This window comes from Streptomyces sp. NPDC026673 (assembly GCF_040638135.1).
Classification (GTDB): Bacteria; Actinomycetota; Actinomycetes; order Streptomycetales; family Streptomycetaceae; genus Actinacidiphila.
Genome location: NZ_JBEZXR010000057.1, coordinates 1 through 53627 on the forward strand (window position 1 = coordinate 1; position 53627 = coordinate 53627).

Here is a 53627-nt window from a genome sequence, read left to right on the forward strand (position 1 = left end):
CGGCGCCCCCGCAGGGCCGGGGGGGGCCCCCGCGCCGCCCCGCGCGCCCCCCCCCCCACCCCTCGCGCATGCCCCGCCGGCCGTCCCGTGCCGATGCAACAGGGGCGCACACGCCCCCGTTTCGGCAGGCCGTACACGAGGGGGCATCCGCACACGGGCCGCCCGCCGCGTCGGCCGCGCCGCCGCTCCGCGGGCCGCCCGGGGACGAACTCCCCCGCATGACGGGCGTGTTGTGCACGACGGTCGCTCGCGCCAGGTGCGGGCGGCACAGCACGCGCGCCGACCGCACGCGTTGTCGCACCCGTCGACGGACGTGAAGGTCCCGCGTGGCGGATACGGGCCGCGCACGCGGCTCCGGCGGCCACGGGCGAGGCCATCGGCCCGGAGACGGACAGGGCCGGTGGACCGTGCACGCGGCGCTCGCCGTGGAGCCCCGCCCCGCCGCTCCCGGACGTGCCCGGGAGCGGCGGTCCTCTGCCGGCGGCGGGTGCCGCCCGCCCCCGCTGTCCGGGGCGGCCCGAACGCCGTTCGGTCCCCCGACGTCGCCCCGCCCGATCCCGGCAATTCCCGATCGGCCCCGGCGACTTCCCGTTCCCTCCGCCCCGGGCGCCCGTCGGCCGCGATCGGCGGGTGGGCCATACGGGTGAGGCCTCCACCGGGAGCCGTCCAGCTCGGACGCCACACACCCTCTGGTGGCGGTATGTCATGAGAAGCGCTTTTTGTCCGGCGGTGGTTTGCTGCGCATGGCGGCGGTCCGGTTCTGGGAGCCCCTCCACGGAGCCGCCGCCTCTTTCCCCTTCCGTCACAGCTCAAGGAGGAGCTTGATGTCGGTCTACACCCCCCAGCAGTACGGTCAGCAGCTGCAGCAGCCGGCCTGGCAGCAGTCCGGCCAGCAGCAGTGGCAGCCGTGGGCAGGCCAGCAGGCGTACGGACAGCAGGGCGTCGGCCAGCCGTTCACGGGCCTGCAGGGCTACGGGCAGCAGCACATCGGCCAGCCCGGCATCGGGCAGGGCCAGCAGCAGCTGCCCCTGCTGGTGACCGAACTGTCGCTGCGCTGTGCGGCCACGGCCGTGAACGCCATGGTCGAGCAGGTCCGCATCGACCCGCAGATCATGATGGGCATCCAGGCGCAGGGCCAGATCCCGCCGCACGCCTGGAGCAGCGTGCTCACCGAGTGCGCCCGCCGTATCGCGCCGGTGGTCCACAGCGCGCTGAGCCAGATCGCCCAGGGCCAGTCGCACATCGGCCCGTACGGCCAGCAGTACGGCCAGTACGGCCAGTTCCCGGGCCAGTTCCAGGGCCAGTTCCAGGGCGGCCAGGCGCAGTACGGCCAGTCGCAGTACGGGCAGCACTTCGGTCAGATGCCGCTCGGCATCTGACTCGTCTCCCGTCCGGCCGGGCGGCCCTCGGGCTGCCCGGCCGGACGGGGCGTCCTGCCGCGGCGGCGGCGCTGTGTGGTGAAACACAAGGTGATGGGTGAAGGCGGAAGCGTGATGAGTGAGCAGCACGGCAACGGCGGCATGGCGAAGGGCCAGGGCGGCGCGAAGGGCGGCCGCAAGCCCGGCGGCGCCGGACCGGAGGCGGGCGGGGCCCGGGAGGCGGCCGCCGGACCGGACGGGACGAAACAGGGACCGGAGCAGTACATGGGCATGGCCGGGGCGCGTCCCGGGCACCCGGGCCCCGCCGGACGGGGCCGCTACCTGGTGGCCCCGCGTCCCGCGGCCTGGCTTACCGCCGGCGTGCCGCCGGTCGAGGCCGCCGCACTGTTCACGTTGCTGGAGGAGGACCCGGAGGTCGAGGTGGTCGCCCAGGTGCACCCCTCCCGTTCCCGTGGTCTCGAGGCGATCGCCGAACCCCACCCCGTGTGCCCCCCGGTGGCCGTCGTCATGATGCCCCACGAACGCGCCCGGGCGCTGGCCGCCAACCCCCAGGTGGTCGTCGAGGCCGACCAGCCGCTCGCCTACGCCGCGGCGCCCTCGACGCGGCCCGCCGTCCCGGCCGCGGACCCGGAACTGCAGGTCACGCTGCAGGAGCCGCCGCACATCACGGTGCGGGTGACCAGCCGCGGGCAGGCGGTGCCGGACGCCCAGGTGTGGGCCGCGGGCACCGGTTCGACGGTGTACGGCGTCACCGGCGCCGACGGCCGGGCGAGCCTCGCACTGCCGGCCGACACCCCGGCCACCGTCCGCTCGCTGTACGTACGCCCGTCGGGCGACCACTGGCCGGTGCGCACCGGCAGGCCGTTCCCCGATGACGACACCCTCTCAGGCACCGAGGTCGAGGTGGTCGTCCGCTCCCTCGCGGAGACTTTCGAGGGCTTCCCGGACCGGCCGCTGACCGGCTGGGGCTGGCAGGCGATGCGGCTGCACGAGATCCCCCCGACCTACCGCGGCCACGGGGTCTCCGTCGCCCTCCTGGACTCCGGGGTCGACACCGCGCACCCGGACCTGAAGGACACCGTCCGGGCCGGGGCCGACTTCACACCCGGCGCCGACGACGGCGGGTGGCGGACGGACGCGACGGGGCACGGCACCCGCTGCGCGGGGATCGTGGCCGCCGCGGACAACCGCACCGGGGTCACCGGGATCGCCGCGGACGCCACGGTACACGCCCTCAAGCTCTTCCCCGGTGGCCGCGTCGCCGACCTGCTGCGGGCGGTGGACCACTGCATCTCCCACGACATCGACGTCGCGCAGATCAACGTCACCTACGACCAGCCCTCGCAGTTGGCGGCGTGGAAGCTGATGGACGCGCACGCGGCGGGCATCGCCGTCATCGCCCCCGCCGGCGACACCTCCGGCGCGCTCACCCCGCTCGCCGCCCTGCCCACCGTGCTGGCCGCGGGCGCCCTCGCGCACACCGGCACCTATCCGCCGGACAGCCCGGCGGCCGCCACCCAGCCCCCGTGGCCAGGCCCGTACCCGGCGCCCTTCACGCCCACCGGGCCCGGCGTCGACCTGACCGCACCCGGCGCGGCGGTCATCACCACGACGCTCGGCGCCACCTACACGGTCGCGGAGGGCACCGCCGTCGCGGCGGCCCACCTCACCGGCCTGGCCGCGCTGGTGCTGGCCCACCACGACCAGCTTCGGGCCACGCCCCACCCCCGCACCGCCGCCCGCACGGACCACCTGATGGCCCTGCTCCGCGGCGCCAGCCGGCCGTTGCCCGTCACCGAACCGCTGCGCGTCGGCGCCGGCCTGCCGGATGCCCCGACCGCACTCGGTCTGGCCGCTCCGACCTCGCCGATGACGGATGCCGGCGCCGACCGGATGCCCCTGGGATCCCCCTCCCCGAACTGACCGGGGCGCCTCCCCGCAGACCGGGCGGTGGCCCGGGTTCCATCGCCCGGACCACCGCCCCCTCACCGCCCCGAGCCGCGGCCCCCTCACACCACCGCCCGCCCGCGGGGCCCGGCGACGACCCGTACGGCATGCGCGCTCCGGGGGACGGGCACAGCCTCCGCCTCCGGCGGGCCGTCAGCCAGGGTCGCGGGCGCCGGCCGCCGCGTCGGCAGCCGCGCGGGCCCGGGCCTGCGGTGGTGGGGCTCCCAGCGCGTCGCGTACGACCGCGACCACGGCCATGTCGTCCTCGAGCGGCGCCGCGACGTGGGCGAGCAGGTCGTCGGTGATCTCCCGCACGAGCTGCTCCGGGACCCGGTCGCCCCAGGCCGCGGCCCGGTCGAGGAGCGGATAGAAGTCGCCGTCGGCGTTCCGGGCCTCGGTCACGCCGTCGGTGTAGAGCAGCAGCCGGTCGCCGGGGGCGAAGCGGAAGGTGGTCGGGACGTAGCCGCTCCCGGTCAGTCCGCCGAGACCCAGCGGGGGCGCGGGCTCGGGCACGTCGAGGGCGGTGACCGTTCCGTCGTGGAGGAGGAGCGGCGGCAGGTGGCCGCAGCTGACCACACGCACGAACGGCTCGCCGTCGGGGATCTCGACGACGGCCGCGGTCACGAAGCGCTCCCCGACGTCGGTCCCGCACTCGCCGTCCCACGACTGCGTCAGCTCCCAGCGGACGCTCCCCTCCAGGGACGCCATCAGTTCGGCCAGCGGCGCCTGGCGGTGCGCGGCGGCCCGGAAGGCCCCGAGGACGGTCTCGGTGTCGCCGATGGATCCCAGGCCCTTGCCGCGTACGTCGCCGATGAGGAGCCGGGTGGCCCCCGAGGTGCGGGCGACCGCGTACAGATCCCCGCCGATGCGGTCCCCGTCGCCCGCGCTGCGGTAGGCCGAGGCGATGGAGACCGGCCCGGCGTGCGGTGGCAGCGGGCGCAGCAGCACGCCCTGCGTCGCCCGCGACACCTCGCGCAGCTCCGCCAGCTCGCGTCTGCGGCGCTCGCGGAGCGCGCTGATCAGGACGAGCAGGAGGGAGAGCAGCACGAGGGAACCGAGCTGGACGAGCACGTTCTCGGTGAGGAGGGTGTGCCGCTCGGCACCCGCCGCGACGAGGGCCAGCACCGCCGCGACGGCGGTCATGGCACCGCGCAGGGCTCCGGCGAACGCGGAGGCGAGCGCCACGGGGACGACGAGCAGGTGGGCGAGGTGGATGTCGGCCGGCAGGAAGTGGTCCGCCACCGGCACCGCCGTGATGATCGCGATCATCACGGTGAGGAAGGCTCTACCGCCCGACCCGACGGGATCCTGCATCGCCGAGAGACGTGACCCGAGCTCCATGCGGGTGCCTCCTTCCCGCACCCGGGCCGGGTGCGACCACGACAACCCTCGCTCTGCGCGATCTCAACATAAGGACTTTTTGTTTTCTTCCGGACAAAATTCTCGTACGGAACCCGCCATCCGGCGTGGGCGGGGCCCTGACCAGGGCTGAGCCGGTCGGGACGCGGGCGCGCTTCGGCAGGCACCGGACGCCGGGCCCGGCGCGGCCGACAACGGTGGGAGGGCGTGGCGCTGCCAGAGAGGGAAGCGGCCGCGCCGGCGTCCGGCCGGACGGGCGTCGCCGTTGTACGGGCGGCCTCCTGCCGCTGCTCAGGCGGCGATCAGATCCGCCCAGCGACCGCCCCCGCGAGTGCGGCTGCCGACGCCCGAACCGATGCCGAGACTGTCGACGATGCCGGCGCCGCGGCCGTGCTCGCCGGGACCGCAGCTCGATGCCCAGGCGCCCTGCCGCGGTGCGGGACCGCCGTCCGTGACCTCGACGCGGATGATCGCGACGCCGTCCGACTCGCCGCGGCGCAGGCGCAGCGCGACCGGCGGCAAAGCGTGCTCCACGGCGTTGGTGACCAGTTCGGAGACGACGAGGACGGCGTCGTGCACGGCCTCCTCGGGCACCGCCCAGCCGGTCAGCACGGTACGGGCGGTGCGCCGCGCGACGGCGACGGCCACGGCACGGTGCTCCAGCTCGCACACGTACACGTCGGTACGGGCGGCCGGTGGCCAGGCGGACGAGTGCGTCATCTCCATCACTTCCCAGGGACCGAAGGGCTCCGGATCATCGGCCTCCGGCGGACCGCTCCACGGCGTCACCGGCATGGGGGGAAGGGCCCCTGACCATCCCCCGATCGAGGGTGCCCCGGGCACCCGCATCCCAAGGTGTACCCCGGCGAGACCTCCCGAACCCCACCCGTCACAGGAGTGTCGATGACGCACATCAGGGACTCCACCGCACATCCGCCCCGCTCCGGGCGGCCCGCTCCGGAGCGCCCGAACCGTCTGCGATCCTGGTCGGGTGCCGCTCTCGCCGATCGCGCCGGAACCCATCACCGCGGACCCGCCCCACGCCGCCGAGGGCGCGCTGCTCACCCAGTCGTGGCTGGACCTCGCGTTCCTCCACTGGACCGCGGACCCCGCCGCCATCGCACCCCTGCTCCCGGCCGGCACCGTCCCGGACACCCTGGACGGCGTCACCTACGTCGGGCTCGTCGCCTTCCGCATGCACCGTGTCGGCTGGTTCCGCCTGCCCGGCATTCCGTACCTGGGCACCTTCCCCGAGACGAACGTCCGGCTCTACTCCGTGGACGCCCACGGACGGCGGGGCGTCGTCTTCCGCTCACTGGACGCGTCCCGGCTCATCCCGGTGGCGGTCGCGCGCGCCGCCTTCCGCCTGCCGTACCAGTGGTCGCGGATGGCGGTCCGCCGGGACGGCGCGACCCTCACGTACACCAGCACCCGCCGCTGGCCGGGCCCGCGCGGGGCGCACTCCCGGATCGCCGTGCGCGTCGGCGAGCCCGTCGCCGAGCCCACCGAACTCGAGCACTTCCTCACCGCGCGCTGGGGCCTGCACAACACGTTCCTCGAACGGTCGATGTACCTGCCGAACTCTCACCCCCGCTGGCCCCTCCACCGCGCGGACCTGCTCCGCTGCGACGAGTCCCTGATCACCGCCGCGGGCCTCCCCGCCCCCTCGGGCCCACCGGTCAGCGTCCTGTACTCCCCCGGCGTCCCCGTCCGCTTCGGCCGCCCCTCCCGCCCGGGCGGCATTCCGACGCCCTGAGCCGCGGCCGCCCCGGGTGCTGTCGGCGGCCGGTGGCATGATGCGCCGCATGACCTCACCCACCGCGGCCGACTACGGCTGGATACGCAGCCCGTCCTCCTTCTTCCGGTACGCGCAGGACTACGGCTACACCATGACGCTGGTGCGGGGTGTCGCCCCGGCGGAACTGCTCGCGCTGGCGGGGGCCGAGCAGCGCGGCGCGTGCGAGGGGGTCGGCGAACTGATTGAGCGGAACAACGAGTTCACCGACGCCTTCGACCCCTGGCCGGACTCCTTCATCGCGGGAGCGTTCACCGTGCCGGGGGACGGGGGGAACTGGACCCTCGCCCTGGAATTCGGCGGCGACCTGGGGACGCGGCCGCGCCTCTTGGAGACCCTGTCCGCCGGGACGCGCGCCGTCGCGCACTCGAGCAACGGCGGCAAGCCCCTCGACTTCTTCCACTGGTACGAGGACGGGGAGTCGCGCACCGTCTTCGAGTGGCCGTCGAACAGGAGCGGGAGCACCCCGGACGAACTCGTGCCCCTCATCCGGGAGGTCGGCCTCGATCCCGACGGGGACGGCGACCCCGACGTCGACCACAAGGCGGCCGTCTTCGCCCTCACCGAGCGTCTCACCGGCGTGCGGGTCACCGAGGAACTGCTCCGGAGCGCCCCCTGCCTGCTGGGCGAGGTCCCGGAGGAACCCGTCGAGGAGTGGCACGGCATCACCATCGACCTCAGGGACGCGCAAGGCGAGGGGCCGTACATCCGGATCGAGCCGGATCAGGTCTGACCCCCGGTCACGGCCGGTCGGCGCGCCGCACGGTACCGGGCGGCGTCAGTCGGGCGGGAGGAGCGTGCCCAGGGGGCCGAGGTCGAGGTTGAGGTCGGACATGGACAGTCCGTACTGCGCGCACAGGCCGGCCATGCGGTCGTGGAGGATCATCAGCGTGGCCCCGAGGCGTTCCTCCTCCTCCTCCGTCAGGTCGCCCGTGTCGACGCGGTGGAGGGCCTGGCGTTCCATGAGCTGGCGGAGGAGTTCGACGAGGGTCAGGACGAGTCTCATCAGGTCGCGTTCGACCGTGTCGGGGTCGGTGCTGATCCGGCGCGCGGGGCGGGACGGACTGTCGTGCGGAACGGCGGGCAGCAGGCGGAAGGCGCGGGCGGCGGCGTCGGCGACCTCGCCGAGGCGGTCCGGGGGGCGGTCGTCGCCGGGGGGCGCCGGCGGCGTGGGGGCGGTCATGGACCGGGCTCCGGGCCCCACGGGGAGGGGTTGCGTTCGCTGACGGAGACGATCAGCGCGCGCAGGGAGATCCGGACGAGGTCGATGTCGGCGATGGACAGCACCACGTCGCCGGTGAGGACGACGCCTCCGCTGAGGAGCCGGTCCAGCAGGTCGACGAGGGCCACCTGACGCTGGGCGAGCGGTTCCGGTGCCCGGTCGGAGGCGGTCATGGAGCCGTGCCCGCCGCGGGCTCCACGACGCCCGGGACGGCGGCGAAGGAGTACGGGGCCCAGGGCCCGGTGACGTCGATCCGCACCCCCGGCAGGCCCTCTCCCGCGGCGAGGACGCGGGCACGGAAGTCCTCGGCCCGGTCGCGCACGACGAGGAAGGCGTCGTTGAGGACGTTCTCCCCCGTTCCGGAGGCGAGTTGCCCCTGCTGCACGCGGTGCCGGGCGTGGCCCGCGGCCAGTTCGCGGCCGATCTCCTCGACGCGGGAAGCGGCGTCCGCAGCGGCGCGGTGGGCCTCGTCCCGGGAGTGCCGCTGAGCGCGGCGGGCGCGCAGGTAGGCGCGGCCCGGGCTCATGTCCGCGGCGGTGCCGGTGCCGGGGGCCTCGGCGGCGGCCTCCGCGGGGGTGTCGACATAGATCTTGACGCCCCATTCGAGGTGACCGGCCAACCGGTCGAGACCCGCACGGAACATCTCGGCGCCGTCCCGCAGCACCGCGCGGACGCGCGCGTCGTCGAGGTACACCGTGGCCAGCCGCAGCGGCAGCACCGTGGTGTGCGCGCACAGCGCCTCGATGACGGTGTGATGGGCGCGCGCCACCGCTTCCAGCCAGTCCAGCTCCTCCAGATGGCGGCGCAGGGCGTCCTCAAGGAAGTCGGCAGACGGCACGGGACTGACGGCCGCCGCCAGGTCCCCGGACGTCACGAGCCCCACCGGCGCTCCGGCGACGCCCCGCAGGGCCTCCACCGCACCGGCCGGCACATCTGATGCGCCCAGCACGGCGTAGGCGTAGGCGACCCGGTCATTCATCGTCCGCCCCGGTGCCCTCACGGCGGTGCGTGGCCGAGGACCGCGTGCGGTGGCGGGAGGCCACGCTGCCCCGCCGGGTGTCCGTCAGCTCCCGCTCCCCCTTCAGCGCTTCGATCTCCTCGCGCAGCCGCCGGTTCTCCTCCGCGAGGGAGCTTTCGCCGTGGGCACGCGAGGACAGCGAGGGGTCGTGCTCCCACCAGTCGATGCCCATCTCCTTGGCCTTGTCGACGGAGGCGACCAGCAGCCGCAGCTTGATGGTGAGCAGCTCGATGTCGAGCAGGTTGATCTGGATGTCGCCCGCGATGACGATGCCCTTGTCGAGGACCCGTTCGAGGATGTCCGCGAGGTTGGCCGACGACCCCTGCCCGTAGGAGTACGGCTGGGGAGCGGCCCTCGAGGGGTACGAGCCGAGCCGGCCGGCCGGGGAGTCCGTCACTGCGTCACCTCGTCTCAGGGGGCCGCTTCACCGCGCCGGAAAGCCGCGATCTCGTCGAGGCGGTCGAGCAGTTCCTCCTCGCGCGCCTCGAAGGTCTCCTCGTCGATCCGTCCGGCGAGGAGTTCCCGCTCCAGCGCGGCGAGTTCGCGTTCCACGGGCTCGGGGTCGTAGTACTCCTGCTCGGCCGCGTCCAGCACACGCTCCACCACCCAGCCCACACCGCGCACGGGCGCCAGGGGGAGGGTGACGATCTGGGTGAACAGTCCCATGGCCACGGCACTCCCTCTCACACGAAGCTGTACGGGGGCAGCGGGCCGACGAGCCGGAAGTCGCATTCCTCGCCGACCTGGTTGGCCAGGCTCAGCTGGGTGGCCAGGAACATCTCCTCCTTGCCGTCGTCCACCAGGAAGGAGACGCTGAGGAAGTCCTGTCCCGCCGGCGCGGAGACCACGTCGTCCCGGGCGAAGGGCCGCAGCGCCTCGACGATGCCCGCGCCGAGGGCCTGCTGGCGGGCCTGCACCTCGTGGGCAATCAGCTCGCCCAGCACGATCGGCGCGTCAGGGGAGGGGGATCCGCCGCGGATCTCGTCGTTGAGCCGGCGGACCTCGTCGTTCTCCTCGAGGATCCGCAGCAGCAGCGAGTCCTCGTCCCAGGAGACCTTCAGGTGGTACTCGGCGCAGCCCGCCAGGTTCTTCAACTGCTCCCGGTACTCCACCGCCCGTTCGTCCAGCACGCCCCGCACGGTCTCCTCGTCGGGCGACGTGAAGCCGAACCGCAGCGGCAGCACGGCGCCGTCGGCCATCAGCCTTTCCTGCACCTCCTGGTGGGCGAGCACGTCCCTGCGCCGGGGGCGCAGGTCCTCGGGGGCCTCGCTCACGACCGCGGAAAGCTCGCCGGACGTCACGGTGCGCAACGCCTCGTCCGATCCGCCGACGGGCTTGAGGCCGTCGAGGCGCATCGGGTGATCCTTCGAGGTGATGGAGTAGACGTAGACGGCCATGTCATTCCCTCTCCCGCCGGGAGGTTCGCCTGGTGCTGCCGCGCCGCCGCTGCCGGGGCTCCTCCTCGTACTCCGCTTCCTCCTCTTCCGGCTCCTCCTCGTACTCCTCGTCCTCGTCCTCCTGGTCGCCGCCCTTCAAGGCGCCCGTCACGGCCTCGACCGCGCCGGACAGGGCGCCCTTGGACTTGCCCCTGGCCCCGCTCTCGGTGATCTCGCCCACGAGGTCGGTGAGCTGGGCCGGCTGCTTGCGGCCGGATTCGAGGTCGAGCCGGTTGCACGCCTCGGCGAACCTCAGATACGTGTCGACGCTGGCCACGACGATGCGGGCGTCGATCTTCAGGATCTCGATACCCACCAGGGACACGCGGACGAAGACGTCGATGACGAGCCCGCGGTCCAGGATCAGCTCCAGGACGTCGTACAGGCTCCCCGTGCCGCCCCTCGAGATACCGCCGCCGCCCTGCGGCACCACGGTCATGGCGCCTCCCTTCAGCGCCCCGTCGTCTCAGACGCGCCGATCGATCTGCCCCCGCGCGTAACGGCGGGTGCGTTCGTACGCCACCAGGTCTCCCTCCTCGTCGAGCTTCACGTGGTAGGTGGCCATCACGCTGGTGGTCTCGGGCACGCGCTCCAACTCCAGCACCTCGACGTCGGCTTCCCATCCGTCGTCCACGGGCTTCACCGCCGACACGGACTCCGGCCTGCGGCCGAGGAGTTCGAAGAGCTGCTCGGCCGCGGAACGCATGGCCCAGGCGGCGGAGCGCTTGGGCGGCCGCTTGGCCCGCTCGCCGGCGCGGCCGCGCCTGGTGCCTTCACTCCGGCCGTTCCTGTCGCTTGCCGCCATCCCCTTCTCCGGTTCCGGAGGAGCGCCACCCCTGCTAAGAAACGTACTATTTCAGCATATACACCCCTACACATCTGTGCGGCGACGGGTCGCTTTCCGAAGGGGACGGCTGATGAAGGACACGACCAAGATCGCTCTTGCCGCCGCGGTCGCGGGTGGCTACGTGCTCGGTCGCGCCAGGAAGGGGCGGCTCGCCTTCGCGATGGCGACCTTTCTCGCAGGTCGCCGTGCCGGACTCGATCCGCAACAACTGGTCACCGAGGGTATTCGCAGGCTCCAGGAGGTCCCCCAGATCGCCGACCTCAACGAGCAACTGCGCGGCGAGCTGATGGACGCCGGCCGCAAGGCCGTCACCGCGGCCGCGGACCGCAAGCTGGCCGATCTGGCGGGCGCGTTGCACGACCGCACGGCACGGATCGGCGCCAAGGGGGCGCTGGGCGAGGAAGACGAGACGGAAGAGGAATACGAACCCGAGGAGGGGGAAGAAGAGGCGCCCGCGAGGAAGCGCCGGCCGAAGCGGCGTCGCCCCGCCCGGGTGGAGGAGGAATCCGAGGACGAGGAGCCCGAGGAGCCCGAGGAGGCCGAGGAAGAGGAAGAAGAGGAGGACGAAGGGGACGAAGGCGAGGAGGCACCGCCCAGGCGCCGTCGCGCCGCGAAGCGCCGGGAGCCGAGCCCCGAACGCAGGCCGCGGCGCAGGCCGGAGGGCAGGCCCGAGCCCAAGCCCGCGGCCAGGAAGGCACCCGCCAAGAAGGCACAGCCCGCGAAGAAGACCGCCGCCAAGAAGAGCACCGCCAAGAAGACCGCCGCCCCGGCGAAGCGCACGGCCAAGAAGACGTCCGCGCCCGCCGCGAAGACCACGGCGCGCAAGGCGCCGGCGAAGAAGACCGCGGCCAAGAAGACGGCGGCCAAGAAGACGTCCACACGGCGGAGGTAGCCCGATGGCCAGGACGGCACAGGAGACCGGCAACGGCCAGGCTTCCGGCCTGGACCAACTGCGCGACGAACTCGTCAGCTTCGTCGGGGCCCAAGTGGGCAACCTGGCCGACAAGGCGGGCGACAAGGTCTCCGACCTCACCGACCAGTTGCTGGACGTGGCCGAGAACGGCGGAGTGCTCCCCAAGGCCGGCCTGAAGATCCTCCAAGGCGACTCACCGCTCAAGGCCCTCGGAGGCGGCGTGCTCGACAAGGCGAAGCAGGTGCTCGGCGGCGGCAAGGGCAAGGGCCGCAAGTCCGGAACGCAGAAGGTGACGAACATCGTCGAGGTCCTGGACGTCGGCGTCCCGCTGCGGTTCGCCTACGACCACTGGACCCAGTTCGAGAAGTTCAGCGCCTTCACCAAGGGTGTCCGCAGCGTCTCCAAAGGCGACGACACGTCAAGCGACTGGAAGGTCAAGGTCGGCCCGTCGACCCGGGGCTGGAAAGCCACGATCGTGGAGCAGGTCCCCGACGAGCGCATCGTCTGGCACTCCGACGGCGCCAAGGGCACCACGCGCGGCAGTGTCAGCTTCCACGAGCTCGCGCCCTCCCTGACCCGCATCGTCCTCGTCGTCGAGTACTACCCCTCCGGCCTGTTCGAGAAGACCGGCAACATCTGGCGGGCCCAAGGGCGCCGGCTGCGGCTCGACTTCAAGCACTTCCAGCGGTACGTCTCCCTCACCAACGAGGAGCCCGAGGGCTGGCGCGGCGAGATCCGCGACGGCGAGGTCGTCCGCACGCACGAGGAGGCCCTGGAGGCGGAGGAGGCCGAAGCCGAAGAGGGCGAGGAGTACCCCGAGGACGAGGAAGAGGAAGAGCCGGACGACGAGGGCTACGCCGAGGACGAAGAGGACGGCGAAGACGAGGAGTACGACGAGGACGAGGAGGACGAGGGGTACCCCGACGACGAGGAAGAAGAGGAACCGGGGGACGAGTACGAGGACGACGACCAGGAAGAGGACGAGGACGAGGAGTACGACGAGGAGGAGGAGTACGAGGACGCCCGGCGCTGACGCCCCGTCACTCCCTCGTACCCGTGGACGTCGGCCGGCCGTGCCGGGCACGGCCCGCCGAGCAGCCCCTCACCCCGCCAGGCGGCGGATCTCGAGTGTGTTGTCCACCCACATCGTGGGTCGCCCGTCCGGCCCGTTCTGGACGCGCTCGTGCTCGTCGGTGAGCAGCACCTCCCACTCGCCCTCGGGAAGCGCCAGGCTCTCCAGCACCTCCTGCGGGGTCGGGAAGTGCGCCTCGGGGTGCGGATGGGTCTCCCAGGCCGGGAATCCGGCGTGTCCGACGACGAGCAGCACCCCACCGGGCGCCACGGCCGCCGCGGCGGCGCGCAGGATCCGCTCGCGGGGCATGTCGTTCGGCGAGTGCAGGAACTGCGCGGAGACGAGGTCGTGGACACCCTCGGGGAACGACTCGGAAAGGTCGTGCCGCTGCCAGTCGACGAGACCGTCGGCGACGCCATCCGCCCTCGCGTGCTCGGCCGCCCGCTCCAGGGCGACGCGGGAGATGTCGACGGCGGTGACCCGCCACCCCTGCCGGGCCGGCCAGACCGCGTCGGCGCCCTCTCCACAGCCCAGGTCGAGCGCCGTACCGGGCGTCAGCCGTCCGACCTCGCGGACCAGGACCCCGTTGGGGTTGCCGCTCCGGACGCGGTCACTCCTGGCGTATCGCGCGTCCCGGAATTCCGCTTCCGACCCGGCGTCGGTCGTGCTGGTGGCGCCGTCGGTCATCGATGCCGTCTCCCCCGTGCGGTGGAACGTGGGTCTGCCCCGACCATGCGGCTCCCCCGTTCCCGGGGCAAGCCTTCTTGCCGGTTCGGCAACTCCGCCGGTGCCCCGCCCCTGCCCCGCCGGCCGGTCCGCGCCTATGTTTGATGTCATGGACACCACGTCGCCCGACGACCACCCGCTGCGCCGCCTCACGCTCGATCAGCTGCGGCGCCGTACGAGCATGAAGTGGCGCTCCCATCCGGAGGACGTGCTGCCCCTGTGGGTGGCCGAGATGGACGTGCCGCTCGCCGAGCCGGTGGCACGCGCACTCACGGAGGCCATCGCGCTCGGTGACACGGGGTATCCGGCGGGCACCGCTTACGCGGAGGCGCTGGCCGGCTTCGCCCGGGAGCGATGGGGCTGGGACGGACCGGCCGTGGACCGCGCGGCCATCGTCCCCGACGTGATGCTCGGTGTCGTCGAGATGCTGAAGCTGGTCACCGGCCCCGGTGAGTCCGTGATCGTCAACTGTCCGGTGTATCCGCCGTTCTACCACTTCGTGGCGCACATGGACCGCCGGGTGGTGGAGGCGCCGCTCGGCCCTGACCTGCGGCTGGACCTCGCGGCGCTCAAGGAGGCCTTCGCACGGTGCACGGCGGGCGGCGGGCGGGCCGCGTACCTGCTGTGCAGCCCGCACAACCCGACCGGCACCGTGCACACCGCGGAGGAGCTCTCCGCCGTCGCGGCGCTGGCCGACTCGTACGGGGTGCGGGTCGTGGTGGACGAGATCCACGCGCCTTTGGTGACCGCCGAGGCGGTGTTCGTGCCGTATCTGAGCGTGCCCGGTGGCGAGAACGGCCTGTCCCTGATGTCCGCGTCGAAGGCGTGGAACCTGGCCGGTCTGAAGGCCGCGCTCGCCCTGGCCGGTCCCGCCGCGGCGGAGGATCTGGCACGGATGCCGGAGGAGGTGAGCCACGGGCCGAGCCACCTGGGCGTCATCGCTCACACCGCGGCCCTGCGCGACGGCGGGCCGTGGCTGGACGCCGTGCTCGGCGACCTCGCCGACAACCGGCGGCTGCTGGCGGGCCTGCTCGCCGAGCGGCTCCCGGCCGTCGGCTACCGTCCGGCACCGGGCACGTACCTGGCCTGGCTGGACTGCCGCAGGCTGGGGCTGGGGGACGACCCGGCGGCCGCCTTCCTCGCCCGGGGGCGCGTCGCGCTCAGCGCGGGGCCCGATTTCGGCACGGGAGGCGACGGACACGTACGGCTGAACCTCGCGACGTCCCCGGAGGTGCTCACCGAGGCGGTGCACCGGATGGCGGCGACGGTCGGCTGAGAGGCGGCCCTGGCGGCGTAACGGCCCGGCGTCGTGGCGGCCCGGCGTCGTGACGGCCCGGCGGCAGAGCGGCCCAACGGCAGAGCGGCCCGCGTCGTGGTGGCCCGGCGGCGTCCCGTCATCGCCCTTCGTCGGCGTGGAGCCGATCGGTGTCCCGCGGTTCGGCCTTGGGCACCGTCTCGTCCGGGCCCTCGTCCGGGCCGCCGTCCGGCCGTGCCCGGGCCCGTTCGAGCTCGGCGTTGAACTCCAGGCCGAGGAGGACGGCGATGTTCGAGATCCACAGCCAGACGAGGAAGACGATGACCGCCGCCAGGCTGCCGTAGAGCCGGTTGTAGTTGCCGAAGCCGGACACGTAGAGGCTGAAGAGCGCGGAGGCGGCGGCCCAGATGACCACGGCCAGGATGCTGCCGGGGCTCACCCAGCGGAAGCCGCCGTGCTTCACATTGGGGGCGGCCCAGTACAGCAGCGCGAGGACCAGGCCGAACATGACGAGCATCACCGGCCATTTGGCGATACCCCACACGCCGAGCGCGGCGTCGCCGACGCCCAGCACCTGTCCCGCCCTGCGGGCCAGGGCTCCGGTGAAGACCACGCCGATCGCGATGAGCGCCGTGACCACGAGCAGCACCACGGGGATGACGAACCTGCCCGCCAGGGTCTTCCACAGGGGCCTGCCCTCGTCGACGTCGTAGAGGGCGTTGGCGGCTCTCATGAAGGTCGCCACGTAGCCGGAGGACGACCACACGGCGACCGCGACGCCGATCGCGAGGGCGAGTCCCCCTCGGCCGACGCCGTGCTGCAACTGCCCGAGCACGCCGGTCAGCGTGTCGCGGACCGGTCCGGGCGCGAGCCCGCTCACATTGACGATCAGGGGTTTGACGCTCGGGCCGCCCAGCAGACCGACGACCGAGACGATGACCAGGAGGGCGGGGAAGACCGACAGCACGGCGTAGTACGTCAGCGCCGCGGCCCAGTCGGTCAGGTGGTCCGCCCAGAACTCCTTCACCGTGCGCCGGAGCACCACGCGCCAGGACTCCTGGGGGAGCTCGGTCGGCTTGCCGGCGCCGGTCTGCGGGTGGCGAGCCATGCGCGATCACTCCCCTCAGGGCACACGTCCCCTGCGGGAAACGGCGACAAACCACTGCAAAGAGGATGAGCTACGTGCCGGATCTCAGTGCTGGAGCGCGACCTTCGCCGCCACGATCACCAGGCCCAGCACCAGGTTCACGATCCCGACCGACACGACCGCCCAGCGGGAGGCGCCCACCCGGATCACGGCCGCGCCGGCCCACGCGACCTGCTGGGCGATGGCGATGACCAGGGCCAGCCACGCCGCACCCTCCGGCCCGAGCCCCAGCAGCGGACTCACCGCGACCGCCGCCGCCGGCAGCAGCGCGGCCTGCACGATCGGCCACTCGCGGACGCACACCTGACGGATCTCGTGCCAGGTGACCCGCCCCCCGCGCAGGCGGTCGCCCACGAACCCGGCGTAGACATGGGCGGCCCAGAACACCAGGCCCGTGCAGATCAGCAGCAGCACCAGTTCCAGCCGCGGATACGGGCCCGCCGAGCCGGCCCCTGCCACCACCGAGGCGGCCAGGAGCGATCCGTAGACGGCGCCCGTGTAGTTGGCGCTGCCCGTACCGGAAGCCTCCCGGTCGGTGACCTCCTGCGGGCCGGAGCCGGCTGTCATCCCTTCAGGATCACCGAGGCGGCCCGTCCCCGCACGGCCGTGCCGGGCCGGGCGGCCCGGCAACGCGACGTCCGAATCCCGCCAGCCGGCGCCCCGCGCGATGCCGCACAGTGGAGGGGTGACGAGCGAGACGAACGGCGAGGACAGCAGGTACGAGGCGGTGTGCAGCCGCGACGCGCGCTTCGACGGGGAGTTCTTCTTCGCGGTGACCACGACCGGGATCTACTGCCGCCCCAGCTGCCCGGCGGTCACACCCAGACGGCGCAACGTGCGGTTCTTCCGTACCGCGGCGGCCGCCCAGGGATCCGGTTTCCGGGCCTGCCGGCGGTGCCGGCCCGACGCGGTGCCCGGGTCCGCGGCGTGGAACACCCGGGCCGACGTGGTCGGCCGCGCGATGCGGCTGATCGGCGACGGCATCGTGGACCGCGAGGGGGTCGCGGGGCTCGCCGCGCGGCTCGGCTACAGCGCCCGGCAGGTGCAGCGGCAGCTCAACGCCGAGCTGGGCGCGGGGCCGATCGCCCTCGCGCGGGCGCAGCGCGCGCACACCGCCCGCGTCCTGTTGCAGACCACGGACCTGCAGGCCGCGGAGATCGCCTTCGCCGCCGGTTTCGCGAGCGTCCGCCAGTTCAACGACACGGTCCGCGAGGTGTACGCGCTGACGCCGACCGCACTGCGGCAGGCGGGCCCCGCCCGGCACGCGGCCGCCGACGCCGCGGCCGGTGTGCCGCTGCGGCTGGCGTACCGCGGGCCGTACGACGCGGGGCAGGTCTTCGACTACCTGGCGGCCCGCGCGATCGCCGGCGTCGAGGAGATCACGGGGACCCGCGGCCGGCGCGTCTACCGGCGGACCCTGCGGCTGCCGCACGGGCCGGGTATCGCCGAGGTGGACGAGGCGGCGCCCGCCAGGGGCGGCGACTGGCTCGACTGCCGGCTGCACCTGACCGGACTGCGCGACCTGACCACGGCGACGCAGCGGATACGGCGCCTGTTCGACCTGGACGCCGACCCCTACGCGGTCGCCGAACGGCTGTCCGCGGACCCGTCGATGCGAGCACTGGCGCGCGAGCGCCCCGGATTGCGCGCTCCCGGGGCGGCGGATCCGCACGAGCTGGCGGTGCGGGCGGTGCTGGGTCAGCAGGTCTCCGTGGCGGCGGGACGCGGGCTCGGCGCGGCGCTGACCGCCGCGCACGGTGAGCCCCTGGCGGCGCCGAGCGGCGGCCTGACGCATCTGTTCCCCGGCGCGGACACGCTCGCCGGGGCGTCCCTGGCGACGGTGGGCATGCCTCAGGCCCGGCGGGAGACGCTGCGCGGTCTGGCCCACGCGCTGGCCGGCGGCGAGGTCGTCCTCGACCCCGGCGTGGACCGGGACGGCGCGGAGAAGGCCCTGCTCGCGCTGCGCGGCGTCGGGCCGTGGACGGCCGGGTACGTCCGGATGCGCGCCCTGGGCGATCCCGATGTGCTGCTGGAGGGTGACGTCGCCGTGCGCGCGGGGGCCGGCCGTGCCGGTGTCCCGCTGGAGGACGCCGAGAACTGGCGGCCGTGGCGCACCTACGCGATGCACCTGCTGTGGGGCGCCGGTTGACCGGGAGACAGCGGGAATACGACGTCCGAATCCCGCCGGACACCGGTGACGAACCACCGCAGAATCGTAGATGTCACTGAAGTCGTGAGGAAAGGGAAGGACCGATGACGGTCTACACGACGCTCGACAGCCCGCTGGGCGAACTGCTGCTGGTCGGCGAGGAGTCGCCGACCGCGAAGGGCGGCACCGCGCTCTCCTCGCTGTCGGTGCCGGACCAGAAGGGCGGGGTCGTCGCGGCGGACCTGTCGGACGGCACGCGCGCCGACGACGCCGCGTTCACCGAGATCGCCCGCCAGCTGCGGGCGTACTTCGCCGGCGAACTGACGGAGTTCGACATCGAGTTCACCTCCGCGGGGACCGCCTTCCAGCAGCAGGTGTGGAAGGCCCTGGAGCCCATCGGCTACGGCACGACACTCACCTACGCCGACGTCGCCGACGTGATGGGCATCCCCCGGACCTCCTCGCGGGCGGTCGGCACCGCGATCGGCCGCAATCCGCTGCTGGTCGTCCGCCCCTGCCACCGGGTGGTCGGCGCCAAGGGCGCGATCACCGGCTACGCGGGCGGCGTGGAGCGCAAGCAGTTGCTGCTGGACCTCGAAGCCGGGCGCGGGACGGCGTGAGGACGACGGCCATGGCCACCGCCGCCGCTCACCCCGCGACGTCCCTGTCCGCGCGGGTCGACGCCGCGGACTGGCCCGCGCTCGCCGCCGAACTCGACGTGTACGGCAGCGCCTTGACGACCCGTCCGGTCCTCTCGTCCGCCGAGTGCCGTGCCGTCGCCGCGCTCTACGACGAACCCGGGCGGTTCCGCTCGACCGTCGACATGGCGCGGCATCGCTTCGGCTCGGGGCAGTACCGCTACTTCGCGTACCCCGTCCCCGCTCCCGTCCGGGCGCTGCGGGCCGCCTTCTACCCCCGCCTGCTGCCCATCGCCCGTGACTGGGCGGCCCGGTTGCGGCAGCCCGCACCTTGGCCCGACACCCTCGACGAGTGGCTCGCCATGTGCCACGCGGCGGGCCAGAACAGGCCGACGCCGATCCTGCTGCGCTACGGCGCGGGCGACTGGAACGCGCTCCACCGCGACCTGTACGGGGACCTCGTCTTCCCGCTCCAGGTCGTGATCGGGCTCGACGTCCCCGGGGAGGACTACACCGGTGGCGAGTTCCTGATGACGGAGCAGCGGCCGCGGGCCCAGTCCCGGGGCTCGTCCACCACCCTGCTCCAGGGCCACGCGCTAGTCTTCACCACCCGCGACCGGCCGGTGCGCTCGGCGCGCGGCTGGTCGGCCGGGCCCATGCGGCACGGGGTGAGCACCGTGCGCGGCGGCCGCCGCCACACCCTGGGCCTGGTCTTCCACGACGCGGCGTGACGACGTACACGCTGACCGGCCCGGACGGGTCGACCTACCGCAGCACGGTCCCGGGGACGCTCGGCGGCCACCGGCGCGGCCGGCTGTACGGCCGGCTCGACTGCCCGACTGCACAGAAGGCCATCGCGCGCGGTGGATACGTCCGGGATCGGGTGTTCTTCGCGGACGAGGCGACGGCGGTCGCCGCGGGCCACCGCCCCTGCGCCCGCTGCCTGCCCGAGCGGTACCGACAATGGAAGGCGACACCGACGGAGCGGAACGCCATGACGAACCCCGACGCACCCGCCGCGGCACCGGCCTCGCCGCTGGTCCCGCCCGAGGGACTGGCCGTGCTCGAGGGCGTACCGGGACCGCGGCCGCACACCGATGCGGAACTCACCGCCCTGCTCGGCCTGCTCGGTGACGCCCGCCCCCATGTGCGGGCCGTCGCCGTCGGCCGCAGCCGGGACGCCGCCTCCCGCGCGGCCGCCGAAGCCTTCGCCGCGGCCTGGCGCGCCTCGGGCGGCACCGTCGTGACGGTCGTGGACTGGCCCGAACGGGCCGCGTCCTGGCTGCGGGCCGCCGGGCGGCTGACGGCGCCGGCGCCGGACGCCTGGGTGGTCGCCGCGGCGCCCGCCGGGTGGGCCCAGTTGGCCCGGCGCCTGCGGCACAGCACGCCGTGGGACCCGGCCCGTACGTACGGCTTCGCCTCCCTCGGCGACGCGCGCGTGGTGGCCGCCGCGGGGGCGGGGACGCTCCAGGGCCTGCGCGGGGCGGCGGCCGACGGCGGGACGTGGCGCGTTGACCGCGGCTGGGTCACCGCGGCCGCCCCGGGGAAGGGCGGTGCCCGGTGAGCGCGCTCATCCCCCGTCCCCGGCTGCGGGTGGCGCCGGGCGCGGTGCACGTACCGGGCTGGCTCACCCTGGACCAGCAGCGGGAGCTGGTCGTCGCGTGCCGGGCGTGGGCCATGGGCCCGGTCCCGATCCGCCACACCCGTCTCCCCCGTGGCGGGGTGATGTCGGTCCGCACGGTCTGTATCGGCTGGCACTGGCAGCCCTACCGCTACAGCCGCACCGCGGACGACGTGAACGGCGCCCGGGTGGCGCCCTTCCCCGACTGGATGGTGGAGCTGGGCCGCCGCGCCCTGGTCGAGGCGTACCAGGACCCGGCCGCGGGCGACGGCTACACCCCGGACACCGCGCTGATCAACTTCTACGACGGCGACGCCAAGCTCGGCATGCACCAGGACAAGGACGAGCGCAGCGCCGCGCCCGTCGTGTCGCTGACCATCGGCGACACCTGCGTCTTCCGCTTCGGCAACACCGAGAACCGCAACCGCCCCTACACGGACCTGGAGCTGGCCTCCGGCGACCTGTTCGTCTTCGGCGGCCCGTCCCGTTTCGCCTACCACGCCGTGCCGAAGGTCCACCCGGGCACGGGCGACCCGGCCACCGGACTCGCCTCGGGCCGGCTGAACATCACGATGCGGGTCACGGGACTCGACGACGGGACGCGGAGTCGGGCGCCGCGGCCGTGACGGCGCCGTCGGGGCCGTCACGGCCGTCGGAGCCCGGGCGCAGACCGGGAGCGAGTGCCAGGGTGACGGCGACGGACACCGCGGCCATCACCGCCATGGCGGTGCCCGGGGAGGTGTGCTGGGCGACGGCGCCCGCGAGCGCGGCACCCAGGCCCTGGCAGGCGAGCATGCCCGAGGAGTGCAGCCCGAGGGCGTGACCGCTGAGTTCGTCCGGGGTCAGGGCCATCAGCCGTTCCTGCAGCAGCAGGCTCGCCGCGTAGCCGACGGAGGCAACGGCGACGACGGCCGCCGCGAGGGGCAGGCCCGGACGCAGGGCGAAGAGCAGGTAGGGGGCGGCGAGCAGCAGCCGCAGCGCGGCGCCCGCGCGTTCCCGCCACCACGGCGGGACGAAACGGCCGGCCATGGTGTCGCCGGCGAGCATGCCGCAGGCCGCGGCGGCCAGGAGCAGGCCGGCGTGCTCGGGCGCGTACGGCACGAAGAGCGACTCGCAGCCGACGATCAGGCCGTTGGGCACCCACAGGGCGAGGTACACGTAGCGGCGGGGCCGGGCGGACCACAGCAGCACGTTGGTGCGCCAGGTCTCGGCAGCCGAGGGGCGGCCGCCCGCCCGCGGGGGCCTGGGGCGCAGTCCGGTCAGGGCGGCTGCCGCGGCCGCGAGGTAGAGGGCCGCGCCGCCGAGCAGGACCCCGCGCGGGGACAGGGCGGCCAGCAGCAGGCCGCCGGCGGCGAAGCCGCAGATCTGCATGGTGCCGGTCGCCATGTTCAGCACGGAACGGCCCAGCAGGAAGCCGCCCTTGGGGAGGATCTCGTGGAGCAGTCCGTAGCGCACCCCGCCGCCCAGGGACGCCACCAGGCCCTGCGCGGGCAGGATGACGAAGACGGCCCACATCGGCAGACCGGGGACGGCCAGGACGGCGGTGCCGAGGGCGAAGAGCAGGGCGACCGCCGCGAGCGCGGCGCGCGGCGGCAGCCGGTCGGCCGCCGACAGCAGGGTGGTCGCCCCGACCACCTGCGCGAGGGACGGGCCGAACATGGCGACGGCGGCCAGCAGCGGCGAGCCCGTCGCGGCGTACACCAGGGTGCTCAGGGCCAGCCCGCTCACCGTCTGCGCCGCGACCTGACCGGTGGAGACGAGGAACAGCGGGGTGAACTCCCGCGTACGGAAGAGCTCTTGGTAGGTGCGCATGGACCGAGTCTCGGCGGCGGCGGATCGAGCGGTTAATGTTTCGCGCAGGCGCGAAAGGTGAGGAGGGCGGGCGGTCATGGGGTGGTGGCTGGTCGACGCGGAGACGCTGGTGGGCAGCCGGTTCGTCGTCTCCCCGCTGGCCGAGGCCATCGCGGCGCTGAAGCTGCTCGACCGGGGCACGGCCGCGCATCCCGGGGAACGCGCCTGGCTCGACGCGCACCTGCCGGCGTACCGGGAGCGGCTGGCCGCCGATCCGGTGACCGGGCTGCTGGTGCGCGCCGCCCTGGGGCGCACCTGGAACGCGGACTTCCTGACCCCCACGCCCAGCGGCGAGGGCAGCCGGGGCTTCGAGGAGGAGCTGGCACGGATCCGGGAGACCCCGCCGGAGGCCGCCCGTGAGCATCTGGCGGTCTCGCTCGGCGGTCCCGTCCCCGAGCGGCTGCGCCGCGCGGACCTGCCGGAGCGTGCGGCGGACGTCGTCGCCTGGGTGTGGACGCGGACGGTGCTGCCGGACTGGCCGCGCCGCCGGCGGGTCATCGAGGCCGACATCGTCGCGCGCACCGCCCAGTTGGGCCGGGGCGGGTGGGCGGAGGCGCTGGACGGCATGCGCCGGGGGATGCGCTGGCTCGGTGAGGGCCGGTTGCAGATCAACACGCGGGAGTACCCGCCCCGCGACCTGTCCGGCGCCCGGCTGATGTTCGTGCCCGTCACCCCGCGCACCGGCTGGGTGTCCTGGGACGAGCGCGTACGGTACGCGGTGGTGTACCCGTGCTCGGGCGCGCTGGCCGAGGCGGGGCGGCAGCGGGTCCCCGAGGCGCTGGGCGCGCTGCTCGGCCCGGCGCGCGCGGCGGTCCTGGTGCTCCTCGCGACGCCGCTGAGCACTTCGCAGTTGGTCGCCCTGACCGGCCAGGGGCTGGGCTCGGTGGGCCGTCATCTGAAGGTCCTGCTCGACGCCCGTCTGGTACGGCGGCGGCGCGCGGGGCGTTCCGTGCTCTACTACCGGACGGAGACCGGCGACGCCCTGGTCGCGGCCCAGCAGGACGGCTGAGGGAAGGAGTACCGGGCATGGTCCACAGACCCGTGCCGTTCGACGAGCTCGACCGCAAGATCGTCGCGGCCCTGATCGTGAACGCCAGGACGAGCTTCGCGGAGATCGGCGCGGACATCGGCCTGTCGGCCACCGCCGTCAAGCGGCGGGTGGACCGGCTGCGCGAGTCCGGGATCATCACGGGATTCACCGCCACCGTCCGGCCCGCCGCGCTGGGTTGGCGCACGGAGGCGTACGTGGAGGTGTACTGCGAGGGTGCCGCGCCGCCCCGGCGGCTGGCCGAGGTGGTGAGGAACCACCCGGAGATCACGGCGGCCATGACGGTGACCGGCGGCGCCGACGCGCTGCTGCACGTCCGGGCCACCGATGTCGAGCATTTCGAGGAGGTCCTGGAGCGGATCAGGACCGAGCCCTTCATCCGGAAGACGATCAGCTACATGGTGCTGTCGCACCTGCTGCCGGAGAGCCCGGAGGCGGGGGCGGGGCGGCCCGCCGCGGAAGGCGCAACGGACCTGCGCTGACGGGCCCTTCGACGCAGCATCGTTGCGCCTGCGCGCAGCGTCCCGATCTTGTCGCCCGCGGCCTTCGCTTCCTACCGTTGAGCCATCCCCTGGCCGTCCCGCAGGAAGCGGAGGAGTTCGCCGTGCCCGAGAACCGTGTGGCCCGCCCCCGGCGCTATCTGGTCTGCCCGCCGGAGTACTTCGATGTGCGCTACGCGATCAACCCGTGGATGCGGGAGGGCGTGCGGGTCGACACCGCGCTCGCCCGGGAGCAGTGGGCCGCGCTGGTGCGGGCCTACCGGGAGCACGGCCACACGGTGGAGTCCGTCGAGCCCGTCGAGGGCCTGCCCGACATGGTGTTCGCCGCCAACTCCGCGCTCGTGCTGGAGGGCCGGGTGTTCGGCTCGTCCTTCCACGCGCCCGAGCGGCGTCCGGAGGCCGACGAGTACGCGGCCTGGTTCAAGGCGGCGGGGTTCGAGGTGCACCGCCCGGAGTCGGTCTGCGAGGGCGAGGGCGACCTCGTGCCGGTCGGCGGGTTCGTCCTGGCGGGTACGGGCTTCCGCACGGTCCGGGCGGCGCACCACGAGGTGCAGGAGTTCTTCGGGGTGCCGACGATCGGCCTGCAGCTGGTGGACCCGCGCTTCTACCACCTGGACACCGCGCTGTTCGTGCTGGACGACGGGGCGGGCGGCGGCGAGGCGAACATCGCGTACCACCCGGAGGCCTTCTCCGCCGGCAGCCGAGAGGTGCTGCGCCGGATGTTCCCGGACGCGGTCGTCGCCACCGCGGACGACGCGCTGGCGTTCGGCCTGAACTCGGTGTCGGACGGGCGGCACGTGTTCGTGGCGCCAGCGGCGACGGGGCTGATCGGGCAGCTCGCCGGGCGGGGCTATGTGCCCGTCCCCGTGGACCTCACGGAGTTCCACAAGGCCGGCGGGGGCGTCAAGTGCTGCACGCAGGAGCTCCGCCCGGCGGTCTGACTTCCGTGGTTTCCACCCGGGCGACGACCCGGGCGACGACCCGGGGGTCCCTGCCCGGGGTCACTGCCCGGGCAGGGGGCGGTTGAACAGCCGTACCTGCCCGCGGGCGATGGTCCGGCCCTCGGCGTCCGTGATCACGACCAGCCACAGCTGCAGGCTGCGACCCTGCTGCAGCGGTGTGCCTCGGACGTCGAGGCGGCCCTTGACGAACGGGAGGAGGAAGTCGGTCTGGTTGCCCACGCCGACGGCGAACCGGCCCTCGGACCGCACCGCGTGGGAGGCGCCAACGCTCGCCACGCTCTCGATGACCGTGGTGTGGAGGCCGCCGTGGGTGATCCCCCACGGGGTGTGGTGGTCCTCGGTGACCTCCAGGTGGGCGGTGACCTCCTGCGCGCTGATCGCGTCGAAGCGCAGTCCGACGGCGCGCAGGAAGGCGCCTGCGGCCTCCGGGGCGAGGGCGGGACCGGTCGTCTCCGTCATCGTGACTCTCCTGTTCCTCCTGTGACGTGCGCGTGTGCGCGGGGTCAGTGGGCCGGCGGAGCGGGACGGTTGCCGATGAGGACGACGGCCGCGACGGCGGCTGCCGCCAGGCCCACGCCGGGGATGAGCACGGCCAGGTGCAGGGCTCCGGAGAAGGCGTCGCCGACGGACGCGGTGACGGTGTCGCGCAGGGCGGCCGGCAGTGCGGAGCCCTGTGCGCCGCTGCCGACGGCCTGGGTGACCCGCTCGGCCACGGCGGCGGACACTCCGCGGTCGGCGAGTTCGCCGGGCAGCCGGGAGGCGAGCCCGCTGGTGAGGACGGTGCCCGTGACGGTCGCCCCGAGTGTGCCGCCGACCTGCCGGAAGAGGTTGACGGTGCCGCTGGCCATGCCGCCGTCCGTGAGCGGGACGCTGATGACGGCCACGGCCGTGCTCGGCGGCAGGACGAGACCGGCGCCGGCCCCGAACATCGCCATCAGCACCGCGATCACGGGTATCGACGAGGTGGGGGTCTGGGCGGTCATCAGCAGCGCCCCCGCCGCGGCGAGCGCCGCGCCCGCGCCGAGGGTGGCCTTGAAGCCGATCCGGCGCGCGATCGCCGCGGCGACATAGCTGACCAGCACGTAGGAGCCCATGATCGGCAGCAGCAGGAGTCCCGCGTCGAGGATCGACTCGTGCCGGATCCGCTCGAAGTAGAGCACCTGGGCGAAGGCGGTGGCCACGAAGGCGTACTGGGCGATCATCGCGACGACGTTGGCGGTGGCGAAGGAGCGGCCGCGGAAGAGCCGGAGCTTCAGCATGGGCGTACGGGTGCGCGCCTCGTGCACGACGAAGACGACGAGCGCCGCGACCGCGACGGCGAAGGCCGTGATCGCCTTGGCGGTGCCGAAGCCGGTGTGGCCGCCCTCGATCAGGCCGTAGTTCAGCGCGCCGATGGCCGCGACCGCGAGCACCAGGCCCGGCGGGTCGAGGTGGCGTCCGGCCTGCCGGCTCTCGGTGACGAAGCGGGGCGTGAGCAGCAGCACCAGTACGGCGAGCACCACGTTGACCAGGAACACCGCGTGCCAGGACCAGTGCTCCAGGATCAGCCCCGCGGCCACCGGGCCGAAGGCGAGGCCGATGCCGGAGACGGCGACCCAGATGCCGACCGCCCGGGTGCGGGCGTGCGGCTCCGCGAACATGTGCGTCACCAGGGAGAGGCTGTTCGGGAGGATCGCGGCGCCGCCGAGTCCCATGAGGGCCTGGCCGGCGATGACGCCCGTGGCGCCGGAGGCCAGCGAGGTGACCAGGCTGCCCGTGCCGAGCAGCAGCATGCCGAGGGCGAAGACGCGGCGCCGGCCGAAGCGGTCGCCGACGGTGCCGGCGGAGAGCACGAAGCTGGCGACCATCATCGAGTAGATGCCGGCGATCCAGACGAACGCCGCACCCGAAACCCGCAGGTCCTGTTGGAGCGGGGCGAGGACCGCGGCGGTCTGGGTGATGTTCACGAACATCGCCATCTGGCCGAGGCTCGCGACGACGAAGCCGATCCAGCGCTTCCTCGACTCCCCCGGATCCGGTGTCCTCGCGGCGGTCCCTGCTGTGGCCGCACCCACGGTCACGGCCGTGGCCGCGGTGGCGCTCGCGCTCGCGCTCGTCATGAAGTGTTCCCTCCTGAGCTGAGTCCGACTTTCGAACCTAGCTACGGGCGGAACGCTACCACTCCTGAGTTCTTCTCGCGAACTCAGGTAGGATCCGACCATGGAATACCTCGACCAGGACGTCTCCAACTGCTCCGTCGGCCGTGCCATCGGCCTCGTGGGCGACTCCTGGGTGCTGCTGGTCCTCCGCGAGGTCACCCGCGGGGTCAGGCGCTTCAGTGACATCCAGGAGCACCTCGGCGTGTCCCGCTCGGTGCTGACCGACCGGCTGAACGGCCTGGTCACCCAGGGTCTGCTCGAACAGCGCGCATACCGGGAGCCCGGCGCCCGGAGCCGCTCCGAGTACGTGCTCACCGAGAAGGGCCGTGACCTGTACCCGCTGATCACCGCCCTGCGACAGTGGGGCGACAAGTACCTCGCCGACCCCGAGGGCCCCTCCCTCCTCACCACCCACCACGACTGCGGCGCGCCCGTACGGGTCCGGCTGGTCTGCGACGAGGGCCACGTGCTCGCCTCCTCCGACGAGGTCGACCGCCGCCCCGGCCCCAGCGCCCGCCCCCGCCCCACCGCGAGCGCGACGGTCTGACGCCCGCGGCGCCGCTCGCCGGGCGGCCCCCGGGCGGCCCGGCCGGTTCCCCCGATGTGCGGCGGCCGGAGGCGCCGGTGACCGCCATCACATCGTTGTCGTGGATGATCGCGGTGGGCGACTCGGCGCCGTCCAGGGCTCGGCAGGTCACCTCGGCGCCCTGACCCTCGGAACAGCCCGTGGTGCCGCGCCCGCCCCCGGCGGCACGGCGCGGGCACCGCGCGGGCAGCCGTATCCCCCGGCCGGGGCGCGTCGCACACTGAGACCGACCGACGAATGGTGGGCAGCCTGACGGCCGGACGCTCTGAGCTCGAGACGGGCACGGGCCTGAGTGATCATGGAGTTCTCTGCGGTCAGTGATCGCCTGCTGCCCACGCGCGACGCGTACGCGCCGACCCACCCGCTGGGCTGCCACCGACGCCGAGTTCCCGACCGGATCATCTTCGAGCACATCGTGTGGGCCCTGGTCCACGGCACCGGATACGAGCACATCGCCAGTCCGGGCTGCTCCGACCGCACCATCCGACACCGCGTCAGACTTTCCTCGCGGATGGGCGTATCAGAGCAGGTCCACGCCCCCAAGCGGCCATCGCTCGGACGGGCGCTCCACCACCCGACGCCTCAAGTGATCCGATTGCCGGTCGGCTTCAAGGCGCGGCATGGGAGCGCGTGTCCGTCTGGCTCCAGCCGCCGGTATCGCGCTGTGCGTCGAGCAGGAGCCGACACACCGTTTCACGGTGGGGCAGGGGCGAGTTCAGCGGCATCAAGGCAGAGGGCTTCCGGCGCTCCGCACCGGCGTCTCGGGCCCGATGCCCCAGGTGCCGTCCGCGTTGCGCGCCGTCGAGGAGCTGCGCCCAGCGCGTGGACTGCGGAGTGCGGATGCCGAGGGCGTCCAGGAAGGAGGCGGCGATCCGCACGCCTGGCCGAGTACCTGTGGGCGTCGACGGTCCTGGTCAGATGGGTGGGCCACCGCGGGGTAGGCTCCGCCGTCATGATCAAGCCGCCGGCGCGGCTCGCGTCCACCGTCGTCAGTGGTTCAAGCACCTGCGTGTCCGGCCGCTGCCCGAACGAGTACGGAAGGAACCGATTCCGTGACCGACCTGGCCGCTCCTGTGGCCGCGCCCGCATCCGCGCCCGCCGTCCCGCTGTGGCGCAGTAGGAACTTCCTCCTGCTCTGGGGTGGTCAGACAGTCGGCGAGCTGGGCTCGCGGATCTCCGGTGTCGCGGTGCCGCTGCTCGCGGCCACCACGCTGCAGGCCGGCGTGTTCCAGATATCCCTGCTGTCCTTCCTCGGCTGGCTCCCGTACCTGCTCATCTCGCTGCCCGCCGGGATCCTGGCCGACCGGGTCGACCAGCGGAAGCTGATGGTCGTGTGCGATCTGGTTCGGATGGCGCTGATGTTGTCGCTGCCGCTGGCCGCGCTCGCCTGGGAGCTCACGCTCGGGTACCTGTACGTGGTCGTCGGCATCTGCGGTGTGTTCACCGTGCTGTTCAACGTGGCGTACAAGAGCATGCTCCCGAGGCTGTCCGGACCGGGCCAGCTGGTCGACGCCAACGCCAGGATTGTGATGAGCCAGGAGTTCGCCGAGCTCATCGGGCCGACGATCAGCGGTCTGCTGATCGGTCTCGTCGGCACCGCCCGCACCTTCTTCAGCAACGGTCTGGCCTTCCTCGTCAGCGCGGTGACGCTCTCGATGCTCCGGGATGCGCCCAAGGGGCCGCTCGCGGCCGGGACGCCCGACGGCGGCGGGGAGCGGCTCCGGCTGCGGGCCGAGATGAACGAAGGCCTCGCCTTCATCCGCGGCCGTCCGATCCTGCTTGCCATCCTGGCCTGCACGGCGACCTCCAACTTCTTCGTCATCGCCAAGAGCTCGATCGAGGTCACGTTCCTCGTGCGCGAGCTGCACGCCTCGCCGCCGGCCGTCGGCCTCGTCTTCAGCGTGAGCGCCGTCGGCGGCCTGGCCGTCGGCGCCGTGGCGGGCCGGCTCTCCCGATGGATCGGTACGGCCCGCATCATCTGGGTCGCCATGGCCGTGCCAGGTCCGCTGTACGCCCTCATGCCCCTGGCCCGGCCGGGCTGGGGCCTGCTGCTGTACGGCTTCGGTCTCGCCGCGTTCTCCGCCAACGCCGGCCTCTACAACATCGCGGCGATCTCGTACCGGCAGCAGATCACCCCGTCCCACCTGCTCGGGCGGGTCAACGCGGCCTTCATGTGGATCTGTCTCGGCGTGATCCCGATCGGGGCGCTGTTCGGCGGGGCCCTCGGCAGCGCGCTGGGGCTGCGCACCACGCTGTGGATCTGTGTGCTGGGGACCTGGAGCGCCGCGCTCTTCGTCGTTTTCTCACCGCTGCGGACGATGCAGGACATGCCTGCGGAAAGGGCCCCGACATCGTAAGCACCCGGACACCGCACGCCTGGTTCACCGACAGCGTCCGGCGGCTGCCCGACGGGCGCGGGCCCGTGATCACTGAGCGTAGAGAACTCCATGATCGCTCATGCCCGTGCCCGTCTCGTGCTCAGAGCGTCCAGCCGTCAGGCAGCCCGCCATTCGCCGGTCGGCCTAAAGCGCTTGAGCCGCAGACCCCTAAAGCGCATTAGCGCGCACGGCCGCATTCCGCCCGCACGGCCGCGACCTGCCCCTTCGTGACGGCAAATGCCGCTGTTCGGACGTGAGTTGACTTTCCGGGGACGCGATGTCACCTTGTCGTGGGCGCCGGCGGCGACTCCCCCAGCCGCGCCGATCACGGGACGGACATCCCCCGACCGCCCCGCGAGCACCGGTTCCGCCGCCGCGCACCCGCCCCAGGCCGCACGATCACGGGAACCGCCATGACACCGCGCTTCGGCGTCAACTACACGCCCAGTCAGGGCTGGTTCCACCACTGGCTCGATTTCGACCTCGACGCCGTCCGCGCCGACCTGGACTCCATCGCCCGACTCGGGCTCGACCACATCCGGGTCTTCCCACTGTGGCCGCTGTTCCAGCCCAACCGCACCCTGATCCGGCCGCGCGCGGTGGAGCAGCTGGCCGCTCTGGTCGACGCGGCCGCGGAGCACGGCCTGGACGTCAACGTCGACGGTCTGCAGGGCCATCTGTCGAGCTTCGACTTCCTGCCCGCATGGACGGGCACCTGGCACCGCCGGAACATCTTCACCGACCCCGACGTGGTCGCCGCCGAGGCCGAGTACCTGCGTACGCTGGCCGCCGCGCTCGCCGACCGGCCCAACTTCCTCGGCATGACGGTCGGCAACGAGATCAACCAGTTCTCCGGGCCTCCGCACCCGGACCCGGACCCCATCGGGCCCGCCGAGGCGGAGGCCTGGCTGCGCCTGATGCTCGACGCCTGCGAGCGGGGCGCCCCCGGCAAGCTGCATCTGCACGCCGAGTACGACGCCGCCTGGTACCAGGACGGCCACGCCTTCACCCCCTCGCAGGCCGCCCGGCTCGGCTTCGCGACCGCCGTCCACTCCTGGGTGTTCAACGGCACGGCCCAGCGCCACGGGCACACGGGCGTGGCCACCGAGCACCACGCGGCGTACCTGATCGAGCTGTCCAAGGCCTGGGCCACCGATCCGCACCGCCCGGTCTGGCTGCAGGAGGTCGGCGCGCCGGCACCGGTGGTGCCGCCCGAGCACGCCGCGGCCTTCGCCACCGCCACCATCGCCAATGCCCTGGACTGCGAGGACGTGTGGGGCGTCACCTGGTGGTGTTCGCACGACGTCGCCCGGTCGCTGGCCGACTTCCCCGAACTGGAGTACACCCTCGGGCTCCTCACCAACGACCGGGAGGTCAAGCCCGCGGGCACCGCCGTCGCCCGGGCCGTCGCGGAGCTGCGCGACCGCGGGTACGCGCCGCGGCCGCGGACGACCGCGCTCGTCGTCGACGCCGGGGACGGCCCGACCGCGCCCCACCGGGCCGGATGCGCCCCCGGCGGCGAGGTGTTCGAGGCCTGGGCCGCGCTCACCGCCCGGGGTGCGCGGCCCGCCCTGGTCCTCGCCGAACGGGCCGACGACGCGGCGCACCTGGCCGCGCGCGGCATCACGGAGGTCGTCACGGCCGCCGAGGCTCGCTGAGCCCCCTGCGCCCGTCCCCCGGCGGGCCCCCCGGCCCGGGTTCCCCACCCGCGCCGGGGGGCTCGGGGGACGCCGTGTCCACATCCCCGGCAGCCCTTTCCCCGGGCCGTCGTGGCCTGACAGACTCGTCCGGTGACCGAATTCGACCTGCTCGTCATCGGATCCGGCCCGGGCGGCCAGAAGGCCGCCATCGCCGCGGCCAAGCTGGGCCGCCGGGTCGCCGTCGTCGACCGCCCCGACATGGTCGGCGGGGTCTCCATCCACACCGGCACCATCCCCTCGAAGACGCTCCGTGAGGCCGTGCTCTACCTGACCGGGCTCACGCAGCGGGATCTGTACGGCCAGAGCTACCGCCTCAAGGAGGACATCACCATCGCGGACCTCACCGCGCGCACCCAGCACGTGGTGAGCCGCGAGGTGGACGTGATCCGCAGTCAGCTCTCCCGCAACCGGGTCACCATGCTCACCGGGACCGGCCGCTTCGCGGACGACCACACCGTCGCCGTGCAGGACCCCTCCGGGCGGGAAGTGCTGGTCACCGCCGACCACATCGTGATCGCCACGGGGACCCGGCCGGCCCGCCCGTCGACGGTGGAGTTCGACGACCGCACGGTGATGGACTCCGACAGCGTGCTCAATCTGGACCGGGTGCCGCGCTCCATGGTGATCGTCGGCGCCGGCGTCATCGGCGTCGAGTACGCCTCGATGTTCGCCGCGCTGGGCAGCAAGGTGACGGTGGTCGAACAGCGCGACGGGATGCTGGACTTCTGCGACGTCGAGGTGGTCGAGGCGCTCAAGTACCACCTGCGGGACCTCGCCGTCACCTTCCGTTTCGGGGAGACCGTGGCGGCAGTGGAGCGGCACCCCACGGGCGCGCTGACCGTCCTGCAGAGCGGCAAGAAGATCCCCGCCGACGCCGTCATGTACTCCGCGGGGCGGCAGGGCCTCACCGACGACCTGGACCTCGGCAAGGCCGGCCTCAGCGCCGACAAGCGCGGCCGCATATCCGTGGACGAGCACTACCGCACCTCCGTGCCGCACATCTACGCCGTCGGTGACGTCATCGGCTTCCCGGCGCTCGCGGCCACCTCGATGGAGCAGGGCAGGCTCGCCGCCTATCACGCCTGCGGCGAACCGGTGAACGCGATGCACGGGCTGCAGCCGATCGGCATCTACACGATCCCGGAGATCAGCTTCGTCGGCCGTACGGAGGACCAGCTCACCGACGACAACGTGCCCTTCGAGGTGGGCATCTCGCGCTACCGCGAGCTGGCCCGCGGCCAGATCATCGGCGACTCGCACGGCATGCTGAAGCTGCTGGTCTCCACGGAGGACCGCACACTGCTGGGCGTCCACTGCTTCGGCACCGGCGCGACGGAACTGCTGCACATCGGCCAGGCCGTGATGGGCTGCGGCGGCACGGTCGACTACCTGGTCGACGCCGTGTTCAACTACCCCACCCTCGCCGAGTCGTACAAGGTCGCCGCCCTCGACGCCACCAACAAGCTCCGCCAGATCAACCGCCTCACCGGCTGACGCCGGGCCGTCGTGTGCGGGGCGTCCGGCCGGGGCGCCCCGCACACCGGTACCACCCGTTCGGAGGGGGAACGACGGGGGCGCCGCGTGGCAGCCTCCCGAGAGGGGACGGAACACCCGTGCCCCGTGACCCTCCGAGGGAGCACCCGCCATGGCCACCAGGAAGAACCTCCGGGTCGACCGGACGAGCCTCACGCACAAGGTCGGCTACGCCATCCGGCATCCCACTCGTGTCGCCGCCTACGCCCGCCGCGCCGCACGCGACCGCTGGCTCGCCCACCGGCACCGGGACCATGTGGCGTACTACCGCGCCGTCATGGCCAGCGACACGGCCCGGGATCCCGAGGCCGCCGTCGGCAGCCAAAGCCACGACCGCTGGCTGGCACTCGGCGAGATGCAGTTCGGCTACCTGCGCGAGCACGGCCTGTCACCGCGTCACCGGCTGCTGGACATCGGCTGCGGCAACCTCCGCGCGGGCCGGCTCCTCATCGAATACCTCGACGCCGGCCACTACTACGGCATCGACATCTCGCCCGACATCCTGATCGCCGCCAAGCGCACCCTGGCCGCTCAGGGCCTGCAGCCCAAACTCCCCTACCTCACCCTCACCCAGGACCTGACCTTCGACTTCCTCCCCGACCGCCACTTCGACGTGGTCCACGCGCACAGCGTCTTCTCGCACTCGCCGCTGGAGGTCATCGACGAATGCCTCGCCCACGTCGGACGGATCCTGGCGCCGGGCGGGTGGTTCGACTTCACGTTCGACCGCACCGAGGGGAAGGAACACCAGGTGCTGCGCGAGGACTTCTACTACCGCACCCGGACGCTCGTGGACCTCGCTGCACGGCACGGGCTGCGTGCGAGCTTCATGGAGGACTGGGAGCGGCGCGGCCACGGGCAGTCGAAGATCCGCGTCCACGTCGCCTGACCCGGGCTCCGGTGCCCGGTACGGCCCGACGGGCTCTTCCACTCCCCGCCGACGCCGTGACGGGGACGGCGGGGCGCACCGGACGTCCCTCAGGGCGCCTCGGCGGCCTCCTGCTCGGCTCGCTTGCCGGCCACGTGCTCGACCAGGTCGCCTACGGTGCCCATCCGCTCCACGTCGTCGGCGAGCAGCATCACGCCGACCTCGCGCTCCACGGCGTCGGCGGCGCGCTGCTTGGCGTGGTCGCCCAGGCGCAGGTGGACGAACGTGGTGTCCGGGCCGATCTCCTCGGGCGGCACGTCCGCGCATCGGGCGACCACCGCGCGCACGATCCCGGCGACGTCCTCGGCCATGTTCCTCTCCCCTCAGTCGACTGCCCGATCCGTCTACCCCGCCACCGCCGCGAACCACACCACGGGATGCGCGGCCCCGCCCGCCGTACCGGCCCCGCCCACCGCGGCGGGCCGTTCGGGGGAACGGCCGGTGTCGTGGGGCGGTGGGCCGGGCCGCGGCTCGTACGTTCGGCTGGCATGACGCACCTTTCGCGTGACGGCGCTCCCGTGCCCACCCGGCGCACGGCGCTGGCCGGCCTGGCGGCGGGAGCCGGGGCCCTGATGGCCGCCGGGTGCACGCCCTCGGGCGCCTCCCCCGCGGACTCGCCCTCGCCCGGCCGCCCCACCACGGCGTCCGCGACCGCGTCCGCGTCGGGCCCGGGCGGCGGCCCCACACCCGGGGTGATGACCCTCTTCGACGACCCCGGCCTCAACTTCAGCGCGCTCCTCGCCCTGGGCGCGGCCGGCTACGGCTCCGCCGAGGTGGGCGAGGTGCTCACCGCGGTGAACGCCGTCACCAAGGCCGGCCCGTCGGCGCAGACGTACACCCGGACCTTCAGGGAGCTGGGCGACCGGCTGCTGACGACGCCCCGGGGCGGCACCCCCGGACGCCAGACCGCGCGCTTCCGGACGCTGCGGGCGGCCCAGTACTACGGCCAGGCGCTGTTCTTCGTCCTGGGCTCCGAGGACCCGGGGAGCGAGGAGCAGCTCTACCGCGCCGGGCGCCGCGCCTGGGACGCCTTCTGCGAGCGCTGCGATCCGGCCCCGGTGACGGCCGGCGTGGCGTACGGGAAGACGCGGATGCCGGTGTGGTTCTTCCGGCCGGACGAGGCGGACCGGCGGCGGCCCACCGTCATCCTCACCAACGGCAGCGACGGCCAGAACGTCGACATGTGGACTTACGGCGTGTCGGCCGCCCTGGAGCGCGGCTGGAACGCGCTCGTCTACGACGGGCCGGGACAGGGCCAGCTGCTCTTCGTGGAGCAGGTGGTCTTCACCCCGCGGTGGGAGCGGGTCGTCACCCCGCTGATCGACTGGCTGCGGGAGCGCTCCGACGTGGACCCCGGCAGGATCGCCCTCACCGGGCTGAGCATGGGCGGCAACCTGGCGCCCCGGGCGGCCGCCTTCGACCACCGGATCGCCGCCCTGGTGGCGATGCCCGGCTGTGTGTCCCCCTGGCTGGGCTTCCCCCCGGAGATCCGGCGGATCCTCACCCCGGACAAGGAGCGGACGAACGCCATCTGGAACAAGGAGGTGGTCCCGGACCTCGACCCGTCCGACGCCGCCACGCTCAAGAAGCGCTTCGAGCCCTTCTCCGTCCAGGCCATGACCGAGGCGCGGGAGGGCAGGATGTTCACCGATTTCCACACCCCCGCCCGGCTCATCTCGTCACTGGACATCGGCGACGTCGTGGGCCGGATCAAGGCGCCCACCCTGGTGCTGGACTACGAGTTCGAGCAGTTCTACCCGGGTCAGCCGCGCCGGATGTACGACGGGCTCACCGCGCCCAAGGACTACGTGCGGCTCACGGCCGCCACCGGGGCGCAGCTGCACTGCTCCCCGATGGCCCCGCAGCAGCATTGCGAGGTCGTCTTCGACTGGCTGCAGGAGAAGCTCTCGGTGCGCTGACCGCGCGTGCCGCCGTTCACCGCTCACTCCACCCGCGGCCGGCCCTGCACATAGGGCGCGAGGATGTCCGCCACGGTGCGGTTGCGGGGCGTGGGGACGCCGAGCGCGCGGCCGAGGTCGGCGACGCCCCCGCTGAGCCAGGGCAGTTCCAGCCGGTTGCCCTGCTCCAGGTCATGGTGCATGGAGGAGGTCATCGTCGCGGGCAGCGTGTCGCAGAAGGCGAGTCGCTCCTCCACGAACGACTCGTCGAGGTGGACGCCCGAGGCCCGCCCGACGGCGGCGGCCTCCGCCATCACATCGCGCAGCAGGGCGCGCGTGGCGGGGTCGCGGCGGACGACGCCGATCGGCTGGCGCACGGCCGAGGTGGTGCCGGACAGGCCGGTGAGGAACACGTACTTCTCCCACACGGCGCGCGCGATGTCGGCACTGACCTCCGCGTCGACCCCCGCCTTCGCGCACACCTCGCGGAACTCCTCCGCCCGGGCGCCGTCCTCGCCGTCGTACGGGCCGAACACCAGCTTCTGCATGCCGCCTCGGTGGGCGATGACGCCGGGCTCCTCGATGGCGGCGGAGATGTAGCAGACCCCGCCCCACACGGTCCGGGGAGGCAGGTGCTCGCGCAGCACGGTGTCCTTCTGGACGCCGTTCTGCAGGGAGATCACCCGCGCCCCGGCGGCGGCGAGGTCGCGCAGCCCCACCGCGACGTCCTCGGTGTCCCACAGCTTCACCGCGACCAGGACGACGTCGGCGGGACCGACGTCGGCGAGGGCCGGCACGAACCGGTCGGACGGTGCCCGGAACTCCCCGAGCGGACTGCGGACGACCAGGCCCCCGTTGGCACGGATCGCCTCCAGATGCCGGCCTCGGGCGACGAAGGTCACCTCGTTGCCGGCCTCCGCGAGACGCGTGCCGAAGTAGCCCCCGACTCCTCCCGCTCCCACGACCGCGATGCGCATGGCCTGCTCCCTTCCCGGTCACCGCTCAGGGTTGAGTAACCGTTTCAAGGGTTACTATTCTCACATGAGCGAGCGTGATCCGGCCACTCCCCGCACCCGCACCACGGCCAGGGTCCGTGAACTGCGCTTCGACGCGGGGTCGCTGGCGCTCGACCTGGTCGCCACCGTCGGGCGCCGCCCCAGCACCCCCGTGGAACGGCTCGGCGATGCCGACCGCCTCCGCGCCTGGTGCCGGGGCGTCGGCGTGACCCTGCGGGACGGGGAGGACCCGACGGCCCTGCTCGCCGCCCTCCGCGGACTGCGCACCGCCGCCCACGACGTCGCCACCGCGGCCATCGACGGCCGTGCGCCGCGACCGGACTCCGTGGACCTCCTGAACGACCTGGCCCGCGTCGATCCGCCCGCCCCGCGGCTCCTCGTCGACGCCCAGGGACGTCCCGCCGCCGGGACGGCACCGCTGTCGGCCGCCCAACTGCTCTCCTCCGCGGCCCGCGACCTGATCGCGCTGGTGACCGAGCCACGTCTGCGGGAGCGGCTGCGCACCTGCGACGCGGAGGTCTGCGGCATGGTCTACCTCGACCCCGGTCACGGCCGGCCCCGCAAGTGGTGCTCCATGGAGCGGTGCGGCAACAACGCCAAGGCCGCACGGCACCGCCGCCGCGCTTCGGCACCGGCCCCGTAGGCCCGCCGACGCGCTCGGCGCCCGCCCGGCCGCCATGGGCAGGGCGGCTGCTAGGGGAAGGCGGGCCGCTATGGGGAGGCCGGCTGCTCGAAGGCGGCGATGAAGTGGCCGACGTCCCGCCGGCGCGAATGGGCGGGCCACACGGCCCAGGTCCGCCGGACCAGCGGGTCGCCGACCAGCGGCGACCACACGACCGTTTCGGGGATCGGCTGCGCCCAGTTCGGCGGGGCCAGCGCGAACGCCCGCCCGGTGGTCACGGCCGCCAGCTTCACCTCGGCGATCACCGGCTCCCCCTCCCCCGGATCAGGCCCGATCTCGAGGCCGTGGCCGCGCAGGACGGAGGTGATCTCGTCCCACCAGGCGGGACTGCCCGAGCGGGGGAAGCCGATCCACTCCAGTCCGCCGAGGGCTTCCAGGCGGACGCCCCGCGGGCCGGCGAGTTCGGCGGCCTGCTCGGCGGCGAGCAGGACCCCGAGGTTCTCGCGGACCACCAGCATGGCGTCGAACTCCGGCCCGGCGGGGCGTTCGCGCATCAGGCCGACGTCGAGCTCGTCGGCGTGGAGCGCCGCCAGTTGGGCCGCGGTCGGCAGATGACGGGCCAGCACCCGGGTGTCGGGACAGGCCCGGGACAACTCGGCCAGTACGGGTGTCAGCAGATCGGCCGGCAGCTCCAGCGGGATGCCCAGCCGCAGGGTGTCCGCGCCCTGCGCCGTCAGGGCGGCCATGGTCCGCACGGCCTGGTCGTGGCGCGCGATGACGGCCCGCGCTTCGGAGAGCAGGACCGCACCGGCCTCCGTCGTCCGCACCCCGGTGCTCGACCGCACCAGGAGCTTGACCCCGAGCTGGCGCTCCAGCGCGGTGACGGTCTGCGACAGCGCCGACTGGCTCACGTGCAGCCGCCGAGCCGCCGCGGACATCCCGCCCTCCTCGGCCACGGCGACGAATACGCGCAGCTCCCGCAATTCCATCCGGACATCACACCACGCCGTACGGAAGGAAGCCGCCGACAGGCCCGGCGCATTCCTTGGGGCGGTATTCACCGACCCCTGTGGGCGATTCCCTGCGCCGACCGGTCCGCGCGAGGTCTTCCGAATTCCCGGAACACCCGCCACCCCCGCGGAAACGAGGTCCCGCGCACCCGAGGCGAACAGCCGACGGGTTGTGCGCGCCGATCGACGCGGCGACCCTGCGCCGGCCGAGACGTCACCGACCCGCCCCGAGGTGAGGATGTGAGGTGAGGATGTGCGCTCACCTCGGGGACCGGATCAGCGGCCGGTGGAAATCGAACCGGAACGGTCAGTGCGCGGCGGCCATGAGGGGCACCAGGTTCGCGGGCGACTCGCCGCGGGCGTAGAGGTCCAGCTGACGTGTCAGGAACGCGAGCGAGGCGGGTGTGAAGGCGTCGGTGAACGCCCCGACGTGCGGGGTGATCAGCGCTCCCGGCAGGTACCACAGCGGATGTCCGCTGGGCAGCGGCTCGGGGGAGGTGACGTCCAGGGCGGCACGCAACCGCCCGCTCCCCACCTCCGCCACCAGGGCCTGCGTGTCGACGAGTTCGCCCCTGGCGACGTTGACCAGGATGGCCCCGTCCCTGAGCAGGGCCAGCCTCGACGCGTCCATGAGGTCGCGCGTCTCGTCCGTCAGAGGCGCGCAGAGCACCACGGCGTCCACGCCGGGAAGCAGTTCCGGCAGGTCGGCGAAGCCGTGCACCCGGCCGTCGGCGGTGTCGCGCGCGGTGCGCGCCAGCCGGACGACCCGGCAGCCGAACGGGACGAGCCTGGCCGCCACCGCCCTGCCGACCGCGCCCTGGCCGACGACCAGGACCTTCTTGCCGGACAGCGTGGGGAAGACGCCGGGCCGCCACTGGCCCAGCGCGTGCCCGCGCGAGAAGTCGTCGAGGCCGCGCATCGAGGCCAGGAGCAGCGTCACCGCCAGCTCGGCCGTCGCCTCGCCGTGCACCCCGTTCGCCGTCGCCACCCGGGTGCCGGGGGGAAGCAGCCCGAGGAAGGGCTCCAGGTAGTCGTGTCCCGAGCTCAGGACCTGCAGAACCTCCAGGCGGCCGACGCGCGGCACCACCCGGTTCAGGATCTCCTGCTGCCTGGCGGGCACCGGGGGCAGCACGAGGAAATTCAATTCCCCGGGATCGCTCGGGAAGGCCGAAAGACCGTCCCAGAAGTGATACGACAGGCCCTCGGGAAGCGGACCGGAAAATTCGCCGGAGCGATAGGGAAGCCAGACCGTACGGCCTTCATGCATGATTCGATGCGCTTTTCTGTGGATCGCTGACAACAGGCTCGCCACGCCGGGCGTCCCCGGAAGTGCCGCCATCAAGGGGCAGGGGATTTCTCGTCGCGGACGACGGAGTCCGCGGCACCCGAATTGCTGACATCGTTGTCACCACGTGAACCTTCGAAACGCTAACACATGGACGACGACACCTTCCGCCGCACCCGATCGCCGCGGCACGCGGGTGATGGGCATCACGTCGAATGCGGCGGGATTGCGGAGCACGGCGTAAAAGGCAAATGAATTCCTTCTCTGTGGAAGGTAAAAAAGCCTCTCCGGCTCGACCCGGTCCAGACCACCTGCCCGGGCGGACGATGCCCGCGGACGACGCCCGCCGTCAGGGCACCCCTAGACTCTCGTGTCCATGACCGCGACCGACGATCTTGGGCTCATCAGGCGGCTGGCCGACACGGCCGACGCCATCTCCCTGAAGTACTTCGCCGCAGGGGCCGTACCGACACAGACGAAGGCCGACGGCAGTCCGGTCACCCAGGCCGATCGCGAGGTCGAACAGGCCCTTCGCGACGAGCTTCGGGACAGCCGGCCCGGCGATCTCGTCATCGGCGAGGAACTCGGCAGCCACGGGAGCGCGGCACGGCGATGGATTCTCGATCCGATCGACGGAACGGCCAACTTCTCGGCCGGCCGGCCCCAGTGGAGCACTCTCCTCGCGGTCGAGGCGAACGGCGAGGTGGTCACCGGCATGATCTCCGCACCCGCGCTCGGGCGACGCTGGTGGGCCTCGCGCTCTGCCGGCGCCTGGACCTGTTCGCCCGCCGACGAAGCGCGCGGGCTGCGTGAACCGCTGGCGGTCAGCTCCATCGCGACACTCGACCGGGCGACGATCGCCCTGTGGCCGCTCGGCGGCTGGGTGCCACCCCGGCGCACCGCGGCAGGACGGCGCCTGATCGAACTCGGCGCGGGCGGCGGTCCGCTGTCGAACTGGGCCCGCGCCTGCCACGGAGCCATGCTGGTGGCCGCCGGAACGGTCGACGCCTTCTTCCACATGGCCGCCGGCCCCTGGGACATCGCCGCCGCCGTCCCCATCGTCGAGGAGGCGGGAGGGATGGTCACCGACCTGGACGGCGAACGCGGCATCTCGTCAGGCGCGGCCGTCTACAGCAACGGCCACGTTCACAGCCAGGTTCTGGACGTGCTGCGGTCCACCGCGGCGGCGACCTGACGGGGAAGCACGGCCGCGGCGAGGCATCCCCCCGGTGCCCCGCCGCGGCGCCTTCGGCCCCCCGTTCCCCGACCGCGCGCGACGCGGGCTCCGCCCGACGCCGCCGCGCGGTAGGTCAGATGGGCGCCGAGACCAGCGCCCACACGGACTTGCCCGCCTCGTCGGGCGGAGTCCACCCCCATGACTCGCTGAGGGAGTCGATGATGTGCAGCCCCCGCCCCGTCTCGGCGAACCAGTCGGGCTCCTTCACCACCGGGATGCCCGAACCGGGGTCGGCGACCGTGCACAGCACGGACTCACCGCGGCGGAGCAGCCCCAGCCAGACCGGCCGGCTGGACAGCGGCGCGTACGCGGGGTCGTCGAGGCCGTAGCGCACGGCGTTGGTCAGCATCTCCGACACGACGATCGACGCGGTGTCGACGATCGCGACCATGCCCCAGTTGCTCAGGGTCGCCCGCGTGAACTGCCGTGCGGCGCCGGCCGCGAGGAGGTCACCGCTCAGGCCGCAAGCGGCAAAGCGCGACCCGGAGTCCTCGGTCAGGCCGAAGTCGAGGGGGATCGCCGGATGCGTGGTCATCGAGAACTCCGCAGAGCTGTCGGGCGGGGGGCGCGGTGCTGTCTGCGCGATCCACTATCCCGGTCGGATCCCTACCCGTGCAAGCACATCTGCAATTACAGTCGTAAGTGCAAGAGTAAGTACATCTGCACGTGCAGATGCACGTGCAGATGCCCGTCAAGGAGGCGTTGCCATGCGGGAGTTCGACAACGGCGTACCGGCCACGGACATCGAGGGCGCGGTCTGGAGGAAGAGCGGCCGCAGCAACCCCAGCGGCAACTGCGTCGAGCTGGCCGCGCTTCCGGACGGCGGCTTCGCCCTGCGCAACTCCCGCCACCCGGGCGGACCTGCGCTCATCTACACACGTGCGGAGATCGAGGCCTTCCTCGGCGGTGTCAAGGACGGGGATTTTGACGACATGGCAGGCTGACAAACCGTCGGCATGCCATAAGATGCGGCTGTATTCGGGCGCCACTCAGTGAGACACTGGCTGTCCGCCCAGTCACCACGGGAGCCGGCATGACCGCGACGCGGCCGAGCAACGAACCGTCGATAAGGCAGTACCTGGAGCACCCACGGGGTGGCCCGACGGTTCTGCGCATCGTGCTCGGTACCCAGCTGCGGAGGCTGAGGGAGTCCCGGGGCATCACCCGCGAAGCGGCCGGCGACGCGATCCGTGGCTCCCACGCCAAGATCAGCCGCCTGGAGCTGGGCCGCGTCGGGTACAAGGAGCGCGACGTCGCCGACCTCCTCACCCTCTACGGCGTGACCGACGAGAACGAGCGCGCGGACTGCCTGAGGCTCGCCCGGCAGGCCAACACGCCGGGCTGGTGGCACCGGTACGCCGATGTGCTGCCCGGCTGGTTCGAGACCCTCGTGGGCCTGGAGGAGGCCGCCTCCGTCATCCGTACCTACGAGGTGCAGTTCATCCCCGGCCTGCTGCAGACCGAGGAGTACGCCCGCGCCGTCATCCGGCTGGGGCACCCCCGGGCGTCCGGGGTCGAGATCGAGCGGCGGGTCGCACTCCGCATGGAGCGCCAGCATCTGCTGACCGCGCCCAACGCCCCGCGGCTGTGGGCGGTCGTGGACGAGGCGGCGCTGCGCCGCCCGCTGGGCGGCGCCGATGTGATGTCCCGTCAGCTGGAGCGGCTCATGGAGGTCGCCGCGCTGCCGAACGTGACGCTGCAGGTCGCACCGTTCAGCGTCGGCGGCCTGGCCACCGCGGGCGGACCGGTCACGATCCTGCGTTTCCTGGAGCCCGACCTGCCGGACATCGTCTACCTGGAGCAGCTCACCAGCTCGCTCTACCTGGACAAGCAGGACGACGTCGACAACTACCTCGCCGTCATGGACCGGCTGAGCGCGGAGGCCGAGCCGCCGGTCCGGACCCCGGGCTTCCTGAGCGACTTCCTGAAGCAGCTGTCCTGATGTGACGCGGGCCCCGGGCCGGCGAGCAGCCGGCCCCGGGGACCCCGGCAACTCAGGACTTGCGGCCGACCCCGCCGAACTCGATCCACTCCTGGGTGGCCTGACGGGGCGCCAGATCGGTGTCGGGGCGCCAGGTCGAGACCTCGAGCAGACCGGGCTCCAGGATCTCCAGGCCGTCCAGGAAGCCGTGGACGTCGCTCTCCTGGCGCACCCGGCCCCAGTTGCCCTGGGTGCTGGCGTCCATGAACTCGGTGACGAAGTCGCGCACCGCCTTGTCCTCGCTGACCAGCTGGCACACCACGAGGAAGCTCCCCGGCGCCAGCCGCTCCGCGACGCGCCTGACCAGACCCGCCGGATCATCCTCGTCGGGAATGCAGTGCAGCACCGAGACGAACAGCGCGGCGACCGGCTGCTCGAAGTCGATCAGCCGCTCGACCTCGGGGTGTCCGAAGATGCCGTCGGTGTCGCGGAAGTCGGCCTGGATGACGGCGGTGTTCTCGTTCTCCTCAAGGAGCGCCCGGCCGTGCGCCAGCACGATCGGGTCGTTGTCGACGTAGACGATGCGCGAGGCCGGGTCGACGCGCTGGGCGACCTGGTGCACGTTGTCCTGGGTCGGCAGGCCGGATCCGTGGTCGAGGAACTGCCGTATCCCGTATTCGCGGGCCAGCACGCCGACCACCCGCTGCAGGAACCGGCGGTTGTTGACGGCGAGTTCCTTCGTACTCGGGACGACCTTCAGCAGCTCCTCGGAGGCCTCGCGGTCGACGGCGTAGTTGTCCTTGCCGCCGAGCAGGAAGTCGTACATCCGCGCGACGCTGGGAATCCCCGTGTCGATCGCGGTCGGCAGCGGCTCTCGTTCCTGGCTCATCGGCCCCTCACAGTCCTGCCCACGCCCTGAACGCGGGTGATCGCGGAAGTCTCATTCTAGGCTCAAGTCACCTCGTTGCCCTGCGCTTTCACCCATGGGAAGTCAATTGATCGGCACCGTGTTTGCCCTCTGAAAGCCCATCAGTTCCGAGTCAAAGGGACGTATCCCCCTCCCCTCCCGGCCGCGCGTGTACGCTGAGGCGACCTCGCCCCCGGAGGAACGGGACCGACCCCATGGAGTTCGTCTTCGCCGCCCGTGTGATCGAATGGCGCGGGCCGTCGCCGTACTGGTTCGCCACCGTTCCCGACGAGGAGTCCGCCCACATCCGCGAGGTGGCGGCGATGGCCACGTACGGCTGGGGCGTGATCCCCGTCGAGGCCCGGATCGGCGAGACCGTCTTCACCACGTCACTCTTCCCCAAGGACGGCGGCTATCTGCTGCCGTTGAAGAACGCCGTGCGCAAGCCGCGGGGTCTCACGGCGGGCGACGACGTGACGGTGAGGATGACCGTGCGCCTCTGACCGCCGCCGACCGATGCGCGGGCGTGAAACCTCGAGGACATCCCGACCGGCGGCTCGCTCCGCCATCGCCCGGTCCGTCTCCTCCAGCAGCTCGGTGTACGTGTCCGATGTCAGCCGGATCGTTGAGTGCCGCAGCGTCGCTTTGACCGCGTGGATATCGCCGCCGCCGGCGTGGACGAGGGTCGCCGCCAAGTGCCGGAGGTCGCGGAGGTTGATCGGGGGCAGGTCTGCTCGCCGGTGGATCCGCCGGAACTCGCCGCTCACCTTCGCCGGGTGGAGCCACGTGCCGTCGGGCCCGGTGAACACCTTCCCTGTGTCCTGCCAGTCCACTGCGTCCTCCGCCACCTTCCGGTTCCAGCCATCCCGCTCGGCGAGCTGCCGCGCCCGGTGTTCCCGCAGGACGCTCACGTTCAGCGAGTCGAGGGCGATCGTGCCCGCGGACTCCTCGGTCTTCGGGTCGTCTTCGAACACCTCCCAGGAGTCAACGACAACTCCTTCCCCACGGTGAGTGCACTGCCATCGAGGTCCACGTTGCGCCAGTCCGCCCCGGCGCCCTCGACGTGGCGCAGGTCTCGGAAGTCGAACAGGTGGAGGAACGCATACAGGCGGCTGCTCAGGGCCTCATCGAGAAACGTCCCGAGCTGCACCGGGGTCCAGACCATGACCGCACTCGGCTTCTCCCCGGTGCTCAACGTGCCGGTCCGTCCACAGCTTCGTCTGAGGTCGCTTGCCCGGGGACAGTTCCACCCACTTGGACGGCGTTGACCCGGGGCGCATTGCGCGGCTCCTGCGGGCCTGTGGAGGCATCGCCGAGCGCAAGCTCCGCCGACACACTGGCAGGGTCGCCGACGTCGCGGAGCGCGAGGCGCCCGGCTCCATGGGCGACTACGTGGCATGGCGGATCGAGGAGGGGCCGCGCGGGCTCCAGGGCCTCATCATCTGCGACCACCCCGCGGTGCGGTACGTCCTGGTCGGCACCCGCCCCCCACCTGATCAGGCCGCGCCGAGCGAAGGCTCTCAAGTTCGACGTGGACGGCCGGACCGTCTACGCCAAGCGCGTATGGCACCCGGGCACCCGGGCACCCGGGCACGCGGGCACGCGGGCGAACAACTTCATGCACCGGGCCCTGGATCAGGGCCGATGAACCGGGTTGTTCGGGACACCCACTGAACTACCCCGGGTCAGAACAGCAGGGCGGCGAGTTCCGCTGGCACCTGGCCGGTCGCGTCGGCGCCCAACGCCAACTGGTGGGCGCCGGTCGGCAGGTCGACCACGGACAGGGAGTCGGCACAAGACACCAGGGCGCCCCGGTGCCCTGCCCACCTCCCGGGCTCATCGTGCCGCCACGGGTGGCCCTTCCCCTTTCTGCAATTTCAGGCAGAATTAACTTCGCGGCGCAGTCCCGTGTTATGTGTTCTGGTTCGCGCTACTGAACTTGATTGGTTGATGTCGGTGCCGTTCGCCTGACAGCTGGCCGTCGGCACCGATAGCCGTTGGGTGTGAGGTATGCGCAGGGCGTCGGGCTGACCGACGCCGAGAGGATCACGCGGGAGCAGTTACGGCTCCAGGCCCTGGAGCGTTTCAAGGGCGGGCAGAAGAACGCGGAGATTGCCGCTGCCCTGCGGGTCAGCCTGCGGTCGGTCGAGCGGTGGCGCCGGGCCTGGCGCGAGGGCGGCGAGGCGGGAGTCCCGTCGAAGGGGTCGCCGGGAAGACCCCGACTCAGTGAAGCCCAGATCGCCAGGCTGGAGCAGGAGTTGGAGCGTGGTCCACTGGCTCACGGCTGGGCGGACCAGCGGTGGACCCTGGCACGGATCAAGACGCTGATCGGCCGACTCTTCCACATCTCCGACACGGTCGAGGGCACCTGGCGGCTACTGAAGCGCCACGGCTGGAGCTGGCAGCAGCCCACTCGACGGGCGATCGAGCGCGATGACGACGCGGTCGAGGTGTGGAAGAAGGAGATCTGGCCGCGGGTAAGAGCACCGCGGCGGAGAGCAACGCCTGGATCGTCTTCGAGGACGAGGCCGGGCAGTCGATGACTCCGCCGCGCGCCAGGACCTGGGGCCGGATCGGTCAGACCCCGGTCGTGAGGGTGCGGGGCCGCGGCTCCGGGCGCGTGTCGATGGCGGGCATGACCTGCTACAAGCCGGGCCAGCGGTCCCGGCTGATCTACGCGATCCGCGAGTACCGGGGCCGCAAGGACGAGCCGAAGGGCTTCGGTTGGCGCGATTTCCGCGACCTGATCGTCCGCGCTCGCATCCAGCTCGGCGGACCGATCGTGCTGGTCTGGGACAACGTCCGCCTGCAGCTGACGGCCGGCATGCGCGAGTTCATCGACGCGAACGCCGAGTGGCTCACCGTGTTCCAGCTGCTCACCTATGCCCCGGATCTGAACCCGACCGCGGGCGTCTGGTCGCTGGTCAAGCGGGACATCGGCAACCTCGCCGCGGCCGACCTCGGCCAGATCACCCGCGCCGTGAAGCGCAAACTGAAGATGCTGCAGTACCGACCTGAGTCCATCGACGGCTGCCTCGCCGGCACCGAACTGGCCCTGGACTTGTGAGCGTGGGGTCGACCGACCCGAAATTGTTCGAAGCCCAAAGCTGCTGGTCAGCTACGGTGGCGGCATGACTGACAGCCTGCCCGAGGACGTAGCCGACGTGCTTGACCTCGTCCTGAACCCGGACGAGCCCGTTCACGTCGCCCTCCGACGGCAGGTGCCTCGACTCAGGGTGCAAGCCCGCTGTGAGTGCGGTTGCGGCACTGCCTACTTCGACCTTGACTCCGACGCGGTGGAGCCCGCGCCAACGGGCCCCGGCACCGTCGTGGCTGCCGACGTGCAGCTGTTCACCGAAACCGGCGAGTGCCCTGGCGAGGTCCTGGTCTTCGCGCAAGGCGGCTACCTCTCATGGCTGGAGGTCTGCACTTGGAGCGATGACGTCGAGGTGAATCTCGCCGCGGCGCGGCGCTGGCTACAGCCACCGTCCTGAACCCGAGCCGGTAACAGCAGGCGGTCTCGGACCTGACGCCGTCACCACGAGTCGACCGACATCACGATTTCAAGTTCAGTAGTGTCGAAGTTCGTCGGTGGGGACGACGAGTTTACGCCTCCACTCCTCTATTCCCGAGGGGGGAAACGGGTTCTTTTATGGCTCGAATGATGGGCGCCAAGGCCGCGAAGGGTGCTGTCGTTATGGCTTTGGCGGCTACGGCTACCGGCCTCGCAGCTCCGATGTCGAGTGCCTCCAACGAGAGCTCGTGGCACGAAGGTTGCCGGGGGTACTGGTACAGCACGTCCGGTCACGGCTACTGTCAGAGTGCAACGGTTATCTCTTTGGGGTTGCGGCTACTTCACGACTTACGACTGCAATGTCGAGATTGACACGCAACATTACGATACCTTGAGCAAGGGCTGCGTAGGCAAGTACGACACCTATGAGTGCACGTTCAAGATCAACAAAACTCAAGTGCATCAGCAGATTGCCAGTGTGTGGTGGGCCCGCCGTTCCGGCGGGCCCACCCCATATTTCGGGGAATTCCATTTATGACGATTGTTCCCGTCGCCCGATTGACGGCCCTCACGCAGGGGTATGGGGCCCGGCGCATCATCGAGGATCTCAACCTTTCCATCCAGCCAGGTGTCACCGGATTGTTGGGTCCCAACGGAGCAGGAAAGACTACGCTGTTCCGTACCCTCGCCACGATCACGCCACCGCAGGGCGGGGGACTGGAGTTGTTCGGCAAGCCCGTCACCAGCGAACGCGACGTCCGGCAAGTCCGCCGTCGAATTGGCTACCTACCTCAGGACTTCGGCTACTACCCGGGGTTCTCCATCGCCGATTTCGTTCGTTACTGTGCCTGGTTGCGTGAGGTTCCATCCAAGGAGGCCGAGTCGGCGACCGAGGAGGCGCTGGCTGCCGTCGGGCTGACTGACAGGGCCCGCGACCGGATGAGGTCGCTGTCCGGTGGCATGCTCCGCCGCGCAGGGATCGCTGCAGCCATCGTCGGTTCTCCTTCCTTGCTTCTGCTCGATGAGCCCACTGTCGGCCTTGACCCTGCGCAGCGCCTCGACTTTCGTGACCTCATTCGTTCCCTCGCCCGCGCGGGAGCTGCCATTGTGCTCAGTACGCACCTGGTGGAGGACGTAAGCGCTGCCTGTGACACCGTGCTCGTGCTCAGCGACGGCCAGGTGGTCCACAGCGGTACGCCACAGCAACTAGTAGAACTGGCCACGCCGACAGCTCCGGGAGACACCCCCCTGGAGCGTGGCTACATGACGGTTCTGGGTAACCGCGGGCCAGCCGAGGAAGCCACATGCTGAACGCATACCGTATCGAGCTGCGATGCTCCCCCCTCCTTACCGCCTTCCCCGTGATGATCGCCGTGGACCTGCTGGTGCTCTTCGGACGGTCCCGGTACTGGATCGGTGTGTGGCCCGAGGCGAGCGTGGCGGCGCAGATCGTCACGCTCTTTTTGGGGCCTGTTCTCGCCGGTGTTTCCGCCTGGCAGGCCGGACGCGCCTCCCGAGCGGGGATGCCCGAATTCCTACTCGCAGCCGCCCGGCCGGACTGGAGGATCGAGGCCACGAGGCTGGCCGCCACCCTCACGCTCGGATTCCTTGCGTATGGGATCGGGTGCCTGACCGCCGCAGCCGTCTCGCTTGAGGATGCGGGACCGGGCTTTTTGTGGCCGTCCTACCTGCTGCTGGGGGCCTCGACCCTGATCATCTTCTCGTCCGTGGGGCATCTGGCCGGTCGATGGTGGCCTTCGGTTGCATTCACACCCATAGTCTGCGCACTGGGCTGCTTCGTCAGCATGCTGGCCCTTCCGTTCAAATTCAATGTCCTTGCGGGGCCTCCGGATACCTACATTCGCCCGCTGCCGGTGGCCATTCGTCTACTTTTGGCTCTCGCCCTCGCGGTGCTGGCAGTTACGGCGCCGCCGCTGAGGAGGAAGGTTGAGCGCCAGATGCCCCGTCGGAAACTGCCACGCCACATACACGCTGTTGCCGTCGGGTCGGTAGTCTGCTCCCTTACCGCTCTGGCCGCGATTCCGGCCGCCGGCGAATTGCGCGTTGAGCGTCCGGCTTCGGCGGCTGCGCCGCTGTGTGACCGTGTCGATGAGAGTGCCCCACGAGTGTGCGTCTGGCCCGAGCACCAAAAGTACCTGCCAGAACTTACCCGAATGGCTCGCCGCCTTGGTCAGCCCACTCTGCCCTGGATCAAAGTACCCGACGAGTTCAACGAGTATGGGCTGCAGCGAACGGAGCGGGGAGACCGAGGGTTCGACATCACCGAAGGGCATGTGCGCGCCGCAGCGATTGCCATGGCCCACCAGGTGTTCACTGCATCGTTCGGCCGATGCGGCCCGCCTCACAAGGAGCGTCGGGCGTGGCAGGCATTCGACAACATTCACCTATGGCTCGAATATCAGGCCATGGGCCAGGACCCGGTCGTCGCCGACAAGGGGCTCCATAACGACGGGGCCTTCGCTGCCCAGCGTGAGGCAACCAAGGCTACGCGGATGCCGTCGGCTGAGCAGCAGGATTGGGTCGCGCAGGAGCGTAGCCATCTTCTGCGTGAGGCTTCCTGGTGTACGCCTGATGAATAGTACTGACATGCTCCGCTATGCGAGAGTCCACCGGGGCGGAGCTATCCTTTCCGGCACGGCGGTTGTTGCCCTTCTGTCAGCGTTTTTCGGTGGCGCCCATATCTCACTGCCCTCCATTGGTAGCGGCGGACTCACCACAGGCGTGCCTTACCGGCAAGAGCTTCCGCTTCTGTCGGCCGTCTTCCTCACCGCCGCCCTCGACGGAACGATGTCGACGCATGAAGAAATCGGCGCATCCACGATGCACCGATTTCGCGGCGCATACTGCACCGCACTGACACTGATGGCTTGTGGCTTCTCCTTCGGTGCTGAGGCGCTCGCCGTCGGGCCGGAGTCCGGAATCGTCTTCGTCCGCTCCGTCTTGATCTGGCTCGGCCTGGCCCTGCTATCTGTGAGGTTGTTGGGACAGCAACTCGGCTGGGTCATCCCCCTCGCTTCGGCCCTCTTTGTGATCTGGTACCCCCTCAACTGGTGGGATTGGACGACCAACCCGGCCACTGACCTTTTCAGTTGGACCGTTGCCGCAGTCGGCCTATGCGTCGGAATCGCTGCGACCGCGGCAACTCCCTGGCGAACGAAAGTCTTCCTCCGCAGGAGAAAGCCGCCAGCGAGGGCAACAGCCGCATAATGTCGGAATATGGGCCTTCTCATGAGTGATGTCTGACGAGCAGGGATTGGGAGTCCGGTGCTCCGGCCGGGCTGAGCCACGCCCCCTCGGTGGCTTCACCTTGGCCTGTGCGGCCACCCGTGGGCCACGGGTGTTCCCGGCCCGGCCCGCTCTCCCGGACGGCACCGCCGCGTACGCCCCTGACCGCTCACCGGCCACCGGCCGCCCCGCCGGCCTCCGCGCCGGGCGGGGCGCGCCGCCGCTGCGTAGGGTGGTTGGACGCCGGTGCCGCCGGGCCGACGGGAGGCTGAGATGAGTACACAGGGCACGGACGCGTACACCGACGGCAATGCGCTGGCCGGACCGCTCCGGGAGATCTTCGCCGTGGAGATGACGGCCGCCGAGGGCCGTTGCGCCGCCTGCGGGCACACCGGGCCGATCGCCGCCCTGCGCGTCTACGACCACGCCCCCGGGCTGGTGGCGCGGTGTCCCGGCTGCGACGCCGTCATGCTGCGGCTGGTCCGCGGCCCGTCGGCCGTGTGGCTGGATCTGCGCGGTTCGGTGAGCATGCGCATCCCCCTGCCGGAGTGACGCCCGCGCGGTCGATCGCCGCACGTGTCTTGGCTCTTCGCGCCGCGTGTCCAACACTGTGCCGATGACGACGCGAGTGGAGTGGCAGACCCTGCTGGACCGGCTAGCCGTCGACGAGCTGATCAGCGGCTACGCGGCGGCCGTCGACGACGGCGACTGGAAGGCGTATGTCGCGCTCTTCGCCCCTGACGGCCGGGCCGACTACGGTTCCGCGGGCGGCATCGCCGGGCCCGCCGCCGAGATGGCCGAGTGGCTCGCCTCGACGATGCGCCTGTTCCCCGTGCGCCAGCACCTGATCGTCAACCGCCGGATCGTCCTCGACCCGCCGGCGGCGGTCGCACACGCCGACTACGTCAACCCCATGCGGCTGGGCGACGAGGAAGCGGGTCCCGTCACCCCCAACTTCGTCTGCGGCGGCCGCTACACCTTCACCCTGGGGCACACCGGCGCGGGCTGGCGCATCCGGGAAGTGCTGGTCCGGGAGAAGTGGCGCACCTGACGCCGGCCGCCGTACGGGCGGGCGGGGCCAGGGGGACGGGTGTATCCAAGAGTCATGGAGGTTGCGCGGCGCCTGGCACGGTGGGGGCGGTCGTGGCGACTCGGAAACCTGCTGGTGGCCGCCATGCTCGTGCTGATCCTGGTGGTCACCGGCGTCGACGTCATGGCACCGCCCGATGTCCACCTCGGTCCGTTCCTGGTCGCCGCGCCCGCGATCACCGCCTCGTTCGCGGGGGTCCGCACGACCGCGATCGTGGGCGGGGTCGCGGTGGCCGCGCAGGTCGTCGTGGCGGCCATGCGCACGACGCCCCTGGATCTCAACCACTCGGCGCAGATCGCCACGCTGGCCCTGATGTCGGTGCTGGCGACCTTCTTCGCGCACCTGCGCCTGAAGCACCAGCGGCAGGTGACCCGGCTGCGCTCGGTGGCCGAGACCGCCCAGCGGGTGCTGCTGCGGCCGATCCCCCGGCGCATCGGCCCGCTGCGCACCGCGTCGGTCTACCTCGCCGCGGAGGCGGAGGCCCAGATCGGCGGTGACCTGTACGCGGCCGTGCGCACGGACACCGGCACCCGGCTGATCGTGGGGGACGTTCGCGGCAAGGGCCTGGAGGCGGTGAACGAGGCCGCCCTGACGCTGGGCGCCTTCCGCGCCGTCGCGCACCGGCAGGCGGAACTGCCCGCCCTGGTCGCCTGGCTGGAGCAGGCGATCTCCTCCGAGCTCACGGACCCCGGCGCGGAGATCCGGCCCGCGGAGGAGGCCGAGTCCTTCGTCACCGCCGTCGTCGCCGACATCCCCGACGACGAACCTGTGGTCCGCCTGGTCACCTGCGGTCATCCCCCGCCGCTGCGGCTCAGCGACGGCCGGGTGACTCCGCTGGAGATCCCCGTTCCCGCGCCGCCGCTGGGACTGACCCAGCTCGCCGACGGCGGGCTCACCGTCGGCACCTTTCCCTTCGCGCCGGGTGACACCCTGCTGCTGTACACCGACGGGGTCGTCGAGGCACGCGACGGGACCGGGGCGTTCTACCCCCTGGCCCGGCGGCTCGCCGGGCAGCCGGCGGACGACCCCACCGCGCTGGTGGAGAGTCTGTGCACCGATCTCCTCGACCACGCGGGCGGCTGTCTCGGGGACGACGCCGCCGTACTGGCGATCAGCCGGGCGCCCGACCTGGTTCCGGCGACCGGCCGAGCAGGCCCTCGCCCGCCGTCAGCACCGCCCGCGCCTCCGCAGCAGGCAGGGCCTCCCGGATGAACGACACGGCGCGCAGCAGCTGTCCCCCGCTCTGGTAGGGGAAGTCGGTGCCGAGCAGCAACCGGTCGGCGCCGTAGGTGGCGGCCGCGGCACGCAGCGCCGGGACATGGCCGTGGGCCACGGTGTCGTACCACATGCGGCGCACGGCGGCACTGGGCCGCTCCTCGATGCCGGGCGCCTCCCAGGGGCAGTGGTCGTCGGCGCGCGCGGGGAGCATCGGCAGGGCCCCGCCGAGGTGCGCGTTGACGATCCGCAGGCGGGGGAAGCGGCGGGGAACGCCGGCGAGGATCAGGTGCACGGCGCAGATCGTGTCCTCCACGGGTGCGCCGACCATCCACCGCATCCCGCCGTCGGCGATGAGCGGCGACCCGGCGTCGTGGCCCGAGGGGTGGAGCGACAGCACGGAACCGCGCCGGTCCAGCTCTTCGAACAGCGGGGTGTAGGCGGGGTCGCCCAGGCTTCGGCCCAGGACGTCCGTGGTGACGGCGACACCGGCCATGCCGAGTTCGTCCAGGGCACGC

Annotated in this window: 59 protein-coding genes and 1 pseudogene (1 of these 60 running past the window's edge); 36 read left to right on the forward strand and 24 right to left on the reverse strand. The window is 72.3% G+C overall.

What is annotated here, in order from left to right; all coding sequences use genetic code 11:
* Nucleotides 1-824: 824 nt before the first annotated feature.
* On the forward strand, nucleotides 825-1379 hold the full coding sequence (locus tag AB0F62_RS30280) for a hypothetical protein (protein WP_361806228.1): 555 nt from the start codon (nucleotides 825-827) through the stop codon (nucleotides 1377-1379).
* Nucleotides 1380-1493: 114 nt separating this feature from the next.
* Nucleotides 1494-3302: a S8 family serine peptidase gene (locus tag AB0F62_RS30285; RefSeq protein ID WP_361806231.1), complete on the forward strand. Its 1809-nt coding sequence runs from the start codon at nucleotides 1494-1496 to the stop codon at nucleotides 3300-3302.
* A 177-nt stretch (nucleotides 3303-3479) separates the two neighbouring features.
* On the opposite strand, the gene AB0F62_RS30290 is transcribed toward AB0F62_RS30285, so the two are convergent.
* Both AB0F62_RS30290 and AB0F62_RS30295 read right to left on the reverse strand, forming a co-directional pair.
* On the reverse strand, nucleotides 3480-4667 hold the full coding sequence (locus AB0F62_RS30290; RefSeq protein WP_361806234.1) for a PP2C family protein-serine/threonine phosphatase: 1188 nt from the start codon (nucleotides 4665-4667) through the stop codon (nucleotides 3480-3482).
* A 309-nt stretch (nucleotides 4668-4976) separates the two neighbouring features.
* Nucleotides 4977-5405, reverse strand: a complete 429-nt coding sequence (locus AB0F62_RS30295) for an ATP-binding protein (protein WP_361806237.1) — start codon at nucleotides 5403-5405, stop codon at nucleotides 4977-4979.
* 271 nt (nucleotides 5406-5676) lie between these two features.
* Between AB0F62_RS30295 and AB0F62_RS30300 the strand changes: the two genes are divergently transcribed.
* Together AB0F62_RS30300 and AB0F62_RS30305 are read left to right on the forward strand one after the other, a co-directional pair.
* Nucleotides 5677-6441 (forward strand): DUF2071 domain-containing protein, encoded by a 765-nt coding sequence (locus tag AB0F62_RS30300; protein ID WP_361806240.1) that lies wholly within the window; start codon nucleotides 5677-5679, stop codon nucleotides 6439-6441.
* Between the two features lie 49 nt (nucleotides 6442-6490).
* The gene (locus tag AB0F62_RS30305; protein ID WP_361806243.1) at nucleotides 6491-7213 is read left to right on the forward strand and encodes a DUF6461 domain-containing protein; all 723 of its coding nucleotides are present in this window, start codon (nucleotides 6491-6493) and stop codon (nucleotides 7211-7213) included.
* A gap of 45 nt (nucleotides 7214-7258) precedes the next feature.
* Here the strand turns inward: AB0F62_RS30305 and AB0F62_RS30310 are convergent, their stop codons facing one another.
* Genes AB0F62_RS30310 through AB0F62_RS30345 form a run of 8 tightly spaced genes read right to left on the reverse strand, consistent with a single transcriptional unit; the run spans nucleotide 7259 to nucleotide 10961 of the window.
* Complete coding sequence (locus tag AB0F62_RS30310) at nucleotides 7259-7663, reverse strand: gas vesicle protein K (RefSeq protein WP_361806246.1); 405 nt, start codon at nucleotides 7661-7663, stop codon at nucleotides 7259-7261.
* Nucleotides 7660-7875 (reverse strand): gas vesicle protein, encoded by a 216-nt coding sequence (locus AB0F62_RS30315; protein WP_361806248.1) that lies wholly within the window; start codon nucleotides 7873-7875, stop codon nucleotides 7660-7662. The genes AB0F62_RS30310 and AB0F62_RS30315 overlap by 4 nt, the downstream gene beginning before the upstream one ends.
* Nucleotides 7872-8681, reverse strand: a complete 810-nt coding sequence (locus AB0F62_RS30320; protein ID WP_361806250.1) for a GvpL/GvpF family gas vesicle protein — start codon at nucleotides 8679-8681, stop codon at nucleotides 7872-7874. The genes AB0F62_RS30315 and AB0F62_RS30320 overlap by 4 nt, the downstream gene beginning before the upstream one ends.
* The gene (locus AB0F62_RS30325) at nucleotides 8674-9117 is read right to left on the reverse strand and encodes a gas vesicle protein (protein WP_361806253.1); all 444 of its coding nucleotides are present in this window, start codon (nucleotides 9115-9117) and stop codon (nucleotides 8674-8676) included. The genes AB0F62_RS30320 and AB0F62_RS30325 overlap by 8 nt, the downstream gene beginning before the upstream one ends.
* Before the next feature lie 14 nt (nucleotides 9118-9131).
* On the reverse strand, nucleotides 9132-9386 hold the full coding sequence (locus AB0F62_RS30330) for a gas vesicle protein GvpG (protein ID WP_361806256.1): 255 nt from the start codon (nucleotides 9384-9386) through the stop codon (nucleotides 9132-9134).
* Between the two features lie 17 nt (nucleotides 9387-9403).
* Nucleotides 9404-10117, reverse strand: coding sequence for a GvpL/GvpF family gas vesicle protein (locus AB0F62_RS30335; protein WP_361806259.1), 714 nt, complete (start codon nucleotides 10115-10117; stop codon nucleotides 9404-9406).
* Nucleotide 10118: 1 nt separating this feature from the next.
* Nucleotides 10119-10595 (reverse strand): gas vesicle structural protein GvpA, encoded by a 477-nt coding sequence (locus AB0F62_RS30340; protein WP_361806262.1) that lies wholly within the window; start codon nucleotides 10593-10595, stop codon nucleotides 10119-10121.
* Nucleotides 10596-10622: 27 nt separating this feature from the next.
* Nucleotides 10623-10961, reverse strand: coding sequence for a gas vesicle protein (locus AB0F62_RS30345; protein ID WP_361806265.1), 339 nt, complete (start codon nucleotides 10959-10961; stop codon nucleotides 10623-10625).
* 112 nt (nucleotides 10962-11073) lie between these two features.
* On the opposite strand from AB0F62_RS30345, the gene AB0F62_RS30350 reads away from it, so the two are divergent.
* Together AB0F62_RS30350 and AB0F62_RS30355 are read left to right on the forward strand one after the other, a co-directional pair.
* A complete protein-coding gene (locus AB0F62_RS30350; protein ID WP_361806268.1) occupies nucleotides 11074-11895 on the forward strand; it encodes a histone protein in 822 nt (273 codons plus the stop codon).
* 4 nt (nucleotides 11896-11899) lie between these two features.
* Entirely contained in the window at nucleotides 11900-12949 is a 1050-nt protein-coding gene (locus AB0F62_RS30355) for an SRPBCC family protein (protein ID WP_361806271.1), read from the forward strand.
* A 69-nt stretch (nucleotides 12950-13018) separates the two neighbouring features.
* Here the strand turns inward: AB0F62_RS30355 and AB0F62_RS30360 are convergent, their stop codons facing one another.
* Complete coding sequence (locus AB0F62_RS30360; protein ID WP_361806274.1) at nucleotides 13019-13675, reverse strand: methyltransferase domain-containing protein; 657 nt, start codon at nucleotides 13673-13675, stop codon at nucleotides 13019-13021.
* A gap of 148 nt (nucleotides 13676-13823) precedes the next feature.
* Between AB0F62_RS30360 and AB0F62_RS30365 the strand changes: the two genes are divergently transcribed.
* A complete protein-coding gene (locus AB0F62_RS30365; RefSeq protein WP_361806277.1) occupies nucleotides 13824-14990 on the forward strand; it encodes an aminotransferase class I/II-fold pyridoxal phosphate-dependent enzyme in 1167 nt (388 codons plus the stop codon).
* A 118-nt stretch (nucleotides 14991-15108) separates the two neighbouring features.
* On the opposite strand, the gene AB0F62_RS30370 is transcribed toward AB0F62_RS30365, so the two are convergent.
* Both AB0F62_RS30370 and AB0F62_RS30375 read right to left on the reverse strand, forming a co-directional pair.
* Nucleotides 15109-16077 carry a YihY/virulence factor BrkB family protein gene (locus tag AB0F62_RS30370; protein ID WP_361806280.1) on the reverse strand — a complete coding sequence of 323 codons (969 nt, stop codon included), beginning with the start codon at nucleotides 16075-16077 and terminating at the stop codon, nucleotides 15109-15111.
* Nucleotides 16078-16161: 84 nt separating this feature from the next.
* Nucleotides 16162-16683 carry a hypothetical protein gene (locus AB0F62_RS30375; protein WP_361806283.1) on the reverse strand — a complete coding sequence of 174 codons (522 nt, stop codon included), beginning with the start codon at nucleotides 16681-16683 and terminating at the stop codon, nucleotides 16162-16164.
* A gap of 100 nt (nucleotides 16684-16783) precedes the next feature.
* Here AB0F62_RS30375 and AB0F62_RS30380 point away from each other — a divergent pair, with 100 nt between their 5' ends.
* From AB0F62_RS30380 to AB0F62_RS30400, 5 genes are all read left to right on the forward strand, one after another.
* Nucleotides 16784-18265: an AlkA N-terminal domain-containing protein gene (locus AB0F62_RS30380; protein WP_361806286.1), complete on the forward strand. Its 1482-nt coding sequence runs from the start codon at nucleotides 16784-16786 to the stop codon at nucleotides 18263-18265.
* Between the two features lie 104 nt (nucleotides 18266-18369).
* The gene (locus AB0F62_RS30385; RefSeq protein WP_361806289.1) at nucleotides 18370-18885 is read left to right on the forward strand and encodes a methylated-DNA--[protein]-cysteine S-methyltransferase; all 516 of its coding nucleotides are present in this window, start codon (nucleotides 18370-18372) and stop codon (nucleotides 18883-18885) included.
* A gap of 11 nt (nucleotides 18886-18896) precedes the next feature.
* Nucleotides 18897-19634, forward strand: a complete 738-nt coding sequence (locus AB0F62_RS30390; protein WP_361806292.1) for a 2OG-Fe(II) oxygenase — start codon at nucleotides 18897-18899, stop codon at nucleotides 19632-19634.
* Nucleotides 19631-20467, forward strand: coding sequence for a hypothetical protein (locus tag AB0F62_RS30395; RefSeq protein ID WP_361806295.1), 837 nt, complete (start codon nucleotides 19631-19633; stop codon nucleotides 20465-20467). Before AB0F62_RS30390 ends, AB0F62_RS30395 begins: the two co-directional genes overlap by 4 nt.
* Entirely contained in the window at nucleotides 20464-21150 is a 687-nt protein-coding gene (locus tag AB0F62_RS30400) for an alpha-ketoglutarate-dependent dioxygenase AlkB (protein WP_361806298.1), read from the forward strand. The genes AB0F62_RS30395 and AB0F62_RS30400 overlap by 4 nt, the downstream gene beginning before the upstream one ends.
* On the opposite strand, the gene AB0F62_RS30405 is transcribed toward AB0F62_RS30400, so the two are convergent.
* The gene (locus AB0F62_RS30405) at nucleotides 21104-22336 is read right to left on the reverse strand and encodes an MFS transporter (protein ID WP_361806301.1); all 1233 of its coding nucleotides are present in this window, start codon (nucleotides 22334-22336) and stop codon (nucleotides 21104-21106) included. The genes AB0F62_RS30400 and AB0F62_RS30405 overlap by 47 nt on opposite strands.
* A gap of 76 nt (nucleotides 22337-22412) precedes the next feature.
* Between AB0F62_RS30405 and AB0F62_RS30410 the strand changes: the two genes are divergently transcribed.
* The 3 genes from AB0F62_RS30410 (at nucleotide 22413) to ddaH (ending at nucleotide 24864) form a co-directional block, all read left to right on the forward strand.
* Entirely contained in the window at nucleotides 22413-23384 is a 972-nt protein-coding gene (locus AB0F62_RS30410) for a transcriptional regulator (protein WP_361806304.1), read from the forward strand.
* A gap of 17 nt (nucleotides 23385-23401) precedes the next feature.
* Nucleotides 23402-23905 (forward strand): Lrp/AsnC family transcriptional regulator, encoded by a 504-nt coding sequence (locus AB0F62_RS30415; protein WP_361806307.1) that lies wholly within the window; start codon nucleotides 23402-23404, stop codon nucleotides 23903-23905.
* 122 nt (nucleotides 23906-24027) lie between these two features.
* A complete protein-coding gene (gene ddaH / locus AB0F62_RS30420; protein ID WP_361806406.1) occupies nucleotides 24028-24864 on the forward strand; it encodes a dimethylargininase in 837 nt (278 codons plus the stop codon).
* 60 nt (nucleotides 24865-24924) lie between these two features.
* Here ddaH and AB0F62_RS30425 read toward each other — a convergent pair whose 3' ends face one another.
* Nucleotides 24925-25344 (reverse strand): PaaI family thioesterase, encoded by a 420-nt coding sequence (locus AB0F62_RS30425; RefSeq protein WP_361806310.1) that lies wholly within the window; start codon nucleotides 25342-25344, stop codon nucleotides 24925-24927.
* A 44-nt stretch (nucleotides 25345-25388) separates the two neighbouring features.
* Nucleotides 25389-26984, reverse strand: coding sequence for an MFS transporter (locus tag AB0F62_RS30430; protein ID WP_361806313.1), 1596 nt, complete (start codon nucleotides 26982-26984; stop codon nucleotides 25389-25391).
* Nucleotides 26985-27084: 100 nt separating this feature from the next.
* On the opposite strand from AB0F62_RS30430, the gene AB0F62_RS30435 reads away from it, so the two are divergent.
* The 6 genes and pseudogenes from AB0F62_RS30435 (at nucleotide 27085) to AB0F62_RS30460 (ending at nucleotide 34109) form a co-directional block, all read left to right on the forward strand.
* Nucleotides 27085-27570 (forward strand): helix-turn-helix domain-containing protein, encoded by a 486-nt coding sequence (locus AB0F62_RS30435; RefSeq protein ID WP_361806316.1) that lies wholly within the window; start codon nucleotides 27085-27087, stop codon nucleotides 27568-27570.
* A gap of 337 nt (nucleotides 27571-27907) precedes the next feature.
* Nucleotides 27908-28147: pseudogene (locus AB0F62_RS30440) on the forward strand (IS5/IS1182 family transposase); the annotation flags it as partial.
* A gap of 514 nt (nucleotides 28148-28661) precedes the next feature.
* Nucleotides 28662-29966 carry an MFS transporter gene (locus AB0F62_RS30445; protein ID WP_361806319.1) on the forward strand — a complete coding sequence of 435 codons (1305 nt, stop codon included), beginning with the start codon at nucleotides 28662-28664 and terminating at the stop codon, nucleotides 29964-29966.
* Nucleotides 29967-30400: 434 nt separating this feature from the next.
* Nucleotides 30401-31645: a glycosyl hydrolase gene (locus AB0F62_RS30450; protein ID WP_361806322.1), complete on the forward strand. Its 1245-nt coding sequence runs from the start codon at nucleotides 30401-30403 to the stop codon at nucleotides 31643-31645.
* A gap of 132 nt (nucleotides 31646-31777) precedes the next feature.
* A complete protein-coding gene (gene sthA, locus AB0F62_RS30455) occupies nucleotides 31778-33181 on the forward strand; it encodes a Si-specific NAD(P)(+) transhydrogenase (RefSeq protein WP_361806325.1) in 1404 nt (467 codons plus the stop codon).
* A 151-nt stretch (nucleotides 33182-33332) separates the two neighbouring features.
* A complete protein-coding gene (locus tag AB0F62_RS30460; RefSeq protein ID WP_361806327.1) occupies nucleotides 33333-34109 on the forward strand; it encodes a class I SAM-dependent methyltransferase in 777 nt (258 codons plus the stop codon).
* A gap of 89 nt (nucleotides 34110-34198) precedes the next feature.
* Here the strand turns inward: AB0F62_RS30460 and AB0F62_RS30465 are convergent, their stop codons facing one another.
* Nucleotides 34199-34459: a phosphopantetheine-binding protein gene (locus AB0F62_RS30465; RefSeq protein ID WP_361806330.1), complete on the reverse strand. Its 261-nt coding sequence runs from the start codon at nucleotides 34457-34459 to the stop codon at nucleotides 34199-34201.
* 177 nt (nucleotides 34460-34636) lie between these two features.
* On the opposite strand from AB0F62_RS30465, the gene AB0F62_RS30470 reads away from it, so the two are divergent.
* Nucleotides 34637-36067, forward strand: a complete 1431-nt coding sequence (locus AB0F62_RS30470; protein WP_361806332.1) for an alpha/beta fold hydrolase — start codon at nucleotides 34637-34639, stop codon at nucleotides 36065-36067.
* A gap of 23 nt (nucleotides 36068-36090) precedes the next feature.
* On the opposite strand, the gene AB0F62_RS30475 is transcribed toward AB0F62_RS30470, so the two are convergent.
* Nucleotides 36091-37023, reverse strand: coding sequence for a 2-dehydropantoate 2-reductase (locus AB0F62_RS30475; RefSeq protein ID WP_361806334.1), 933 nt, complete (start codon nucleotides 37021-37023; stop codon nucleotides 36091-36093).
* A gap of 64 nt (nucleotides 37024-37087) precedes the next feature.
* Here AB0F62_RS30475 and AB0F62_RS30480 point away from each other — a divergent pair, with 64 nt between their 5' ends.
* Nucleotides 37088-37705, forward strand: a complete 618-nt coding sequence (locus AB0F62_RS30480; protein WP_361806337.1) for a CGNR zinc finger domain-containing protein — start codon at nucleotides 37088-37090, stop codon at nucleotides 37703-37705.
* Nucleotides 37706-37773: 68 nt separating this feature from the next.
* Here the strand turns inward: AB0F62_RS30480 and AB0F62_RS30485 are convergent, their stop codons facing one another.
* Both AB0F62_RS30485 and AB0F62_RS30490 read right to left on the reverse strand, forming a co-directional pair.
* Nucleotides 37774-38673, reverse strand: coding sequence for a LysR family transcriptional regulator (locus AB0F62_RS30485; RefSeq protein WP_361806340.1), 900 nt, complete (start codon nucleotides 38671-38673; stop codon nucleotides 37774-37776).
* A gap of 328 nt (nucleotides 38674-39001) precedes the next feature.
* On the reverse strand, nucleotides 39002-39961 hold the full coding sequence (locus AB0F62_RS30490; protein WP_361806409.1) for a 2-hydroxyacid dehydrogenase: 960 nt from the start codon (nucleotides 39959-39961) through the stop codon (nucleotides 39002-39004).
* A gap of 394 nt (nucleotides 39962-40355) precedes the next feature.
* Here AB0F62_RS30490 and AB0F62_RS30495 point away from each other — a divergent pair, with 394 nt between their 5' ends.
* A complete protein-coding gene (locus tag AB0F62_RS30495) occupies nucleotides 40356-41174 on the forward strand; it encodes an inositol monophosphatase (RefSeq protein ID WP_361806343.1) in 819 nt (272 codons plus the stop codon).
* 115 nt (nucleotides 41175-41289) lie between these two features.
* Here AB0F62_RS30495 and AB0F62_RS30500 read toward each other — a convergent pair whose 3' ends face one another.
* Complete coding sequence (locus AB0F62_RS30500; protein ID WP_361806346.1) at nucleotides 41290-41751, reverse strand: ATP-binding protein; 462 nt, start codon at nucleotides 41749-41751, stop codon at nucleotides 41290-41292.
* A 172-nt stretch (nucleotides 41752-41923) separates the two neighbouring features.
* Between AB0F62_RS30500 and AB0F62_RS30505 the strand changes: the two genes are divergently transcribed.
* The gene (locus AB0F62_RS30505; RefSeq protein ID WP_361806349.1) at nucleotides 41924-42160 is read left to right on the forward strand and encodes a DUF397 domain-containing protein; all 237 of its coding nucleotides are present in this window, start codon (nucleotides 41924-41926) and stop codon (nucleotides 42158-42160) included.
* Between the two features lie 89 nt (nucleotides 42161-42249).
* Complete coding sequence (locus AB0F62_RS30510) at nucleotides 42250-43158, forward strand: helix-turn-helix transcriptional regulator (protein ID WP_361806352.1); 909 nt, start codon at nucleotides 42250-42252, stop codon at nucleotides 43156-43158.
* Between the two features lie 52 nt (nucleotides 43159-43210).
* On the opposite strand, the gene AB0F62_RS30515 is transcribed toward AB0F62_RS30510, so the two are convergent.
* Complete coding sequence (locus AB0F62_RS30515) at nucleotides 43211-44026, reverse strand: SAM-dependent methyltransferase (protein ID WP_361806355.1); 816 nt, start codon at nucleotides 44024-44026, stop codon at nucleotides 43211-43213.
* A 233-nt stretch (nucleotides 44027-44259) separates the two neighbouring features.
* Between AB0F62_RS30515 and AB0F62_RS30520 the strand changes: the two genes are divergently transcribed.
* Nucleotides 44260-44547, forward strand: coding sequence for a DUF1905 domain-containing protein (locus AB0F62_RS30520; RefSeq protein WP_361806358.1), 288 nt, complete (start codon nucleotides 44260-44262; stop codon nucleotides 44545-44547).
* Here the strand turns inward: AB0F62_RS30520 and AB0F62_RS30525 are convergent.
* Complete coding sequence (locus AB0F62_RS30525) at nucleotides 44434-45018, reverse strand: hypothetical protein (RefSeq protein WP_361806361.1); 585 nt, start codon at nucleotides 45016-45018, stop codon at nucleotides 44434-44436. The genes AB0F62_RS30520 and AB0F62_RS30525 overlap by 114 nt on opposite strands.
* Nucleotides 45019-46047: 1029 nt before the next feature.
* Between AB0F62_RS30525 and AB0F62_RS30530 the strand changes: the two genes are divergently transcribed.
* From AB0F62_RS30530 to AB0F62_RS30570, 9 genes are all read left to right on the forward strand, one after another.
* The gene (locus AB0F62_RS30530; RefSeq protein WP_361806412.1) at nucleotides 46048-46587 is read left to right on the forward strand and encodes a winged helix-turn-helix domain-containing protein; all 540 of its coding nucleotides are present in this window, start codon (nucleotides 46048-46050) and stop codon (nucleotides 46585-46587) included.
* Complete coding sequence (locus AB0F62_RS30535; protein ID WP_361806364.1) at nucleotides 46497-47111, forward strand: transposase; 615 nt, start codon at nucleotides 46497-46499, stop codon at nucleotides 47109-47111. Before AB0F62_RS30530 ends, AB0F62_RS30535 begins: the two co-directional genes overlap by 91 nt.
* Nucleotides 47112-47175: 64 nt before the next feature.
* Nucleotides 47176-47538: a hypothetical protein gene (locus AB0F62_RS30540; RefSeq protein WP_361806367.1), complete on the forward strand. Its 363-nt coding sequence runs from the start codon at nucleotides 47176-47178 to the stop codon at nucleotides 47536-47538.
* A 554-nt stretch (nucleotides 47539-48092) separates the two neighbouring features.
* The gene (locus tag AB0F62_RS30545) at nucleotides 48093-48869 is read left to right on the forward strand and encodes an ATP-binding cassette domain-containing protein (RefSeq protein WP_361806370.1); all 777 of its coding nucleotides are present in this window, start codon (nucleotides 48093-48095) and stop codon (nucleotides 48867-48869) included.
* Nucleotides 48863-50158 (forward strand): ABC transporter permease, encoded by a 1296-nt coding sequence (locus AB0F62_RS30550; RefSeq protein WP_361806373.1) that lies wholly within the window; start codon nucleotides 48863-48865, stop codon nucleotides 50156-50158. Before AB0F62_RS30545 ends, AB0F62_RS30550 begins: the two co-directional genes overlap by 7 nt.
* 7 nt (nucleotides 50159-50165) lie before the next feature.
* Nucleotides 50166-50786 carry a hypothetical protein gene (locus tag AB0F62_RS30555; protein WP_361806376.1) on the forward strand — a complete coding sequence of 207 codons (621 nt, stop codon included), beginning with the start codon at nucleotides 50166-50168 and terminating at the stop codon, nucleotides 50784-50786.
* 291 nt (nucleotides 50787-51077) lie between these two features.
* The gene (locus AB0F62_RS30560) at nucleotides 51078-51356 is read left to right on the forward strand and encodes a DUF6510 family protein (protein WP_361806379.1); all 279 of its coding nucleotides are present in this window, start codon (nucleotides 51078-51080) and stop codon (nucleotides 51354-51356) included.
* 64 nt (nucleotides 51357-51420) lie between these two features.
* A complete protein-coding gene (locus tag AB0F62_RS30565) occupies nucleotides 51421-51855 on the forward strand; it encodes a nuclear transport factor 2 family protein (RefSeq protein WP_361806382.1) in 435 nt (144 codons plus the stop codon).
* 54 nt (nucleotides 51856-51909) lie between these two features.
* On the forward strand, nucleotides 51910-53106 hold the full coding sequence (locus AB0F62_RS30570) for a PP2C family protein-serine/threonine phosphatase (RefSeq protein ID WP_361806385.1): 1197 nt from the start codon (nucleotides 51910-51912) through the stop codon (nucleotides 53104-53106).
* On the opposite strand, the gene AB0F62_RS30575 is transcribed toward AB0F62_RS30570, so the two are convergent.
* Nucleotides 53006-53627: the 3' portion of an amidohydrolase family protein gene (locus AB0F62_RS30575; protein WP_361806388.1), read on the reverse strand. 344 nt of this gene lie beyond the right edge of the window; only the last 622 of its 966 coding nucleotides appear in the window; the start codon falls outside the window, past its right edge — the gene reads right to left on this strand; it ends in the stop codon at nucleotides 53006-53008. The two genes, AB0F62_RS30570 and AB0F62_RS30575, sit on opposite strands and share 101 nt — an antisense overlap.

Excerpts from the sequence above, each read along its gene's own strand:
- AB0F62_RS30280 (WP_361806228.1), top strand. The coding sequence starts at position 825 with ATGTCGGTCTACACCCCCCAGCAGTACGGTCAGCAGCTGCAGCAGCCG.
- AB0F62_RS30285 (WP_361806231.1), top strand. The coding sequence starts at position 1,494 with ATGAGTGAGCAGCACGGCAACGGCGGCATGGCGAAGGGCCAGGGCGGC.
- AB0F62_RS30290 (WP_361806234.1), bottom strand. The coding sequence starts at position 4,667 with ATGGAGCTCGGGTCACGTCTCTCGGCGATGCAGGATCCCGTCGGGTCG.
- AB0F62_RS30295 (WP_361806237.1), bottom strand. The coding sequence starts at position 5,405 with ATGACGCACTCGTCCGCCTGGCCACCGGCCGCCCGTACCGACGTGTAC.
- AB0F62_RS30305 (WP_361806243.1), top strand. The coding sequence starts at position 6,491 with ATGACCTCACCCACCGCGGCCGACTACGGCTGGATACGCAGCCCGTCC.
- AB0F62_RS30310 (WP_361806246.1), bottom strand. The coding sequence starts at position 7,663 with ATGACCGCCCCCACGCCGCCGGCGCCCCCCGGCGACGACCGCCCCCCG.
- AB0F62_RS30315 (WP_361806248.1), bottom strand. The coding sequence starts at position 7,875 with ATGACCGCCTCCGACCGGGCACCGGAACCGCTCGCCCAGCGTCAGGTG.
- AB0F62_RS30320 (WP_361806250.1), bottom strand. The coding sequence starts at position 8,681 with ATGAATGACCGGGTCGCCTACGCCTACGCCGTGCTGGGCGCATCAGAT.
- AB0F62_RS30330 (WP_361806256.1), bottom strand. The coding sequence starts at position 9,386 with ATGGGACTGTTCACCCAGATCGTCACCCTCCCCCTGGCGCCCGTGCGC.
- AB0F62_RS30335 (WP_361806259.1), bottom strand. The coding sequence starts at position 10,117 with ATGGCCGTCTACGTCTACTCCATCACCTCGAAGGATCACCCGATGCGC.
- AB0F62_RS30340 (WP_361806262.1), bottom strand. The coding sequence starts at position 10,595 with ATGACCGTGGTGCCGCAGGGCGGCGGCGGTATCTCGAGGGGCGGCACG.
- AB0F62_RS30345 (WP_361806265.1), bottom strand. The coding sequence starts at position 10,961 with ATGGCGGCAAGCGACAGGAACGGCCGGAGTGAAGGCACCAGGCGCGGC.
- AB0F62_RS30350 (WP_361806268.1), top strand. The coding sequence starts at position 11,074 with ATGAAGGACACGACCAAGATCGCTCTTGCCGCCGCGGTCGCGGGTGGC.
- AB0F62_RS30355 (WP_361806271.1), top strand. The coding sequence starts at position 11,900 with ATGGCCAGGACGGCACAGGAGACCGGCAACGGCCAGGCTTCCGGCCTG.
- AB0F62_RS30360 (WP_361806274.1), bottom strand. The coding sequence starts at position 13,675 with ATGACCGACGGCGCCACCAGCACGACCGACGCCGGGTCGGAAGCGGAA.
- AB0F62_RS30365 (WP_361806277.1), top strand. The coding sequence starts at position 13,824 with ATGGACACCACGTCGCCCGACGACCACCCGCTGCGCCGCCTCACGCTC.
- AB0F62_RS30370 (WP_361806280.1), bottom strand. The coding sequence starts at position 16,077 with ATGGCTCGCCACCCGCAGACCGGCGCCGGCAAGCCGACCGAGCTCCCC.
- AB0F62_RS30375 (WP_361806283.1), bottom strand. The coding sequence starts at position 16,683 with ATGACAGCCGGCTCCGGCCCGCAGGAGGTCACCGACCGGGAGGCTTCC.
- AB0F62_RS30380 (WP_361806286.1), top strand. The coding sequence starts at position 16,784 with ATGCCGCACAGTGGAGGGGTGACGAGCGAGACGAACGGCGAGGACAGC.
- AB0F62_RS30385 (WP_361806289.1), top strand. The coding sequence starts at position 18,370 with ATGACGGTCTACACGACGCTCGACAGCCCGCTGGGCGAACTGCTGCTG.
- AB0F62_RS30390 (WP_361806292.1), top strand. The coding sequence starts at position 18,897 with ATGGCCACCGCCGCCGCTCACCCCGCGACGTCCCTGTCCGCGCGGGTC.
- AB0F62_RS30405 (WP_361806301.1), bottom strand. The coding sequence starts at position 22,336 with ATGCGCACCTACCAAGAGCTCTTCCGTACGCGGGAGTTCACCCCGCTG.
- AB0F62_RS30410 (WP_361806304.1), top strand. The coding sequence starts at position 22,413 with ATGGGGTGGTGGCTGGTCGACGCGGAGACGCTGGTGGGCAGCCGGTTC.
- AB0F62_RS30415 (WP_361806307.1), top strand. The coding sequence starts at position 23,402 with ATGGTCCACAGACCCGTGCCGTTCGACGAGCTCGACCGCAAGATCGTC.
- AB0F62_RS30425 (WP_361806310.1), bottom strand. The coding sequence starts at position 25,344 with ATGACGGAGACGACCGGTCCCGCCCTCGCCCCGGAGGCCGCAGGCGCC.
- AB0F62_RS30430 (WP_361806313.1), bottom strand. The coding sequence starts at position 26,984 with ATGACGAGCGCGAGCGCGAGCGCCACCGCGGCCACGGCCGTGACCGTG.
- AB0F62_RS30435 (WP_361806316.1), top strand. The coding sequence starts at position 27,085 with ATGGAATACCTCGACCAGGACGTCTCCAACTGCTCCGTCGGCCGTGCC.
- AB0F62_RS30450 (WP_361806322.1), top strand. The coding sequence starts at position 30,401 with ATGACACCGCGCTTCGGCGTCAACTACACGCCCAGTCAGGGCTGGTTC.
- AB0F62_RS30460 (WP_361806327.1), top strand. The coding sequence starts at position 33,333 with ATGGCCACCAGGAAGAACCTCCGGGTCGACCGGACGAGCCTCACGCAC.
- AB0F62_RS30465 (WP_361806330.1), bottom strand. The coding sequence starts at position 34,459 with ATGGCCGAGGACGTCGCCGGGATCGTGCGCGCGGTGGTCGCCCGATGC.
- AB0F62_RS30470 (WP_361806332.1), top strand. The coding sequence starts at position 34,637 with ATGACGCACCTTTCGCGTGACGGCGCTCCCGTGCCCACCCGGCGCACG.
- AB0F62_RS30475 (WP_361806334.1), bottom strand. The coding sequence starts at position 37,023 with ATGCGCATCGCGGTCGTGGGAGCGGGAGGAGTCGGGGGCTACTTCGGC.
- AB0F62_RS30480 (WP_361806337.1), top strand. The coding sequence starts at position 37,088 with ATGAGCGAGCGTGATCCGGCCACTCCCCGCACCCGCACCACGGCCAGG.
- AB0F62_RS30485 (WP_361806340.1), bottom strand. The coding sequence starts at position 38,673 with ATGGAATTGCGGGAGCTGCGCGTATTCGTCGCCGTGGCCGAGGAGGGC.
- AB0F62_RS30490 (WP_361806409.1), bottom strand. The coding sequence starts at position 39,961 with ATGCATGAAGGCCGTACGGTCTGGCTTCCCTATCGCTCCGGCGAATTT.
- AB0F62_RS30495 (WP_361806343.1), top strand. The coding sequence starts at position 40,356 with ATGACCGCGACCGACGATCTTGGGCTCATCAGGCGGCTGGCCGACACG.
- AB0F62_RS30500 (WP_361806346.1), bottom strand. The coding sequence starts at position 41,751 with ATGACCACGCATCCGGCGATCCCCCTCGACTTCGGCCTGACCGAGGAC.
- AB0F62_RS30505 (WP_361806349.1), top strand. The coding sequence starts at position 41,924 with ATGCGGGAGTTCGACAACGGCGTACCGGCCACGGACATCGAGGGCGCG.
- AB0F62_RS30510 (WP_361806352.1), top strand. The coding sequence starts at position 42,250 with ATGACCGCGACGCGGCCGAGCAACGAACCGTCGATAAGGCAGTACCTG.
- AB0F62_RS30515 (WP_361806355.1), bottom strand. The coding sequence starts at position 44,026 with ATGAGCCAGGAACGAGAGCCGCTGCCGACCGCGATCGACACGGGGATT.
- AB0F62_RS30520 (WP_361806358.1), top strand. The coding sequence starts at position 44,260 with ATGGAGTTCGTCTTCGCCGCCCGTGTGATCGAATGGCGCGGGCCGTCG.
- AB0F62_RS30540 (WP_361806367.1), top strand. The coding sequence starts at position 47,176 with ATGACTGACAGCCTGCCCGAGGACGTAGCCGACGTGCTTGACCTCGTC.
- AB0F62_RS30545 (WP_361806370.1), top strand. The coding sequence starts at position 48,093 with ATGACGATTGTTCCCGTCGCCCGATTGACGGCCCTCACGCAGGGGTAT.
- AB0F62_RS30550 (WP_361806373.1), top strand. The coding sequence starts at position 48,863 with ATGCTGAACGCATACCGTATCGAGCTGCGATGCTCCCCCCTCCTTACC.
- AB0F62_RS30555 (WP_361806376.1), top strand. The coding sequence starts at position 50,166 with ATGCTCCGCTATGCGAGAGTCCACCGGGGCGGAGCTATCCTTTCCGGC.
- AB0F62_RS30560 (WP_361806379.1), top strand. The coding sequence starts at position 51,078 with ATGAGTACACAGGGCACGGACGCGTACACCGACGGCAATGCGCTGGCC.
- AB0F62_RS30565 (WP_361806382.1), top strand. The coding sequence starts at position 51,421 with ATGACGACGCGAGTGGAGTGGCAGACCCTGCTGGACCGGCTAGCCGTC.
- AB0F62_RS30570 (WP_361806385.1), top strand. The coding sequence starts at position 51,910 with ATGGAGGTTGCGCGGCGCCTGGCACGGTGGGGGCGGTCGTGGCGACTC.